General features: G+C 30.9%; 41 protein-coding genes, 1 tRNA gene, 16 pseudogenes and 2 riboswitches (2 of these 60 only partly in view). Of the genes and pseudogenes, 36 read left to right on the forward strand and 22 right to left on the reverse strand.

Annotated features, from left to right (window positions below; translation table 11 throughout):
- The 5 genes and pseudogenes from ACZ1HD_RS02615 to metK form a co-directional block, all read right to left on the reverse strand.
- Positions 1 to 505, reverse strand: partial view of a tRNA-dihydrouridine synthase family protein gene (locus tag ACZ1HD_RS02615; protein WP_472688577.1) — the 5' portion only. The gene continues 449 nt to the left of window position 1, outside the view; the window shows 505 of its 954 coding nt (coding positions 1-505); its start codon is at positions 503 to 505; the stop codon falls past the left edge of the window.
- A gap of 67 nt (positions 506 to 572) precedes the next feature.
- On the reverse strand, positions 573 to 857 hold the full coding sequence (locus ACZ1HD_RS02620) for a hypothetical protein (protein ID WP_472688578.1): 285 nt from the start codon (positions 855 to 857) through the stop codon (positions 573 to 575).
- A gap of 794 nt (positions 858 to 1,651) precedes the next feature.
- Positions 1,652 to 2,047, reverse strand: coding sequence for a carboxypeptidase-like regulatory domain-containing protein (locus ACZ1HD_RS02625; RefSeq protein WP_472689441.1), 396 nt, complete (start codon positions 2,045 to 2,047; stop codon positions 1,652 to 1,654).
- Between the two features lie 180 nt (positions 2,048 to 2,227).
- Positions 2,228 to 4,711 (reverse strand): annotated as a pseudogene (locus ACZ1HD_RS02630) (zinc-dependent metalloprotease).
- Positions 4,712 to 4,860: 149 nt separating this feature from the next.
- Positions 4,861 to 6,117: a methionine adenosyltransferase gene (metK, locus tag ACZ1HD_RS02635; RefSeq protein ID WP_079738107.1), complete on the reverse strand. Its 1,257-nt coding sequence runs from the start codon at positions 6,115 to 6,117 to the stop codon at positions 4,861 to 4,863.
- Positions 6,118 to 6,480: 363 nt separating this feature from the next.
- A riboswitch (SAM riboswitch) is annotated at positions 6,481 to 6,591 on the forward strand.
- A gap of 124 nt (positions 6,592 to 6,715) precedes the next feature.
- On the opposite strand from metK, the pseudogene ACZ1HD_RS02640 reads away from it, so the two are divergent.
- The 23 genes and pseudogenes from ACZ1HD_RS02640 (at position 6,716) to ACZ1HD_RS02750 (ending at position 31,330) form a co-directional block, all read left to right on the forward strand.
- Positions 6,716 to 7,987: pseudogene (locus tag ACZ1HD_RS02640) on the forward strand (O-acetylhomoserine aminocarboxypropyltransferase/cysteine synthase family protein).
- 11 nt (positions 7,988 to 7,998) lie between these two features.
- On the forward strand, positions 7,999 to 11,400 hold the full coding sequence (thrA, locus tag ACZ1HD_RS02645) for a bifunctional aspartate kinase/homoserine dehydrogenase I (RefSeq protein WP_472688579.1): 3,402 nt from the start codon (positions 7,999 to 8,001) through the stop codon (positions 11,398 to 11,400).
- Positions 11,401 to 11,446: 46 nt separating this feature from the next.
- On the forward strand, positions 11,447 to 12,616 hold the full coding sequence (locus tag ACZ1HD_RS02650; RefSeq protein ID WP_340935171.1) for an O-succinylhomoserine sulfhydrylase: 1,170 nt from the start codon (positions 11,447 to 11,449) through the stop codon (positions 12,614 to 12,616).
- 58 nt (positions 12,617 to 12,674) lie between these two features.
- Complete coding sequence (locus ACZ1HD_RS02655; protein WP_472688580.1) at positions 12,675 to 12,980, forward strand: BACON domain-containing protein; 306 nt, start codon at positions 12,675 to 12,677, stop codon at positions 12,978 to 12,980.
- Between the two features lie 95 nt (positions 12,981 to 13,075).
- Positions 13,076 to 13,861 (forward strand): polysaccharide lyase family 7 protein, encoded by a 786-nt coding sequence (locus ACZ1HD_RS02660; protein WP_472689253.1) that lies wholly within the window; start codon positions 13,076 to 13,078, stop codon positions 13,859 to 13,861.
- A gap of 29 nt (positions 13,862 to 13,890) precedes the next feature.
- Positions 13,891 to 14,305: pseudogene (locus ACZ1HD_RS02665) on the forward strand (RrF2 family transcriptional regulator).
- Between the two features lie 209 nt (positions 14,306 to 14,514).
- Positions 14,515 to 14,778: a DUF2061 domain-containing protein gene (locus tag ACZ1HD_RS02670; RefSeq protein WP_077811080.1), complete on the forward strand. Its 264-nt coding sequence runs from the start codon at positions 14,515 to 14,517 to the stop codon at positions 14,776 to 14,778.
- Positions 14,766 to 15,392, forward strand: coding sequence for a phosphoadenosine phosphosulfate reductase domain-containing protein (locus tag ACZ1HD_RS02675; RefSeq protein ID WP_472688581.1), 627 nt, complete (start codon positions 14,766 to 14,768; stop codon positions 15,390 to 15,392). The genes ACZ1HD_RS02670 and ACZ1HD_RS02675 overlap by 13 nt, the downstream gene beginning before the upstream one ends.
- An 11-nt stretch (positions 15,393 to 15,403) precedes the next feature.
- A pseudogene (gene cysD / locus ACZ1HD_RS02680) lies at positions 15,404 to 16,307 on the forward strand (sulfate adenylyltransferase subunit CysD).
- Between the two features lie 115 nt (positions 16,308 to 16,422).
- Positions 16,423 to 17,669, forward strand: a pseudogene (locus ACZ1HD_RS02685) (sulfate adenylyltransferase subunit 1).
- A gap of 145 nt (positions 17,670 to 17,814) precedes the next feature.
- Entirely contained in the window at positions 17,815 to 19,917 is a 2,103-nt protein-coding gene (locus ACZ1HD_RS02690; protein WP_472688582.1) for a HEPN domain-containing protein, read from the forward strand.
- A 4-nt stretch (positions 19,918 to 19,921) separates the two neighbouring features.
- Positions 19,922 to 20,692, forward strand: coding sequence for a uroporphyrinogen-III C-methyltransferase (gene cobA / locus ACZ1HD_RS02695; RefSeq protein WP_472689254.1), 771 nt, complete (start codon positions 19,922 to 19,924; stop codon positions 20,690 to 20,692).
- Between the two features lie 9 nt (positions 20,693 to 20,701).
- A pseudogene (locus tag ACZ1HD_RS02700) lies at positions 20,702 to 21,278 on the forward strand (precorrin-2 dehydrogenase/sirohydrochlorin ferrochelatase family protein).
- A 69-nt stretch (positions 21,279 to 21,347) separates the two neighbouring features.
- Positions 21,348 to 22,403, forward strand: a complete 1,056-nt coding sequence (locus ACZ1HD_RS02705; RefSeq protein WP_472688583.1) for an NAD(P)/FAD-dependent oxidoreductase — start codon at positions 21,348 to 21,350, stop codon at positions 22,401 to 22,403.
- Between the two features lie 57 nt (positions 22,404 to 22,460).
- Positions 22,461 to 22,802, forward strand: a complete 342-nt coding sequence (locus ACZ1HD_RS02710) for a 2Fe-2S iron-sulfur cluster-binding protein (RefSeq protein WP_472689255.1) — start codon at positions 22,461 to 22,463, stop codon at positions 22,800 to 22,802.
- Positions 22,799 to 23,554 carry a serine O-acetyltransferase EpsC gene (epsC, locus tag ACZ1HD_RS02715; protein WP_079738117.1) on the forward strand — a complete coding sequence of 252 codons (756 nt, stop codon included), beginning with the start codon at positions 22,799 to 22,801 and terminating at the stop codon, positions 23,552 to 23,554. The genes ACZ1HD_RS02710 and epsC overlap by 4 nt, the downstream gene beginning before the upstream one ends.
- A 4-nt stretch (positions 23,555 to 23,558) precedes the next feature.
- Positions 23,559 to 24,453, forward strand: a pseudogene (cysM, locus tag ACZ1HD_RS02720) (cysteine synthase CysM).
- 131 nt (positions 24,454 to 24,584) lie between these two features.
- Positions 24,585 to 24,696: riboswitch (SAM riboswitch) on the forward strand.
- A gap of 50 nt (positions 24,697 to 24,746) precedes the next feature.
- A pseudogene (locus ACZ1HD_RS02725) lies at positions 24,747 to 25,735 on the forward strand (homocysteine S-methyltransferase family protein).
- Positions 25,736 to 25,748: 13 nt separating this feature from the next.
- Positions 25,749 to 28,424: a methionine synthase gene (gene metH, locus ACZ1HD_RS02730; protein WP_472688584.1), complete on the forward strand. Its 2,676-nt coding sequence runs from the start codon at positions 25,749 to 25,751 to the stop codon at positions 28,422 to 28,424.
- A 283-nt stretch (positions 28,425 to 28,707) separates the two neighbouring features.
- The gene (metF, locus tag ACZ1HD_RS02735; protein WP_472688585.1) at positions 28,708 to 29,664 is read left to right on the forward strand and encodes a methylenetetrahydrofolate reductase [NAD(P)H]; all 957 of its coding nucleotides are present in this window, start codon (positions 28,708 to 28,710) and stop codon (positions 29,662 to 29,664) included.
- Between the two features lie 222 nt (positions 29,665 to 29,886).
- Positions 29,887 to 30,204 (forward strand): thioredoxin, encoded by a 318-nt coding sequence (trxA, locus tag ACZ1HD_RS02740; RefSeq protein WP_036783166.1) that lies wholly within the window; start codon positions 29,887 to 29,889, stop codon positions 30,202 to 30,204.
- A 66-nt stretch (positions 30,205 to 30,270) separates the two neighbouring features.
- Positions 30,271 to 31,266, forward strand: coding sequence for a DUF58 domain-containing protein (locus tag ACZ1HD_RS02745; protein WP_472688586.1), 996 nt, complete (start codon positions 30,271 to 30,273; stop codon positions 31,264 to 31,266).
- A tRNA-Asp gene (locus ACZ1HD_RS02750) sits at positions 31,257 to 31,330 on the forward strand. The genes ACZ1HD_RS02745 and ACZ1HD_RS02750 overlap by 10 nt, the downstream gene beginning before the upstream one ends.
- A 55-nt stretch (positions 31,331 to 31,385) precedes the next feature.
- Here ACZ1HD_RS02750 and ACZ1HD_RS02755 read toward each other — a convergent pair.
- The 10 genes and pseudogenes from ACZ1HD_RS02755 to lpdA form a co-directional block, all read right to left on the reverse strand.
- A pseudogene (locus ACZ1HD_RS02755) lies at positions 31,386 to 32,920 on the reverse strand (YifB family Mg chelatase-like AAA ATPase).
- Positions 32,921 to 32,967: 47 nt separating this feature from the next.
- The gene (locus tag ACZ1HD_RS02760) at positions 32,968 to 33,243 is read right to left on the reverse strand and encodes a phosphoenolpyruvate carboxylase (RefSeq protein ID WP_472689256.1); all 276 of its coding nucleotides are present in this window, start codon (positions 33,241 to 33,243) and stop codon (positions 32,968 to 32,970) included.
- Positions 33,240 to 35,545 (reverse strand): annotated as a pseudogene (locus ACZ1HD_RS02765) (phosphoenolpyruvate carboxylase). The gene ACZ1HD_RS02760 and the pseudogene ACZ1HD_RS02765 overlap by 4 nt, the downstream one beginning before the upstream one ends.
- Before the next feature lie 126 nt (positions 35,546 to 35,671).
- Positions 35,672 to 36,088, reverse strand: a complete 417-nt coding sequence (locus tag ACZ1HD_RS02770; protein WP_472688587.1) for a hypothetical protein — start codon at positions 36,086 to 36,088, stop codon at positions 35,672 to 35,674.
- A gap of 29 nt (positions 36,089 to 36,117) precedes the next feature.
- Positions 36,118 to 38,088, reverse strand: a pseudogene (locus ACZ1HD_RS02775) (protein-disulfide reductase DsbD family protein).
- 92 nt (positions 38,089 to 38,180) lie between these two features.
- The gene (tilS, locus tag ACZ1HD_RS02780) at positions 38,181 to 39,437 is read right to left on the reverse strand and encodes a tRNA lysidine(34) synthetase TilS (RefSeq protein ID WP_472689257.1); all 1,257 of its coding nucleotides are present in this window, start codon (positions 39,435 to 39,437) and stop codon (positions 38,181 to 38,183) included.
- A gap of 84 nt (positions 39,438 to 39,521) precedes the next feature.
- Positions 39,522 to 39,758, reverse strand: coding sequence for a hypothetical protein (locus tag ACZ1HD_RS02785; protein WP_079738128.1), 237 nt, complete (start codon positions 39,756 to 39,758; stop codon positions 39,522 to 39,524).
- Positions 39,759 to 39,777: 19 nt separating this feature from the next.
- Positions 39,778 to 41,081: pseudogene (locus tag ACZ1HD_RS02790) on the reverse strand (anthranilate synthase component I family protein).
- A 72-nt stretch (positions 41,082 to 41,153) separates the two neighbouring features.
- Positions 41,154 to 42,365 carry an acyloxyacyl hydrolase gene (locus tag ACZ1HD_RS02795; protein ID WP_472688588.1) on the reverse strand — a complete coding sequence of 404 codons (1,212 nt, stop codon included), beginning with the start codon at positions 42,363 to 42,365 and terminating at the stop codon, positions 41,154 to 41,156.
- Positions 42,366 to 42,454: 89 nt separating this feature from the next.
- Positions 42,455 to 43,854, reverse strand: a pseudogene (lpdA, locus tag ACZ1HD_RS02800) (dihydrolipoyl dehydrogenase).
- A gap of 221 nt (positions 43,855 to 44,075) precedes the next feature.
- Between lpdA and ACZ1HD_RS02805 the strand changes: the two are divergent.
- Positions 44,076 to 44,462: a heme-binding domain-containing protein gene (locus ACZ1HD_RS02805; RefSeq protein WP_472688589.1), complete on the forward strand. Its 387-nt coding sequence runs from the start codon at positions 44,076 to 44,078 to the stop codon at positions 44,460 to 44,462.
- A complete protein-coding gene (locus tag ACZ1HD_RS02810; protein ID WP_472688590.1) occupies positions 44,463 to 45,704 on the forward strand; it encodes a glycosyltransferase in 1,242 nt (413 codons plus the stop codon).
- A 3-nt stretch (positions 45,705 to 45,707) separates the two neighbouring features.
- Here ACZ1HD_RS02810 and ACZ1HD_RS02815 read toward each other — a convergent pair whose 3' ends face one another.
- From ACZ1HD_RS02815 to ACZ1HD_RS02825, 3 genes and pseudogenes are all read right to left on the reverse strand, one after another.
- Complete coding sequence (locus ACZ1HD_RS02815) at positions 45,708 to 46,139, reverse strand: hypothetical protein (protein WP_472688591.1); 432 nt, start codon at positions 46,137 to 46,139, stop codon at positions 45,708 to 45,710.
- Entirely contained in the window at positions 46,133 to 46,912 is a 780-nt protein-coding gene (locus ACZ1HD_RS02820) for a carboxypeptidase-like regulatory domain-containing protein (RefSeq protein WP_472688592.1), read from the reverse strand. Before ACZ1HD_RS02820 ends, ACZ1HD_RS02815 begins: the two co-directional genes overlap by 7 nt.
- A gap of 58 nt (positions 46,913 to 46,970) precedes the next feature.
- A pseudogene (locus ACZ1HD_RS02825) lies at positions 46,971 to 48,992 on the reverse strand (M3 family metallopeptidase).
- A gap of 168 nt (positions 48,993 to 49,160) precedes the next feature.
- Between ACZ1HD_RS02825 and ACZ1HD_RS02830 the strand changes: the two are divergent.
- The 9 genes from ACZ1HD_RS02830 to ACZ1HD_RS02870 all read left to right on the forward strand — a co-directional run bounded on the left by ACZ1HD_RS02830 (position 49,161) and on the right by ACZ1HD_RS02870 (position 54,176).
- Positions 49,161 to 50,144 (forward strand): LamG-like jellyroll fold domain-containing protein, encoded by a 984-nt coding sequence (locus tag ACZ1HD_RS02830; protein ID WP_472688593.1) that lies wholly within the window; start codon positions 49,161 to 49,163, stop codon positions 50,142 to 50,144.
- Positions 50,045 to 51,019, forward strand: a complete 975-nt coding sequence (locus tag ACZ1HD_RS02835) for a hypothetical protein (RefSeq protein ID WP_472688594.1) — start codon at positions 50,045 to 50,047, stop codon at positions 51,017 to 51,019. The genes ACZ1HD_RS02830 and ACZ1HD_RS02835 overlap by 100 nt, the downstream gene beginning before the upstream one ends.
- Complete coding sequence (locus ACZ1HD_RS02840) at positions 51,013 to 51,531, forward strand: hypothetical protein (protein WP_472688595.1); 519 nt, start codon at positions 51,013 to 51,015, stop codon at positions 51,529 to 51,531. Before ACZ1HD_RS02835 ends, ACZ1HD_RS02840 begins: the two co-directional genes overlap by 7 nt.
- On the forward strand, positions 51,528 to 51,647 hold the full coding sequence (locus ACZ1HD_RS02845) for a T9SS type A sorting domain-containing protein (RefSeq protein ID WP_472689258.1): 120 nt from the start codon (positions 51,528 to 51,530) through the stop codon (positions 51,645 to 51,647). The genes ACZ1HD_RS02840 and ACZ1HD_RS02845 overlap by 4 nt, the downstream gene beginning before the upstream one ends.
- Before the next feature lie 89 nt (positions 51,648 to 51,736).
- Positions 51,737 to 52,072, forward strand: coding sequence for a hypothetical protein (locus ACZ1HD_RS02850; RefSeq protein WP_472688596.1), 336 nt, complete (start codon positions 51,737 to 51,739; stop codon positions 52,070 to 52,072).
- A 41-nt stretch (positions 52,073 to 52,113) separates the two neighbouring features.
- A complete protein-coding gene (locus ACZ1HD_RS02855; protein ID WP_472689259.1) occupies positions 52,114 to 52,308 on the forward strand; it encodes an immunoglobulin domain-containing family protein in 195 nt (64 codons plus the stop codon).
- A 298-nt stretch (positions 52,309 to 52,606) separates the two neighbouring features.
- Positions 52,607 to 53,161, forward strand: a complete 555-nt coding sequence (locus ACZ1HD_RS02860) for a hypothetical protein (protein ID WP_472688597.1) — start codon at positions 52,607 to 52,609, stop codon at positions 53,159 to 53,161.
- Complete coding sequence (locus tag ACZ1HD_RS02865; RefSeq protein ID WP_472688598.1) at positions 53,137 to 53,394, forward strand: hypothetical protein; 258 nt, start codon at positions 53,137 to 53,139, stop codon at positions 53,392 to 53,394. Before ACZ1HD_RS02860 ends, ACZ1HD_RS02865 begins: the two co-directional genes overlap by 25 nt.
- Before the next feature lie 23 nt (positions 53,395 to 53,417).
- Positions 53,418 to 54,176 carry a T9SS type A sorting domain-containing protein gene (locus ACZ1HD_RS02870; protein WP_472688599.1) on the forward strand — a complete coding sequence of 253 codons (759 nt, stop codon included), beginning with the start codon at positions 53,418 to 53,420 and terminating at the stop codon, positions 54,174 to 54,176.
- Positions 54,177 to 54,191: 15 nt separating this feature from the next.
- On the opposite strand, the gene purE is transcribed toward ACZ1HD_RS02870, so the two are convergent.
- The 3 genes and pseudogenes from purE to ACZ1HD_RS02885 all read right to left on the reverse strand — a co-directional run bounded on the left by purE (position 54,192) and on the right by ACZ1HD_RS02885 (position 56,311).
- A complete protein-coding gene (gene purE / locus ACZ1HD_RS02875) occupies positions 54,192 to 54,671 on the reverse strand; it encodes a 5-(carboxyamino)imidazole ribonucleotide mutase (protein ID WP_472688600.1) in 480 nt (159 codons plus the stop codon).
- A 41-nt stretch (positions 54,672 to 54,712) separates the two neighbouring features.
- A pseudogene (locus tag ACZ1HD_RS02880) lies at positions 54,713 to 55,874 on the reverse strand (5-(carboxyamino)imidazole ribonucleotide synthase).
- A 50-nt stretch (positions 55,875 to 55,924) separates the two neighbouring features.
- Entirely contained in the window at positions 55,925 to 56,311 is a 387-nt protein-coding gene (locus ACZ1HD_RS02885) for a Rieske (2Fe-2S) protein (protein ID WP_472688601.1), read from the reverse strand.
- A 140-nt stretch (positions 56,312 to 56,451) separates the two neighbouring features.
- On the opposite strand from ACZ1HD_RS02885, the gene greA reads away from it, so the two are divergent.
- Together greA and ACZ1HD_RS02895 are read left to right on the forward strand one after the other, a co-directional pair.
- Positions 56,452 to 56,925, forward strand: a complete 474-nt coding sequence (greA, locus tag ACZ1HD_RS02890; RefSeq protein ID WP_154066957.1) for a transcription elongation factor GreA — start codon at positions 56,452 to 56,454, stop codon at positions 56,923 to 56,925.
- Positions 56,926 to 56,997: 72 nt separating this feature from the next.
- A complete protein-coding gene (locus ACZ1HD_RS02895; protein WP_079739004.1) occupies positions 56,998 to 57,384 on the forward strand; it encodes an HIT family protein in 387 nt (128 codons plus the stop codon).
- A gap of 207 nt (positions 57,385 to 57,591) precedes the next feature.
- Here the strand turns inward: ACZ1HD_RS02895 and ACZ1HD_RS02900 are convergent.
- Positions 57,592 to 57,671, reverse strand: a pseudogene (locus tag ACZ1HD_RS02900) (sensor histidine kinase) (it continues 1,070 nt past the right edge of the window).

The following is a 57,671-nucleotide window of genomic DNA, read 5'->3' on the forward strand; positions in this document are numbered from 1 at the left end:
TTCCAATTCTTGCATGAATTGCAATGTTTTTAAGAGGATACTTGTCTAAAACAGGTAAAGTTTTTAAAATTTCTTCAGGATTTTCATAACCCATTCTCATTTTCATCGAAACCAAAACATCAGATTCATTATGAACTTTATGAAGAATATTATTTATTTTTTCCGGATCTGCAATTAAACCTGAACCCATACCGCGTTTGGTAACCATTGGATAAGGGCAACCAAGATTCCAGTTTAATTCTTTGTAGCCTAATTCTCTTATATATTTTGCAACAAATAAAAACTCATCAACATCATTTGTAATAATTTGTGGAATAACTTCTAGCGTTGTATTATTTGCCAATTCAATATCTCGCTTGTAAGAATTTTTAATAACAAGTTTACCGTTTAATCGAATATAAGGAGCGTAGAACGTATCGATTCCGCCAAAAAAATGATTGAAAGCATTTCTAAATTTATAATCTGTAAAACCTTGTAAAGGAGAAGAAAGTAATGTTTGACTCATGACAAATATTGAGCTGCAAATATAGAATACTTTTTAAAGCAAATACTAAATATAAATATCGAATCTATTAATTTTTAGAAGATTTTAAAGGTGTATTAATCCAATAATCATTCTCTAATTTTAAATCTGTTATTTTAGATTTAGACAAAGGTAAACTCTTGTTTACAAACTCTTTTTGTACGGGTAAAAGTTTATGCTCGAAGACTTCTTGTACAAAAAATTCTCTATATTGGTTTAGCTTTAAACTTGCTCTTTCATTAATTTTAAAGCCTCCGATGTCTTTTATATTTGTAATATCAAAAACAAAATTGTTTGCATAGTTGCTATCAGTATCGCTATTATTTAAATCCATTTTTTCTATTGATTCTTTATCAATATGAATAGTTAGAGTTCTTGAATTTTCTATACTAGCTTGTACATCTTTAACTTTTAATTTTTCATTTTTATAATAAATTTTAAACCTAGACCTTATTGGTGTTATACTTCTTAAATTGATTGGTCTGTTAAAAGAAACCTTAAAAGTTTTATTTTTTTGTTAAATGTTGTTTTATCAATTTTAAAATAGTTACCATTTGTTGCTTCAAAAAAATTATTAAAAGTAATGTAGTTCAAATACATTTTGTCTTTAATAGGTTTGTATGCTATGGTAACAGAGTACTGCGGATTTTTTTGAATCTGTAATACAAATTGTAGTTTAATTTATGAATTGCAAAATCTTGTTTAGAAATATAAATGGTTCCGTAAGCAGCATATTCATAACTAGTTTTTCCCTTAATCGAGTTAAAAGTTACTTCGTACAAAGGTGATTTATCAGAATAAATAATTTTTTTGAGTTTAAATTTATGATTTCTAATAAAATGCTTGTTAAATGTATTGCTAAAAGAAAAAGACATTTTATTGTAATTTCTAATTGTGTTTGTTAAGGATAAAATATTTAATTCATTACCACCTAACGGACTAATATATACGCTTTCTGAAAATTTCTTATCAGCATTATCATAAGGTATTGTAAGTGTAGAATCTTTAATAAATTTATCGTTTTCAATGTAATTATATAATAAAGATTGATTTTTTTACTCTTTAATTTATCAGTTTTAAAACCATTGTCAAAAGTTTCAATTATTGCTTCGTTAACATTTATGTAATCTATTTTTTCTTTATAATTATTTTTTTCTGATAAGAATCTCCAACTGGTTGTTGGTAATCTCTGTAATAACCAATATAAGAATGTGGTTCTGTAGGGTAATTATTTAAGATGTTTTCTATTGCTTTTCTAACAATTTGTACACCTAAAAGTTTTTTCTTTCTTTTCTTTATTGATGTTGAAATTACTACCTCGTTAAGACTGTTATTATAAACAGTTAAATAGACAATATGTTCTTTTTTATTTTTTAATGCTGATAATTTAATTTCTTTGGTTTTATAACCGATAGAAGAAATTCTTATAATTCCGTTTGATTTATATTTTCTTGGAATTTGAAATTTACCATTTACATCTGCATGCGTGCCTCTTTTTATTTTTTTAACATAACCGTTGCATATACAACGGGTTTTTTAGTTTGTTTATCTAAAACTTTAAAAGATATTTTTTCTTGCGAAAAGTTTACAAACGAGATAAGAAAAAATAAAAAGGTAATTTTTTTCATGTTATTTTTTCGATTTAAAAAGCAAAAACCACGCCAAAATTGGGCGTGGTTTTTTAAATGAACATTAATTTTTTTCTTACTTTGGATCTAAAGCTACTTCAATTCTAGCTAAAACATCTTGTAAGTGGTAACGAGAAGTTGTGTTAGAAGCTCTTGAAGCTGCATTTCTAACATCTCTTTTTAATCTAGTTAATTCTCCTCTTGCAAAAGATTTAATATCAGACTGACCAACATTTACAGAAGGTGTTCCAAAACGTCCTCTTTGGTTTTTAGCATCGTTTAATAAAAAGTCTAAACGCTCTACATGTGCTTTTTGAAGATTTCTTCTATATGTATCTATAGTTCTACCGCTATATAATTCAGACCAAATACCTTTTCTTACATCAGAAAACATAGAAACTAAATTGTAAGCTTTAGCGCCATTTAAAGTTTCATTTTCTATCATACGTGCCATTCTATCTGCACTTAAAAGACTATTTAAAGTTCTTACTTGTAAAGATCTAACTCTTTCTAAAGCACCACTAGATTGTGTTTTAGAGAAAAGGTCTTTGTCTAACATCCAAGTAGGGGTTTTAAATAATTGATTGATTACAAATTTTAAAGCTGCTTTTTGATGTGCTTTGTCTACATGTGTGTAAACAGCACCTTCTTGATCTGCAGTTTTATAGTTTTCGTAAATACCACCAACATTAGAAGAAACATGTCCCATGTATCTACCAAACTGACCAATAACTTGACCATACATTGTAGCCATTTCATCATAAGTCTGTCCTTTTTCTGTAGTCCACTCTTCTAATCTAGGTAAAATTCTTTTAAATTTTTAATACCATAATCACTCGCCTTAATAGCGTCGTCTCCTAAATCTTCAGTTTGTGCACTTGGATCTACAACGCCAAATTGCTGACGACCAAAATGATACATTGGGTTGTCTGCTTTATCTAAAATCCACTTATCTAAAGTTTCTTTTTCTTCTTCGGCAGTCTTGTCTAAAATTGGTCTATAACCCCAATTGATAGAGTATTTATCATAAGGACCAATGTCCGGCATTAAAGCAACACCTTTATCTTCTGGTTGTGCAACATAGTTAAAACGAGCATAATCCATAATAGATGGGGCAGTACCATATTTTTTTGTAAAAGTTGCAGAACGTAAAGAGTCTACAGGATAAGCTACAGAACTTCCCATGTTATGAGGTAAACCTAAAGTATGACCTAATTCGTGAGAAGAAACAAAACGAATTAAACGTCCCATAGTTTCTGTCTTAAAGTTATTGCTTCTTGCGTCTTCGTTAATTGCAGCTGTTTGTACAAAAAACCAGTTGTGTAATAAAGTCATTACATTATGATACCAGTTAATATCAGATTCTAAAATCTCTCCAGATCTTGGGTCACTTACGTGAGGTCCGTTTGCATTAGGAATCGGAGATGCTAAATATCTAATTACAGAATAACGCACATCTTCCGGGCTATACTCTGGATCTTCTTCTTTAGTTGGTGCCATTTTACCAACAATAGCATTTTTAAAACCAGCTGCTTCAAAAGCTACTTGCCAGTCGTTAACACCTTGTATAATATATGGTACCCATTCTTTAGGAGTTGCTCTATCTACGTAATAAACAATTTGTTTTTTAGGCTCTACTAATTCTCCTCTTTTAAATTTCTCAATATCTTCATCTTTAACTTCTAAACGATATCTATCTAAATATCTAACCGTTTTACTTTTTTGATCTTTTAAACCATAATCTGTTTGACCTCTAGCAAACCAACCAACACGTTCGTCAAAATATCTACGTTTCATTGGTACTTTTGGTAATAAAACCATAGAATTACTCATTTCTAAAGTAATAGAACCAACCGCACTATTAGATGGTGCTTTGTTTGCAAAGTAAGTTTTTACATGTCTTACTTCTATGTTTCTTGGGTAACTACTTACTCTATCTATATAAGAACGAGTCTTGTCCATTCTAGTAGCTTGGTAAGCTCTTCTGTAAAAATTAGGGAAACCTAATGGTTTTACATCTGTAGAAAATAAAGAAGTTGCATCTATAACAGTTGCAGTAGAATCTTTACTAAATGCTTTGATAGGGAAGGAAAATAAAATTGGTTCTAAGTTAGAGTTTACTACCGCTTCGTGCACAGGTAACAAAGTATCTGCAACAACGCTATGCGAAACAACTCTTAATAAGATTTGTTTGTTTTTTTCTCCCAACGTAAAACTTGTGTGTTTGTTTTACCACCACCAAAACCAATACCGCTGGCAGTTTTAGCAATTCTTGTTACCATTAACATTTCTCTTCTTAAAAGAGAATCTGGTATTTCAAATAAATAAGAATTATCTTTTTGGTGCACTTTAAACAAACCTTCGTCTGTTTTGTGTTCTTTTGTTACTACCTTACTATAAGGCTGAATTCCACCTTTTTTAGGTTTAGGTTTCGGTTTTGCTACAGTTTTCGGTGCTTCTTTTTCTTTTTCTTCCAAAATTGAGCAGAAGATTCAGTAGAAAAACCAAATACGAAAGCTACTAAAAGCAGCCTAGTAAGTATTTTTTTGTCATGATATATTTGATTAATATTATAACTTTCGAAGTTACGTAAACAAAAAGTTAAGACTTCTTAAAAAATTGTTAAAGAGAAAACCTGCTTACTGTTAAATTTTGAGCATAAAAAAAGCCTTTAGATATATCTAAAGGCTTTTAAAAGTTTGTATAATTTTATAGATTAAATGCCGCTTTTACTTTGTCTACATAATCTAATTTTTCCCAAGTAAAAGTTTCTACTTCTTCAGAAACAGTTTCTCCCATTGGATTAGAAAAAGTTACTGTTTTAATTTCTGGAGTTCTACCCATGTGGCCATATGCAGCAGTTTCAGAGTAAATTGGCGTTCTTAATTTTAAACGTTGTTCTATAAAATAAGGACGCATGTCAAAAATTTCTTCTACTTTTTTACTGATTTCTCCGTCGGATAAACCAACAGTTGCTGTACCATAAGTTTCTACGTTAATACTTGTAGGTTTTGCAACACCAATTGCATAAGAAACTTGTACTAAAACTTCTTTACATAAACCGGCAGCAACTAAATTTTTTGCAATATGTCTAGTTGCATAAGCTCCAGATCTGTCTACTTTAGAAGGATCTTTTCCGGAGAAAGCACCACCACCGTGTGCACCTTTACCACCGTAAGTATCAACAATAATTTTTCTACCAGTTAAACCTGTATCTCCATGAGGTCCACCAATAACAAAAACGCCTGTTGGGTTGATGTGATACGTAATATTATCTGTAAATAATTTTTGAATATGAGCAGGTAATTTTGCTACAACTCTAGGAATTAAAATTTCAACGATATCTTTTTTAATTTTTGCTAACATAACATCATCAGACTTGTCAAAATCGTCATGTTGAGTAGAAATTACAATCGCATCAATTCTTTGCGGAACATTATCATCAGAATACTCTATAGTTACTTGAGATTTAGCATCCGGTCTTAAGTAAGTAATGTCTTTGTTTTCTCTTCTTAAAGCTGCTAATTCAATTAAAAGCCTGTGAGACAATTCTAAAGCCAAAGGCATGTAGTTTTCTGTCTCATCTGTAGCATAACCAAACATCATTCCTTGGTCTCCAGCACCTTGTTCTTCTGGTTTTGCTCTATCAACACCTTGGTTAATATCTGGCGATTGTTCGTGAATTGCAGATAAAACACCGCAAGAATTTCCGTCGAACATATATTCTCCTTTTGTATAACCAATTTTATTAATTACATCTCTTGCAATTTGCTGTACATCTAAATAAGTTTTAGATTTTACTTCTCCAGCCAATACAACTTGCCCAGTTGTAACTAATGTTTCGCAAGCTACTTTACTTGTTTTATCAAAGGCTAAAAAATTATCTATTAAAGCATCAGAAATTTGATCTGCTACTTTATCAGGATGTCCTTCAGAAACACTTTCTGAGGTAAATAAATATGACATAATATTCTTCTTTTAAATGTTGTAGGAAATTAAAATTGATTGCATAGTCGCTAAAAGAAGTAGATAATTACTGCTTTAGCATTTTTTTATTGAGGTTGCAATCAGTTCAAATTTTTCCTCTTAATTCGACTGCAAAAGTACACTATAAAATTAAAAGCCACACTTTTTTATCATAATTATTTATGATAGCATCATCAATAAATCAATTTTAAGAGTTTTAAAACGCTGTTTTTAAGGAATAATTAAAACTTAGTATAATAAAATGTGAAATTTGTAGCCGTAAAAAAATAGTTACGATTTTATTAGGATATTAAATTTTTCTGAACATATATTTGTACTCACAAAGTTCAATAACTTATTGAAATGTTATCAAGAAAGGTGAAGGGATTAGACCCGATGAAGCCTTAGCAACCCTTTAGAAATAAAGAAGGTGCTACATTCTACCTAAATATTTTGTATTTGGATAGATAACAAAAAAGAATTTTCCTGTTCGGAAACTTCTATTTTCTTAATAACATTTTTCTAGTAAGTACATCAATAATAAATTGATGCATTCAACTTTTGTTTTAATCATTTATTAACTCAAAAAAATAGAAAAATGAGTACTCAAAAATTAGCAACAAACGCATTACATGCAGGGCATGACGTAACACAAAACGGAGGAACAAGAGCAGTTCCTATTTATCAAACATCTTCGTATGTTTTTGACAATTCAGAACACGCAGCAAATTTATTTTCGCTTAAAGAATTAGGTTTTATTTATACGCGTTTAAATAACCCTACAAACCAAATTTTACAAGATCGATTAGCCGCAGTTGAAGGCGGTATTGGAGCTGTAGTTTTTGCTTCGGTACGGCAGCAATTTCTACAGGTTTGTTAACGCTTTTAAAAGCAGGAGATCATATTGTAGCTTCGAGCAGTTTATACGGCGGAACGTATAATCTACTAAACGTTACGTTACCAAGATTTGGTATTACTACAACTTTTGTAGATGCTTCTAATCCTGATAATTTTGCAGAAGCTGTACAAGAAAATACAAGAGCATTTTTTGTAGAATCTTTAGGAAATCCGAAGTTAGATGTTTTAGATTTAGAAGCAATTGCTGTACATTCTAAAGCTGCAGAAGTTCCTTTTATTGTAGATAATACGGTAGCAACACCTGCATTATTAAATCCGATTAAACATGGTGCAAATATTGTAATACATTCACTTACAAAATATATTGGCGGACAAGGAACTTCTTTAGGAGGCGCAATTGTAGATGCAGGAACTTTTAATTGGGCAAATGGTAAATTTCGAATTTACAGAACCTTCTGCTGGGTATCATGGTTTAAAATATCACGAGGCTTTAGGTGCTGCATCCTATACTTTTAAATTGATTTTAGAAGGACTGCGTGATTTTGGTGGCGCATTAAGTCCTACAAACGCATTTAATATTATTCAAGGTTTAGAGACGTTGCCGGTTAGAATTCAGCAACACTCTAAAAACGCTTTAGAATTAGCTAAGTGGTTAGAAGCACAAGAAGAGGTTGCTTGGGTAAATTATCCTGGTTTAGAAAGTAGTAAATACAAAGATTTAGCTGATAAATATTTGCCAAAGGGGCAAAGTGGTATTGTAACTTTTGGGCCAAAAGGCGGTTTTGAAGCGGCAAAAACAATTGCAGATAAAACAAAGGTTTTCTCTTTGTTGGCAAATATTGGTGATACAAAATCGTTGATTATTCATCCGTCTAGTACAACACATCAACAATTAGATGAAACGGCACAGGAAAGTGCAGGTGTATCGCAAGATTTAATTCGTTTGTCTGTTGGTATTGAAGATATAGAAGATTTAAAAGCAGATTTAAAGGCAGCTTTTTCAGAAATATAAACCGATTTTACTTGAAAGAATTACTAAAACATATCAAAATAAAAAATTTTACCACAGAAGCTGGTGTAAAAATTCCTGAATTAAACTTGAGTTATCAAGTTTTTGGTAAAGAATTAGGGTCGGCTCCTGTGGTTTTAATCAATCATGCATTAACAGGTAATTCTAATGTTGCCGGAAAAGACGGTTGGTGGCAAGATATTGTAGGTTTAGATAAAGCAATAAACACAGAGGTTTATACCATTTTGTCTTTTAATATACCAGGCAATGGTTTTGATAGTTTTTTAATTGAAAATTATAAAGATTTTATAGCAAGAGATGTTGCCAATATTTTTTTAGAAGGATTGAATCTATTAAAAATTGATAGAATATTTGCTTTGATAGGAGGTTCTTTAGGTGGCGGAATTGCTTGGGAAATGTTGGTCTTAAATACAAAATTAACAAAACATTTTTTACCAATAGCAACAGATTGGAAATCTACAGATTGGTTAATAGCCAATTGCCAAATTCAAGAACAATTTTTGGTAAATTCTAGCAATCCTGTGCATGATGCACGAATGCATGCAATGTTATGTTATAGAACGCCAGAAAGTTTTAAAGAGCGTTTTCATCGATCAAAAAAAGCGAATTCAGATATTTTTGATGTAGAAAGTTGGTTGTTACATCATGGCAAAAAGTTGCAAGAACGTTACCAATTATCGTCTTATAAATTAATGAATCAATTATTAAAAACGATTGATGTTACCAACGGAGGTTTAAAACCTGAAGAAATCTTAGATAAGATAGAAGCCAACATTCATATTATTGGGGTAGATTCTGATTTGTTTTTTACTGCGGAAGAAAACAGAGAAACACATAAAAAGTTAGCATTAACAAAAGACAATGTTACTTATAACGAAATAAATTCGGTGCATGGTCATGATGCTTTTTTAATAGAATATGATCAATTAGAAAAAATTATTGCACCTATTTTTAATAAAGATTACAGAGAAAAGAAGATGAAAGTTTTAAAGTTTGGAGGGAAATCTTTAGCCAACGGAAAAGGCTTAGAAAATGCGATACGTATTATTGCAAAAAAATATAAAGATAATAAAAAAATTACGGTTGTAGTTTCTGCAAGAGGCAATGCAACTAACAATTTAGAAGATATTTTAAATACTGCTGCAGCTAAACAAGAGTACAAATCTAAATTCGAAGAGTTTAAAAAATATCAGCAAACGCCAACAAATAAAGTTGATTTTACAACGGAATTTACAAAACTAGAAACCTTGTTTGAAGGGGTTTCTTTATTAGGCGATTACAGTAGTAAAATTAAAGATGAAGTTTTAGCGCAAGGAGAATTATTGTCTGTAAAATTAGTAGCAAGTTTACTAGAACAAATTAGTGTGCCGGCAAATGCAATAGACGCTAGATCTTTAATAATTACAGACGAAAATTTTGGAAACGCACAACCAATAACAGCAGTTTCAAAAGAGAATGTAACAGCATTTTTTAAGAAAAATAACAACGTAATAAATATTGTAAGTGGTTTTGTAGCTGCAAATAAAAAAGGAGAAACAACTACATTGGGTAGAAATGGTAGCAATTATACTGCAGCATTATTAGCCAATTATTTAGATGCAGAAGAGTTGCAGAATTACACGCACGTGAGCGGAATTTTTACGGCAAACCCAGATTTGGTTGCAGATGCTAAAAAGATAGAGCAGTTGTCTTTTTCTGAAGCAAATGAATTGGCAAACTTTGGGGCAACAATTTTGCACGCTAAAACGATTATACCACTTATAGAAAAAAACATCAATCTTAGAATTTTAAATACTTTTCAAGAAGAAGATAAAGGCACGCTTATCACTTCGGCATCTTCATCAAAAGGAATTAAATCGATTTCTACAATTAATGATGTTGCTTTGTTAAATTTTGAAGGTAGAGGTTTGCTAGGTAAAGTTGGTGTAGATGCAAGAATTTTTAAAGCTTTAAGCGATAGAAATATAAGTGTTAGTATTATTTCGCAAGGTTCATCAGAAAGAGGAATCGGATTAATTATAGCAGAAAATGAATCTGAAGAAGCAATAAATGCCCTTGAAAAAGAGTTCGAAAACGACTTTTATTCACAAGATGTAAATCAGATTTCTGTTGTTAAAGATGTTGCAGTAATTTCTATAATTGGTCAAGATTTAAGTGAGTTTCATCATCCTTATAATGCTTTAATTAAAAATCAAATTGTGCCTTTGTTGTTCAACAATACAGTTACAGGTAAAAATGTTAGTTTGGTTGTTAAGAAATCAGAATTACATAAGGCAGTTAATGTAATTCATGGGCAAGTTTTTGGTATTGTTAAGAAAATTAATATTGCTGTTTTTGGTAAAGGTTTAGTTGGTGGTACATTAATAGACCAAATTATAGAAAATACACAGTCTGTTTTAGAAAGAAGAAAATTACAATTGAATGTTTTTGCTGTAGCAAACTCTAAAAAAGTACTGTTAAAAAAAGATGGAGTTTCTAAAAATTGGAAAGAGAATCTTTTAGAAAGTGGTGAAGAAAATGTAAACGTTAATGATATTATTGCCTTTGCAAAAGCACATCATTTCGAAAATTTAATAGCCGTAGATAATACTGCTAGTGTAAATTTTGTAGCGAATTATTTACCTTTAATAGAAGCCGGTTTCGATTTAGTTTCTTGTAACAAAATTGCAAATACTTTATCTTTTGATTTTTACAAAGAAATAAGAGCTAAATTAAAAGAATATAAAAAACAATATTTATACGAAACCAATGTTGGTGCAGGTTTACCTTTGATAGATACAATTAGATTATTACATGAATCCGGAGAAAATATAACTAGAATTAGAGGTGTTTTTTACGGGAGTTTAAGCTATTTATTTAATAATTTTTCTGATAAAAATGTTTCTTTTTCTGAAGTTTTAAAAGAAGCAATTGATAAAGGATTTACAGAGCGAGATGCTAGAGAAGATTTAGGCGGTAATGATGTTGCTAGAAAATTATTGATACTTGCAAGAGAATTAGAATTAGAAAATGAATTTGATGAAGTTGTTATCAAAAATTTAATTCCAGAGAATTTAAGAGAAGGTTCAGCAGAAAGCTTTTTAGAAAATTTAGAATTATTAAATACCGAATATCAGACTTTAAAAGAAAATCAAAAACCAAATCATGTTTTAAGATATATTGGCGAATTAAGCGGAGATTTATCAAAATCAAAAGGTAATTTAGAAGTAAAGTTAGTTTCTACAGAAAAATCTACTCCCTTAGGATCTCTAAAAGGTTCTGATGCTATTTTTGAAATTTATACAGAATCATATGGCGAGCAACCAATTGTAATACAAGGTGCCGGAGCCGGAGCAAGCGTTACTGCAAGAGGCGTTTTTGGTGATATTTTAAGATTGGCAAAACATAATAATTGACACTAAGTGTCACTCTGAACTTGTTTCAGAATCATAAAAAATAAAAATGAGTAAAAACAAACATTTTGAAACATCAGCAATAAGAAATCAGACAGAAAGAAGTCAGTTTTCAGAACATTCTACACCTTTATATTTAACATCGAGTTTTGTTTTTGATGATGCAGAAGAAATGAGAGCTTCTTTTTCCGAAGAAAAACAACGCAATCTGTATAGTAGGTTTACAAACCCAAACACAACAGAATTTGTAGATAAAGTGGTTACTATGGAAGGCGCAGAATCAGGTTATGCATTTGCGACTGGTATGTCTGCAATATTTTCAAGTTTTGCGGCATTATTAAACGCAGGCGATCATATTGTGTCTTGTAGATCGGTTTTTGGGTCTACGCATAGCATGTTCACAAAATATTTGCCAAAATGGAATATCGAAACTTCTTACTTTAAGGTAGATGAAGTAGATTTAGTTGAAAGTTTAATTAAAGAAAACACTAAAATTCTTTATATAGAAACACCAACAAATCCGGCAGTAGATATTTTAGATTTAGCACTAATAGGTAAAATTGCAAAAAAGCATAATTTAATTTTTATTGTTGATAATTGTTTTGCAACGCCTTACGTGCAACAACCAATAAAATTTGGTGCAGATTTGGTTATTCATTCTGCTACAAAATTAATGGATGGGCAAGGTAGAGTTTTAGGAGGTGTAACTGTTGGTAGTAAAGATTTAATTAGAGAAATCTATTTATTTGCTAGAAATACAGGGCCAGCAATGTCGCCTTTTAACGCTTGGGTTTTGTCTAAAAGTTTAGAAACTTTAGCACTTAGAGTAGAAAAACATGCAGAAAATGCTTTAAAAGTTGCTCAGTTTTTAGAAGAAAATGAACAAGTAACTTTGGTGAAATATCCTTTTTTAAAATCGCATCCACAATACGAAATTGCAAAAAAGCAAATGAAATTAGGCGGTAATATTGTTGCTTTTGAAATTAAAGGCGGTATTGAAGCCGGAAGAAATTTTTTAAATAAAATTAAAATGTGTTCTTTATCTGCTAATTTGGGCGATACTAGAACCATTGTTACGCATCCTTCTTCTACGACACATGGTCGTTTGTCTGAACAAGATCGTTTAGAAGTTGGCATTACAGATGGTTTGGTTAGAGTTTCTGTAGGTTTAGAAAATGTTAAAGATATTATTGATGATTTAAAACAAGCATTGCAATAAAATTAATATTTAATTATTCTTTTTACTACCTTTAAGGTTTATTAAATCAAAAGATTTTATGCGATTATTACAAAATATTTTTTCTTTTATCTTTCTAACATTAATCTTAAGTTGTGGTTCTAGTGAAACCACAGAAGATATTTTTATAGAAAAATTAACTGTAAATTCTTTGTCAGAATTTTCGGCTCAAGAAGAAACAAAATCAGTTAATATTTCTTCTAATATTGATTGGAGTGTGACCGCAAACCAAAATTGGATTTCTGTTACGCCAACTTCTAGCTCTAACAATGGTAAAATTGATGTTACTGTTTCAGAAAATACAACATTAAATGCCCGAACAGGAACGATACAAGTTTCGGTTTAAGTTTATCAGAAACAATAGAGGTAAAGCAAGCGGCTAGAGAAAATGTTACGAAAGCACCATCAGAAAACTTTGATTTATCAACTTGGAATTTAAGTATCCGAGAAAATAACGGAAACGGTACAGCAACTACAATTACTGTAAGCGAATTAAATAATAAATATCAAAATAATAAATATTTTTATACTTCGGATGATGGTGGAATGGTTTTTAAATGTCCTGTAGATGGTTTTAAAACTTCTGCAAACACAAGTTACACCAGAGTTGAGTTAAGAGAAATGTTACGCGGTACAAATACAAGTATTAGTACTAAAGGTGTAAATAAAAATAATTGGGTTTTTGGTACTGCCCCTTCTGCGGATTTAAATGCAGCAGCTGGTTTCGACGGAGAAATGAATGCAACACTTGCTATTAATAATGTTACTACTACAGGTAATAGTAGTCATGTTGGTAGGTTAGTAATTGGTCAAATTCATGCAAATGATGATGAGCCTGTAAGAATTTACTATAGAAAATTAAAAGACAATGCTTTAGGTTCTATTTATTTTGCACACGAACCAACAGACGGTAATGGTAGCGAGCAATGGTACGAGTTAATTGGTTCAAGAAGCAGTAGTGCTTCCAATCCAACAGACGGAATTGCACTGAATGAAAAGTTTACTTATTCGATAAAAGTTGTTGGAGATAATTTAACAATAACTATTAGTAGAGACGGTAAAGATGATGTGTCTAAAACTGTAGATATGGTTAATAGCGGTTATAATGTTGGTGGGCAGTACATGTATTTTAAAGCAGGTGTTTACCATTTAAATAACTCTGGCGATGCTACAGATTTTGCACAAGCTACTTTCTATAATTTAGATAAAAGCCACACAACTAAATAGTACATATTTATTAAAAATCTAGTAAATTAATGCTTTCAAAAAAGACAAAATACGGAATAAAAGCGCTTACTTATTTAGCAAAACAAGAAAATAAAAATCCTGTTGCAATTGCTACAATTTCTAAGAGCGAAAATATTTCCCTAAAATTTTTAGAAACTATTTTGTTAACACTTCGTAAAAACGGAATTTTAGGTTCTAAAAAAGGAAAAGGCGGTGGTTATTATTTACTTAAAAGTCCTTCGGATATTCCAATGACAACTGTTATGCGTATTTTAGAAGGGCCAATATCTATGGTGCCTTGCGTAAGTTTAAACTTTTACGAAAAATGTGATGATTGCCCGAGATGAAAATGCATGTTCTGTGCATCGTTTAATGATTAAGGTGAGAGATAATACGCTAGATATTTTTAGAAATACTTCATTAGCAGATCTCTGTAAGTGCTAAAATAATATTTCAATTTTATTGGTAAATAATTGTTGGTCTTAAGTCGTTTTAGGTTTAAGATTCGCAAAATTTATTTATTATTTTTATTAATCTACTAAATCTATAGGGTTTAAATGAAAATTGACAAGAATCCTTGTTAAACTAATAAAAATTACCGTAGGTTTGCATTGTCCTACTAAACTAGTAGGTAATTGAATTAATTAATAACTATGATTTTAAATCAAATCATTTTTAGTAAAAAAACACAAAGTAGAGGTTTTACAGAAGATAAAACGTCTGAAAAACCTTTACGAAGTGTAATAAAAGCTTTAAGCTGGAGACTTATAGGTACTTTAGATACTTTGGTTGTGTCTTATTTTTTAACTGGTAAAATAGGTTTGGCAACTTCTATTGCATCTGTAGACTTTGTAACGAAGTTAATATTATACTTTTTTCACGAAAGAATTTGGAACAAAATAAAATGGGGAAAATAATGAACCTAGATTTAGATAAAATAAATACTGAATTAAAAAACAAAAGCCCAAAAGAAATAATTGCTTGGGCAATTTCAATCGCTAAAAATGCAGTAATTACTACAAATTTTAGGCCTTACGAAGTTGTTATTTTAAATGCGGTAACAGAAGTAAAAAAAGACATTAAAGTAATTTGGTGCGATACAGGTTATAACACAGTACAAACATACAGACACGCAGAAGAATTGATTGAAAAATTGAATTTAAACATTCAATTATACACACCTAAGCAAACAGTTGCTCATAGAAATGTTGTGTTAGGTGTTCCGTCAATCGAAGATCCAAAACATGCAGAGTTTACAAAGCAAGTTAAGTTAGAGCCTTTTACAAGAGCTATGCAAGAACATCAACCAGATGTTTGGTTTACAAATTTAAGAAAAGGACAAACTGCATTTAGAGATAGTATAGATGTTGTATCTGTAAGTAAAGATGGTATTTTAAAAGTCAGTCCGTTTTACAATAGCACAGACAAAGAATTAGATGCTTATTTAATCGAAAAAAACTTACCAAACGAGTTCACATATTTCGATCCAACAAAAGTAGAAAGTAATAGAGAATGTGGTTTGCATATCTAAAAGAGATGATTATGAATCAAAGAACAATACAAGTAGATGCTTTAGAAAGTGAAGCAATATATATATTTAGAGAAGTAGTTGCGCAGTTCGAAAAACCAGTGTTACTTTTTTCGGCGGAAAAGACAGTATAACTTTAGTGCGTTTAGCGCAAAAAGCATTTTATCCTGCAAAAATTCCTTTTCCTTTAATGCACATAGATACAGGGCACAATTTCCCCGAAACTATAGAGTTTAGAGATCGTTTAGCTAAAGAGTTGGGCGTAGAATTAATTGTTAGAAATGTACAAGATAACATAGATTCTGGTCGTGTTAAAGAAGAATCCGGTAGATACGCAAGTAGAAACATGTTACAAACAGAAACTTTGTTAGACGCTATCGAAGAGTTTGGTTTTGACGCATGTATTGGTGGTGCAAGAAGAGATGAAGAAAAAGCAAGAGCTAAAGAAAGAATCTTTTCTGTAAGAGATGATTTTGGGCAATGGGATGAGAAAAATCAACGTCCAGAAGTTTTCGATATGCTAAACGGACGTATTGATTTAGGGCAAAATGTACGTGTGTTTCCGATATCAAACTGGACAGAGCTTGACGTTTGGTCGTACATAAAAGAAGAAAAAATTGAAATTCCGTCTATATATTTCGCTCATAAAAGAAAAATTTTTGTGAGAGATGGCATGATTTGGTCTGCGGATGATGAGGTAGTTTACAGAGATGAAGAAGAGGAAGTTATAGAGAAAATGGTTCGTTTTAGAACCGTAGGCGATATGAGTTGTACCGCTGCTGTTTTATCTGATGCCGTAGATATAGAAAAGGTGGTAGAAGAAATTCGAGATTCCTCGATATCAGAAAGAGGAGCAAGAATTGATGATAAACGTTCTGAGGCGGCAATGGAAAAAGAAAACAACAAGGATATTTCTAAAATTTTCTTCAGAAAATTTAAGTCTTTAGCTTTTGGCTTTAGTCATTAGCACAAAAATAAAAAGAATACAAAATAAGCTAAAAGCCAAAAGCGAATAGCAAAGAGCTGATAAAAAATGAAAGTACTAAAAATAGCAACAGCAGGAAGTGTAGATGATGGTAAAAGTACCTTAATTGGTAGAATTTTATACGATACAAAATCATTAACAGATGATAAGTTAGAAGCTATAGAAGAAAAAAGTAGACAAAGAGGTTTTGATTATTTAGATTTTTCTTTAGCTACAGATGGTTTGGTTGCAGAACGCGAACAAGGTATTACAATAGATGTTGCACATATTTATTTTTCTACACCAAGTAAAAGTTTCATTATTGCAGATACGCCAGGTCATATAGAATACACAAGAAATATGGTTACTGGTGCTTCTACAGCACAAGCTTCTATCGTTTTAATTGATGCTAGAAACGGAGTTGTAGAACAAACATATAGACATTTTTTTATCAATAATTTATTAAGGATTAAAGATGTTGTAATTGCTGTTAATAAAATGGATTTAGTTGATTTTTCTGAAGAAAAATACAACATAATAAAAGGTGAAATTGAGTATTTAGCAAGTAAAAGCGAGTACAAAGGTCAGAATTTAACGTTCATTCCTTTATCAGCATTAAAAGGAGATAATGTTGTTGATAAATCTGATAATATGCCTTGGTATAAAGGAGAAACTTTAATGCATCATTTAGAAAATTTAGATGCTTCTGCTATTAATGATGATTCTCAAACTCGTTTTCCGGTTCAAACTGTCATCAGACCTAAAACCGAAGAGTACCACGATTTTAGAGGATATGCAGGTAAAATTTATGGTGGAGATTTAGAAGTTGGAGATGAAATTACTGTTTTACCTTCTCAAACAAAATCAAAAATTAAATCAATTAATTTTTTTGATACAGAATATCAATTAGCAAAAGAGGAAGTTCTGTAACACTAACTTTAGAAGACAATGTTAATGTAAGTAGAGGAGATATGTTGGTGAAATCGAAAGAAGAACCAAAAATTTCAAAACATTTAGAAGCTACTGTTTGTTGGATGGATAAAGAATCTTTACAACCATCACAAAAATATTATATTAAACATGGTGTAAATGATGCTCAGGCAAAAATAACTCAATTATCAAGTATCATTAAAACCGATTTTTCTGGTATAGAAGAAAATCCTTCAGAATTAGAACTAAATCAAATAGGAGATATTCACTTAAAATTAAGCAAACCATTAACATTCGATTCTTTTAAAGATAACAAATCAAATGGTTCATTTATTTTGATTAACCCTAAAACCAACAACACAGTTGGTGTCGGATTCATAAAATAAAAGTTTTTAATTTATTTAAAAAATAAAGTAGTATTCGTGAATTTATAAACCTACTAATCCTATAGGTAAAAAAGAAATTATAAATAAAATTCTTACACCCAAGTAAGAGTTCCTCTCTTAAATAAGAGGTTAGTTTGGGCATATTATGAGAAGTTTTGAAACAGAAATAGAAAATCCGATTGTAGAAAAAGATATTATAGAATTAGCAGATAAGATTGCTGCATTCAAAAATCTACAAATAGATGAAGAAAAATTTAGAAGTCTTCGATTAGCTAGAGGTGTTTATGGCCAAAGACAGCAAGGTGTTCAAATGATTCGTATTAAGGTGCCTTATGGTAAACTTAAAACAAATCAATTAAATAGAATTGCAGCTGTTTCTGATGAATATTCAAGAGGTAGATTACATATTACTACCCGTCAAGATATACAAATTCACTATGTAGATTTAGACAGAACACCAGAATTGTGGGCAGAATTAGAAAGAGATGATGTAACTTTAAGAGAGGCCTGTGGTAATGTTGTTAGAAATGTAACTGCATCAGAAACTGCAGGAATAGATGTAAACGAGCCTTTTGATGTATCGCCTTATGCAGACGCTCTTTATAAATTCTTTTTACGAAATCCAATTTGTCAAGAAATGGGACGTAAATTTAAGGTTTCTTTTTCTTCTACGGATGAAGATACTGGTTTGTCTTATATGCACGATTTAGGGTTTATTGCTAAGATTCAAAACGGTATTAGAGGTTTTAAAGTAATGGTTGCTGGTGGTTTAGGTTCGCAACCTAGACACGCAGATGTTTTATATGAGTTTTTACCATCAGATAAAATTATACCTGTAATGGAAGGTGTTTTAAGAGTTTTTGATCGTTATGGCGAACGTAAAAGTAGAGCCAAAGCAAGAATGAAATTTTTATTAAAAGATATTGGTTTGGAGGCTTTTAGGGAATTAATAGCCAAAGAACAAGAAGCAATAGAGTTTAAAACTGTTGCTGTAAATGCTGATGCTTATGTTGCTTCAACTCCTGTTTCTGTTGATGTTCCTCAGGTTAAAATTAAAAACGAAGAAGCATTTGAGTTATGGAAAACGACAAACTTAATTCCGCAAAAACAAAAAGGATTTGTAGCAATAGGAATTAAAGTTTTATTAGGTGACTTTTATACAGATAAAGCACGTTTATTAGCAGATTTAGTAGATAATTATGCCGCTAGCGAAGTCCGATTAACTTTACGTCAGAATATTGTAATTCCGTTTGTAAAAGAAGAATTAGTGCCTTTTTTCTATCAAGAATTAGAAAAATTAGGTTTTGCAGAAGCAGGTTATAACAAAGCAGTAGATATTACGGCTTGTCCTGGTACAGATACTTGTAATTTAGGGATTGCAAGTAGTACAGGGATTTCTAAAGAATTAGAAAGAGTAATTACTGCAGAATATCCTCAGTATTTAGAAAACCAAGATTTAGTAATTAAAATTAGTGGATGTATGAATGCTTGTGGGCAGCATAATATGGCAAACATTGGTTTTCAAGGAATGACTGTAAGAACAAAAGATAAATTAATAGCACCAGCGTTACAAGTTCTTCTAGGAGGAGGTAATTTAGGTGACGGAAATGCTCTTTTTGCCGACAAAGTTGTAAAAGTACCAAGTAGAAGAGGTCCGGAAGCGTTGCGCAGAATTTTAAATGATTTTGAAGCAAATGCCAACGGAAAACAATTTGTAGATTATTACAAAGAAAAAGGAGAAAAGTATTTTTATAATTTTTTACATGATTTACAAGATGTTACCAATTTAACCCAAGAAGATTTTATCGATTGGGGTGAAGAAGAAAAATATGTAAAAGCAATTGGTATAGGTGAGTGTGCTGGTGTTGTTATCGATTTAATAGCTACTTTATTTTTAGAAAGTGAAGAGAAAATTGAAAATGCTAAAGAATCTTATAAAAACGAGATTTATTACGGGGCCATATATTATGCATATCAATCTTTAGTAAATACTGCTAAAGCAATGTTATTGGCAGAAAGTAAAAAGACCAACACCCACGCAGGAATTATAAAGCAGTTTGATGAGTTGTTTGTGGGGTCCGGTAAAATTGAGTTAAACACATCTTTTAGTGAGTTAATTTATCAAATTAATAAAAATGCACCATCTAAAGAGTTTTGTTTGCAATATATCAATGATTCTGAAATTTTATTGAAAAAAGTTAAAGAATTTAGAGTTTTATCTAATAATTTAGCTGAAAGTGTAAGTTAAAATGATGAGTCAAAAAATTCCGAAATTAACAGTTGTAGGGGCAGGCCCCGGAGATGTAGATTTAATCACATTAAAAGCTATTAAGGTTCTAAAATCTGCAGACGTAGTATTGTATGACGCCTTGGTAAATGAAGAGTTGTTAGATTATATCAACCCAAATGCAGAACAAATTTTTGTAGGTAAAAGAAGAGGTTGTTATAGGTATCAACAAGAACAAATTAATGACTTAATTGTAGCGAGAGCAAAATCTCATGGGCACGTGGTTCGTTTAAAAGGTGGTGATCCTTTTATTTTTGGTCGTGGTGCAGAAGAAATGGAATATGTAGCAAATTATGGAATAGAAACTGCAATGGTGCCTGGTATTTCATCTTCATTAGCAGTGCCAGCATATCAAAATATTCCCTTAACAAAACGTGGTAGTTCAGAAAGTTTTTGGGTTATTACAGGTACTACAAAAGAGCATAAATTATCTAATGATGTTGCATTAGCAGCAAAATCGAATGCTACAGTAGTGGTTTTAATGGGAATGGGTAAATTATCAGAAATAATTAAATTGTTTCAACAAGAAAATAAAAATAATTTACCTGTAGCAATCATTCAAAACGGTACAAGAACTAACGAAAAAGTTGGTATTGGAACTGTGGATACAATTGTAGAGATTGTAGAGAAAAGGGAATTGAGTAATCCTGCAATTATTATTTTAGGTGAAGTTGTTAACCATAGAGCAATTTTATCAGAAGTTAAGCAAGATTACTCTAGAGTTTTAATGCAATAATATATGCTGATGGAAAGAAATAATTTATATCCGATTTTTTTAAAAACTAAAAATTTAGAGGTTTTAATTGTAGGTGGTGGTTTTGTGGCAGAAGAGAAGCTTACATTTTTGCTAAAATCTAGTCCAGATGCAAATGTTACCATGGTTTCGCCAATGTTTAGATCAGGTACAATTTCTTTAGCAAAAACCGGAAATGTAAAGTTAATTAAGAAAAAATATAGCAGGCGGTATTTAAAAAAGAAACATATAGTTGTTGCAACTACAGATATTCCTGCAATAAATGAAACCGTTTACAAACATTGTAGAAAACGAAGTATTTTGGTTAATGTAGCAGATAATCCGCCTTTTTGCGATTTTTATATGGGAGGAATTGTAACTAAAGGAAACGTAAAAGTTGCAATTTCTACAAACGGAAAATCACCAACAACAGCTAAGAGGTTACGTCAGTTTTTTGAAGAAGTTATTCCGAGAAAACATAGATGATTTAGTAAAGAATTTAAACGAGTACAGAAAAACTATCAAAGGAGACTTTGAGGAAAAAGTAGAAAAGCTAAACGAATTCACAAAAAGTTTAGTAGAAAAATAAAATAGCTATTAACCTTTAGCTTTTGTAATAAGCAAAAGGCCAAAAGCGAAAAGTCAAAAGCAAACAATTATGATTACAACAGATATATTAATTATTGGTGCAGGACCAACAGGTTTATTTACAGTTTTTGAAGCAGGTTTATTAAAATTAAAATGCCATTTAATTGATGCTTTGCCACAACCAGGAGGTCAGTGTTCAGAAATTTATCCTAAGAAACCTATTTATGATATTCCTGCTTATCCAGAAATTTTAGCAGGAGATTTAACAACTAAATTATTAGAACAAACCAAACAGTTTGAACCAGGCTTTACCTTAGGAGAAAGAGCAGAAACAATAGACAAACAAGACGATGGTACTTTTATTGTAACAACCAATAAAGGAACAAAACATCATGCTAAAATAGTTGCAATTGCAGGTGGTTTAGGATCTTTTGAGCCTAGAAAACCAAAAATTGATAATTTAGAAAGTTTTGAAGATAAAGGTGTTGAGTATATTATAAAAGAACCAGAATTATACAGAGATAAAAAAGTTGTAATTTACGGTGGAGGAGATTCTGCTTTAGATTGGGCAATTTTCTTGTCTGATGTAGCATCAGAAGTAACTTTAATTCATAGAAGAAATGAGTTTAGAGGTGCTTTAGATTCTGTAGAAAAAGCACAAGAATTAAAAAACTTAGGCAAAATTAATATTATTACACCTGCGGAAGTTAAAGGCATTATTGGTAAAGATAAAGTAACAGGTGTTGCTGTAGAAAAGAAAGGCGAAGATGCTTTTATTATTGATACAGATCATTTTATACCGCTATTTGGGTTGTCACCAAAATTAGGGCCAATTGGTAATTGGGGATTAGAAATTGAGAAAAATGCTATAAAGGTTAACAATGCGTTAGATTATCAAACCAATATTCCGGGTATTTATGCAATCGGAGACGTAAATACATATCCGGGTAAATTAAAATTAATTTTATGTGGCTTTCATGAAGCAACTTTAATGTGTCAAAGTGCCTACAAAAGAATTTTTCCGGATAAAAAATATGTAATGAAATATACTACTGTTGGTGGTGTAGATGGTTTTGACGGAACAAGAAAAGAGGCACCAAAAGCTGTTGTAAAAGCAATAGAGTAGTCGGTTATCTGTTAGGTTTCCGTAACTTTGCAGACAATATTATTAAAAGTGAAGCAGATGCAAGACATCAACATAAAAATTACAGATAGAAATGGAGTAACACATGATGTAGTTGCACCAACAGATATGGCAATGAACTTAATGGAAGTTGTTCGTTCCTACGAGTTAGCAGAAGAAGGTACAATTGGTATTTGTGGTGGCATGGCAATGTGTGCATCTTGTCAATGTTACGTGAATTCTGAACATGATTTGCCAGAAATGACAGATGATGAAGATGCAATGTTGGCAGAAGCTTTTAATGTAGAAGACAATAGTAGATTAGGTTGTCAAATACAAATTACGCCGGAAATAGACGGTTTAGAAGTAGAATTGGCTCCGAATCTTAATTTATATATATGAATGAGGTTTCTGCAAATATAAAAGAACAAAACTATAGCATGTGTTTAAGAGATGCTGTAGAGGTTTTTACAAAAGAATTAATTAATTGCTTATTTGATACTAATTATAATAGTATTAATGGTGAAGCTACTAAAAATAAATTTTTAAAAATCTTAGAGAGATTATCTATTGAAAATGAGGCATGCTTTTGGCTAGATTTCGAAAAATCTTTTAAAGAAATTAGAAGAAAATTAGATTTAGATGCATTGGCGGCTTTAAATAGTGATCCTGCTGCAAAGAGTTTAAGAGAAATATATTTAGCTTATCCTGGTTTTTATGCAATTGCAGTGTATAGATTAAGTAATCAATTATTAAAACAAAAAATACCTGTTTTACCAAGAATGATGAGTGAATTTGCTCATAGCACAACAGGTACAGATATTCATCCAGGAGCACAAATTGGCGATTCTTTTTTTATTGATCATGCAACAGGTATAGTTATCGGAGAAACAACGGTTATAAAAAACAATGTTAAAATATTTCAAGGTGTAACTTTAGGAGGAATTCAAGTTAAAAAAAGCATGGCTTCTACCAAAAGACATCCAACAATAGAAAATAACGTAGTTATTTATGCAAATGCTACAATTTTAGGCGGAGATGTTGTTATAGGAGAAAATTCTGTTATTGGTGCAAATGTTTGTGTAACAGAAACTATTTTAGAAAATTCTGTTGTAACTGTGCAATCAGAAAATAAAATTTTTCAAAGAAATTAATTAAATGAAAACAAAAAGTATCATAGATTTTGTAGGTAATACACCATTAGTAGAAGCGCAAAATATCTTTAAAAAAGACGGTGTAAAGCTACTTTTAAAATTAGAAGGTAACAACCCGGGTGGAAGTGTAAAAGATAGAGCAGCTTATAATATGATTTCTGAAGCTTTAAGAAGAAAAAATATTAAGAAAGGAGACACTTTAGTAGAGGCAACAAGTGGTAATACCGGAATAGCATTGGCTCTTATGGCTAAAGTTTTAGGTGTAAATATGGTATTAGTTTTACCCGAAAACTCAACAGTAGAAAGAGTAAAAACGATGCGTGCATATGGCGCTAAAGTTATTTTAACTCCTGCGGATTTAGGTATTGAAGGATCTAGAGATTATGCTTTAAAATTAAAATATAAAAAAGGATATTTTAGATTGAATCAGTTTGATAATACAGATAATTCTAAAGCGCATTATAAAACAACGGGTCCGAGAGATTTGGAGAGATACAGAAGGAGAGGTAACACATTTTGTTGCTGCTATGGGAACTACAGGAACTATAATGGGAGTTTCTGATTATTTAAAAGAGCAAAATAAAGAAATTCAAATAGTTGGTGCTCAACCTGTAGATGGTGCAAAAATACCAGGAATTAGAAAATGGCCACAAGAATATTTACCTGCAATTTTTACAAGATCTAAAGTAGATCAGGTAATAGAAGTAAGTGAAGAAGAAGCAAAGGCGATGACACAAAGATTAGCATCCGAAGAAGGAATTTTTGCAGGTATGAGTAGTGGAGGATCTATAGCAACTGCTATAAAAGTTGCAGAAAAATTAGAAAAAGGAGTAGTAGTTGCAATTGTTTGTGATAGAGGTGATCGATATTTATCTTCAACCTTATTCGAAAAAGACTAACAAATATTTAAGTAACTTTTGTTATTTATAAGAATTATAAAAGCAAAAGTTATTTAAATTTTTAATATAATAATTCTACAAATAAATAAATAATGCGTTTATTTGTAGTTCAGTTCATAAACTTATTAATTACGTTATCACGAAAGGTAGAGGGATTAGACCCGATGAAGCCTTGGCAACCTCTCATTTTTATGAGAAAGGTGCTACATTCTACAAGTTTTTTCTAAACTTGACAGATAACAGCAAAGAATTTTACCTTTCCTGATGACATATATTGATAAAAATATCAAAAAATGTCAGAGATATACAAAGCTTTACAAGAACGAATTTTAGTTTTAGATGGTGCAATGGGCACAATGCTACAAGCTTATAAATTTACAGAAGAAGATTTTAGAGGAGAACGTTTTAAAGACTATCCTAGTCCGCTTCAGGGTAATAACGATCTATTGTCTATTACACAGCCAGAAGCTATAAAAACTATTCACGCAAAATATTTTGAAGCTGGTGCAGATATTATAGAAACCAATACTTTTTCTGGTACTACAATTGCAATGGCAGATTATCAAATGGAAGATTTAGTGTACGAGCTAAATTATCAATCTGCAAAAATTGCGAAAGAAGTTGCAAATCAATATACAGCAAAAGAACCACATAAACCTCGTTTTGTTGCAGGTTCTATAGGGCCAACCAATAGAACTGCAAGTATGTCTCCAGATGTTAACGACCCTGGTTTTAGAGCAGTAACTTTCGATCAATTAAGAATTGCTTACAAACAACAAGTAGAAGCCTTATTAGATGGTGGCGCAGATATTTTATTAGTAGAAACCGTTTTTGATACATTAAATGCAAAAGCAGCCTTATTCGCTATAGAAGAAGTAAAAACTGCTCGAAATATAGAAATTCCAACCATGTTAAGTGGTACAATAACAGATGCATCAGGTAGAACTTTATCCGGGCAAACTGCAGAAGCTTTTTTAATTTCTGTGTCTCACATTCCGTTGTTATCTGTAGGATTTAATTGTGCCTTAGGTGCCAATTTATTGCAGCCGCATTTAGAGGCAATAGCAAATAAAACAGACTTTGCAATATCTGCACATCCAAATGCAGGTTTACCAAATGCTTTTGGAGAGTATGATGAAACTCCTGAAGAAATGGGAGAACAAATAGAAGAGTATTTAAAAAAAGATTTGATAAATATTATTGGTGGCTGTTGTGGTACATCGCCGAACACATAAAAGTAATATCAAATTTAGCTTCAAAATATAAGCCACGTGAACTTTAATAAAGGTAGCCTAATGAAGATAAAACAAACAAAATATATGAAATTGTCCGGTTTAGAACCTTTAATTCTAAATGAAAACAGCAATTTTATAAATGTAGGAGAACGAACCAACGTAGCAGGATCACGCAAGTTTTTAAGACTTATTAAAGAAGAGAAATTTGATGAAGCTTTAGATATTGCAAGACATCAAGTAGACGGTGGTGCGCAGATTGTAGATATTAATATGGATGATGGTTTGATAGATGGAAAAGAAGCCATGGTTCGTTTTTTGAATTTAATAGCTGCAGAACCAGATATTTGTAGAGTTCCTATGATGATTGATAGTTCTAAATGGGAAATTATTGAAGCCGGTTTACAAGTTGTACAAGGAAAATGCGTTGTAAATTCTATTTCTTTAAAAGAAGGAGAAGAAAAATTTATTTGGGAAGCAACTCAAATAAAAAGGTACGGAGCCGCAGTAATTGTTATGGCTTTTGATGAAGTTGGACAAGCAGACAATTACGAAAGACGTATAGAAATAGCCAAACGCTCTTATGATATTTTAGTAAACAAAGTTGGTTTTGCATCCGAAGATATAATTTTCGATTTAAATATTTTTCCTGTGGCAACAGGTATGGATGAACATCGAAAAAATGCTATTGATTTTATAGAAGCAACGCGTTGGGTGCGTCAGAATTTAGAAAACGTTTCTGTAAGTGGAGGAGTAAGTAATGTGTCGTTTTCTTTTAGAGGAAATAATACTGTTAGAGAAGCAATGCACTCTGTTTTCTTGTATTATGCGATACAAGCAGGTATGAATATGGGAATTGTTAACCCAGCAATGTTAGAAGTGTATGATGATATTCCGAAAGATTTATTAGAACATATAGAAGACGTAATTTTAGATAGAAGAGAAGATGCTACCGAACGTTTATTAGATTTTGCAGAAACTGTAAAAGGAACCAAAAAAGAAAAAACTGTCGATTTATCTTGGAGAGAAAACCCTTTACAAGATAGAATTACGCACGCTTTAGTTAAAGGAATTGACGCATTTATTATTGAAGATGTAGAAGAAGCAAGACAACAAGCAGAAAAACCAATAGAGGTTATCGAAGGAAATTTGATGATTGGTATGAATGTAGTTGGAGATTTATTTGGTGCAGGAAAAATGTTTTTACCACAAGTTGTAAAATCTGCTCGAGTTATGAAAAAAGCGGTTGGTTATCTAAATCCTTTTATAGAAGCAGAAAAAGGCGAAGAACAAAAAGCATTAGGTAAAATATTAATGGCAACAGTAAAAGGAGATGTTCATGATATTGGTAAAAATATTGTTTCTGTTGTTTTAGGCTGTAACAATTACGAGATTGTAGATTTAGGAGTTATGGTTCCGCCAGAAAAAATTATTGAAGCTGCAAAAAGAGAAAATGTAGATGCAATTGGTCTAAGCGGATTAATCACTCCGTCGTTAGACGAAATGGTGTATTTAGCCAAAGAAATGGAACGTCAAAACTTTAAATTACCGTTATTGATTGGAGGTGCAACAACTTCTAAAGCGCATACAGCAGTTAAGATAGATACACAATATAAGAACGCTGTGGTTTATGTAAATGATGCTTCTAGAGCAGTAACTGTTGTTGGAGATTTGCTGAATAAAAAAACCAATAACGATTATGTAGCAAAATTAAAGAAAGATTATGATGAGTTTAGAACCAAGTTTTTAAAACGAGGTAAAGAGAAATCATACATTTCTATAAAAGAAGCTCGTACACGTAAATACAAAATTGATTGGCAAACTACTGAAATTGTAAAGCCAAAAGAATTAGGAATTCAGACTTTAGAACAGCTAAGTTTAAAAGAATTAGTGCCTTTTATAGATTGGAGTCCGTTTTTTAGAAGTTGGGATTTACATGGGAAATTTCCGGATATATTAACGGACGAGGTTGTAGGCGAGCAAGCAACAATAATGTACAAAGAGGCAAATGTTATGATTAATGAAATTATAGCAAATCAATCTTTAAAACCAAAAGCAATCTTTGGTTTGTTCGAAGCAAATACTATTAACGAAGATGATATTTCTGTACATAAAAAAGGAGGAGAAGAATTTGTTTTTAGAACTTTAAGACAGCAGTTAAATAAAAGAGAAGGTATACCAAACCATGCTTTAGCAGATTTTATTGCACCTAAAGGATCTGGTAAAAAAGATTTTATGGGTGCTTTTTGTGTCGGAATTTTCGGGGCACAAGAATTGGCAGAAAGTTATAAAGCTAAAGAAGATGATTATAATGCAATTATGGCGCAAGCAATTGCAGATCGTTTTGCCGAGGCTTTTGCAGAATATTTGCACAAACAAATTAGAACAAAACATTGGGGGTATGCTCTTGATGAAAAATTGTCTAATGATGATTTAATTAAAGAAAATTACAAAGGTATTCGTCCGGCGCCAGGTTACCCTGCTTGTCCAGATCATTTAGAAAAAGAAACAATATGGAACTTACTTAATGTAGAAGAACAAATAGGTGTTAAACTTACAGAAAGTTTGGCAATGTGGCCTGCAGCTGCTGTTTCTGGTTATTATTTTGCAAATAAAGAAGCTAAATATTTTGGTTTGGGTAAAATAACAGACGATCAAGTTACAGATTATGCACAACGTAAAGGAATTTCGAAACAAAAAGCTAGAAAATGGTTGCATCCAAATTTAGCAGAAGAGTAAGCCTGCGTTAGCGATTGTAGTGACATCCTTTTTTAAGGAACGAGAAAAAGATATAACGAAAAGCGCGACCTGAAAGGGAACGCCCAAAAGAAATAATTAATTAACAATTAATTTTATTTAAACTAACAACTAATAAAAGAAGAAATAAGAGTTTTGCAGTAAATATTAAAAAAATGAAAAAACATAGAATTGAAATAGTTTTCTTTCTAAGGCTTTTAACATTAACTGTAACTGCATTAACAATAGCTTATTTCATCTAGAATACTGAATAAATTCAGGAACGATGAAGATTACAGATCATATTAAAGAAGCCAACGGAAAAACATTATTTTCATTTGAAATTATTCCGCCAAAAAAAGGAAATAATATTCAAGAATTATACAACAACATAGATCCTTTAATGGAGTTTAAACCTCCGTTTATAGACGTAACAACTTCAAGAGAAGAATACGTTTATATAGATAAAGGTAACGGTTTGTTAGATAGAAAAATTACTAGAATGCGACCAGGTACAGTTGGTATTTGTGCTGCAATTAAACATAAATATGATGTAGATACTGTGCCACATGTACTTTGTGGTGGCTTTAGTAAAGAGGAAACTGAGTATGTTTTGGTAGATTGCCATTATCTTGGTATTGATAATGTTATGGCGTTAAGAGGAGACGCGATGAGCCATCAAAAGTATTTTGAACCAAATAAAGACGGAAATCATTATGCAAAAGATTTGGTTTCTCAAATTCAGGATTTAAACTGCGGAAAATATTTACACGAGGTTGTAGAGGCGTCTAATAAATCTGACTTTTGTATTGGTGTTGCAGGATATCCAGAGAAACATTTAGAATCACCATCTTTACAAACCGATTTAAAACGATTAAAAGAAAAGGTTGATGCTGGGGCAGATTATGTTGTAACTCAAATGTTTTTTGATAATCAGAAATATTTTGAATTTGTTGCAGCAGCCAAAAATGCAGGTATAAATGTGCCTATTATACCAGGAATTAAACCCATTGCAGTTAAACGTCACTTACAGTTATTGCCACAAGTTTTTAAAATTGATTTACCGGAGCCTTTAATTACTGCTATAGAAGATTGTAGTAATAACAAAGCTGTTAGACAAGTTGGTATTGAGTGGGCAATACAACAATCTAAAGAATTGTTAGCTGCAGGTGTGCCTGTTTTACATTATTATTCTATGGGAAAAAGTGATAATGTACAAGCTATTGCTACTGAACTTTTTTAAAGTTTTAAAATTTTTATATCTTTAAAAGGTGCTAGTTTTAGATGAAGAATTATTAATTTTTGATTTGAAATGGCTTGATTTATAACATAATCTATATTTGTAAGCATAAAGACTATTGATAGACTAATAGTAAAAAGTAATTTTTTTGAAATATAGAAAGTAAAATTTTTGTTTACTTTTGCAGTACAAAATTAGAAATAAGAACTTTTAAAATATAAAAAAATGGCATTAGAAATAACAGACGCAAATTTTGAAGAGGTAGTATTAAAATCTGATAAACCAGTATTAGTAGATTTTTGGGCTGCTTGGTGTGGACCTTGTAGAATGGTTGGGCCAATTGTAGATGAAATTCATACTGAATATGACGGTAAAGCTGTTGTAGGTAAAGTAGATGTAGATGCAAACCAAGAATTTGCAGCTAAATATGGTGTTAGAAATATACCAACTGTTTTAATATTTAAAAACGGAGAAGTTGTAGATAAGCAAGTAGGTGTTGCACCTAAAAACGTTTACACAGGTAAAATTGATGCTGCTATATAAGTAGTATTAACATATTAAATAAGATAAAGGTTTGGCTAACGTCAAACCTTTTTTTATTTTGGTAGTATGGTAAATTCATCCGAAGTTAAATCATCAGAAATAAAAAACTTAGACATTCTTGCAAGACAAGTTGTAGAAGGTTTTATAACAGGTATTCATAAAAGTCCTTTTCATGGGTTTTCTGTAGAATTCTCTGAACATAAGCTATACAATAAAGGCGAAAGTACAAGACATATAGATTGGAAGTTATTTGCTAAAACCGAAAAATTATACACCAAAAAATACGAAGAAGAAACAAATTTAAGATGTCATATTATTATTGATAATTCTGCTTCTATGCATTATCCTGTCGTAAAAAAACAGACTATAAATAGTTTAAACAAAGTTGGCTTTTCTGCAATTGCCGCTGCTGCTTTAATGGAGATTCTTAAGAGGCAAAGAGATGCAGTTGGTTTAAGTATTTATTCTGATGTTTATGAATATTACGCGCCAGAGAAAGGAAGTGATCGACATCGAAAAATGCTTTTACATCAATTAGAGCAATTATTAACAACTACTTCTAAAAATACTACAGAAACGTATAAATTTCTTCATGAAATTGCAGAAAAGATTCATAGAAGATCTTTAATTTTTGTTTTTACAGATATGTTTCAGCCAAATAAACAGAATGATTCTTTATTTGAAGCACTAAAACATCTAAAATATAATAAACATGAGGTTGTTTTGTTTCATACTTATGATCAAAAAACTGAATTTGATTTTAATTTCGATAATTCTCCAAAAAAATTTATTGATATAGAAACTGGTCAAGAAATTAATGTTTTTGCAGAAAATGTTCAGGAAAAATACCAGGAATTAGTAAATGAGTATTTTAAAAATCTAAAAAACAAATGTTTACAGTATAAGATAGATTATGTTCCGGTAGATATTAATAAAGGTTTTAATGATGTTTTAACTGCTTATTTAATCAGTAGAAAAAAAATATTTAATTTTTTTAAAAAATGCTTGCAGATATTAAAAACTGTGTTATATTTGCAACCGCTAAGAGCAACGGTCTGGTAGTTCAGCTGGTTAGAATACCTGCCTGTCACGCAGGGGGTCGCGGGTTCGAGTCCCGTCCGGACCGCAAAAAGCATCTCAATTTTGAGATGCTTTTTTCATTTTAGAATATTTTGTGAATTCTACCCCAACCAACCTTCTCTGTCTAAACTTCGATATTGTATTGCTTCTGCAATATGATCTGGTGCTATTTCTTCAGTATTGGCTAAATCTGCAATTGTTCTCGAAACTTTTAAGATTCTATCGTAAGCTCCGGCAGACAGATTTAATTTTTCCATAGCAGTTTTTAAAAGGGTTTTGCTTTCTTGAGAAAGTTTACAAAATTGTCTTATTTGTTTCACGTTCATTTGAGCGTTATAATGAATGTTCTCAAAATCTTTAAATCTTTTAGATTGTAACTCTCTAGATGCAGTTACTCGCTTTCTAATCTCTACAGAAGATTCACCTTTTCTTTCTTCTGATAATTTATCAAAAGGAACCGGTGTAACTTCTATATGAATGTCTATTCTATCTAATAATGGACCGGAAATTTTACTTAAATATCGTTGCATTTCTTGCGGAGTAGAAGTCATGGGTGAGTTAGGGTCATTAAAAAAACCACTCGGACTAGGATTCATGCTAGCTACCAACATAAAACTACAAGGATAAGTTACTGTAAATTTAGCTCTAGAAATGGTAACGTCTCTATCTTCTAGTGGTTGACGCATAACTTCTAAAACATCTCTTTTAAATTCTGGTAATTCATCTAAAAAAAGAACACCATTATGAGAAAGAGAAATTTCTCCTGGTCTTGGATATTGTCCGCCACCTACTAATGCAACATTTGAAATTGTATGATGTGGGCTTCTAAATGGTCTTTGGTATAAAAGACCTTCATTTTTAGTTTTACCCACTACAGAATGTATTTTTGTGGTTTCTAATGCTTCATGCAATGTCATTGGTGGTAAGATAGAAGGCAATCGTTTTGCAAGCATTGTTTTTCCGGATCCTGGTGGTCCAATTAGAATAATGTTGTGGCCACCAGCGGCTGCAATTTCCATGCAACGTTTTATGGATTCTTGTCCTTTTACATCCGAAAAATCAAATTCAGGAAATCGATATTTTTGTAAAACTCTGCGCGCGTATCTACAATTGTAGGTTCAATTTTTTCATCATCATTAAAATGATTGATAACTTCAAGAATGTTCTCTACACCTAAAACTTCTAAATTATCTACTATTGCTGCTTCTTTTGCGTTTTCTTTCGGAAGAATTAAGTACTTATAACCTTCTTCTCTCGCTTTTATTGCAATAGGTAATGCTCCTCTTATGGGTTGTAAACTTCCGTCTAGAGAAAGTTCTCCCATAATTATGTATTCGTTTATGTTTGGTGATTTAATTTGATTAGAAGCGGCAAGAATACCTACAGCCAATGTTAAATCATAAGCAGCTCCTTCTTTACGAATATCTGCAAGAGCCATGTTTATAATGATTTTTTTACCAGGAAGTTTATAGTTATTGTTATTTAATGCTGCTGAAATTCGGTAAGAACTTTCTCTAACAGCGTTGTCCGGCAAACCCACTAAATGGTAGCCAATACCTTTGTCTATATTTACTTCTACGGTAATTGTAGTTGCCTCAATACCAAAAACGGCTGAGCCATAAACTTTTACAAGCATACTTTTTTCTTTAAATATAAAGAAAAAAGTATGCTTTAGTTTTTTATTTATGCAGAGTTTCTACTTGCGTTAATATTTCCAAATAAAGAACGCATCACCATTTTCTCATATACTTCTAATTTTTCTGAGTTTTCATCAGAATTTTGAAGTTCTTGAATTTGTTTTAAAGCAAATTGCTGAATTGTAAGAAGTGGTAAAACAATCTGTTCTCTAATTTCTATAGAAGCTTTTCCAACTGGAAAGTTTTCCATTAAATCTTTGTGACCAGTAAGTTTTAAAAGTAGCCTTTTGGTTGTCTTGTATTCTTCGTAAATTAGTTTCAGAAATCACCAAATTCTTTATCGTTAGCCATGTATGCTGTCAATTCGAAAAATGATTTTGTTAAACTCATCATACTGTTTTCTAGCAAGGTTTTAAAGAAGTCAGATTCATTGTAGAATGCAATTACTTCATCAAATCTATCTGCATCTTCATATTTCTTTAAAGCAGTTCCTACTCCAAAAAATCCTGGTACGTTTTGTTTTAACTGGCTCCAGCTTCCAACAAAAGGAATTGCTCTAAGAGCAGAGAAGTCTAATTTATCAGAACCACCACGTTTACTTGGTCTACTACCAATGTTGGTTTTAGCATAGTATTTTAACGTACTCATTTTTTCTAAGTACGGTAAAAACTGCGGATGATTTTTAAAGTCGACATAAGTTTGGTAGCTGGTAGCTGCCATGTCTTCTATTAATTCTCTATTTTTTTCGTTTAATTGATCTTTTGTAAAAATATCATTTTTAATACCGAACTTAATAATTGCTCTAAGTTGTATTGTGCAGAATTTTCTGTACCAAAATTTGAACTAATCGTTTGGCCTTGTATTGTTAGTTGAATTTCTTTGTCTTCTATTGTTGGTCCTAAAGATGCGTAAAATTGGTGTGTTTTTCCACCACCACGTGCAGGAGGTCCTCCACGTCCGTCAAAGAATATTACTTCAATATCAAATTCTCTAGAAACTTTTGTTAATGCTTCTTTTGCTTTAAAAATTCCCCAATTTGCCATTAAATATCCACCATCTTTTGTTCCATCAGAAAAACCTAACATTATAGTTTGTTTGTTTTTTCTCTTTTCTAAATGATATCTATACGTTCTATTACTATACAATTTACGCATTACTTCTTCTGCGTTTTGTAAATCTTCTACTGTTTCAAAAAGCGGAATAACATCTACTGGTAATTCATTTTCAAAGCCACAAAGGTTAAGCATTGCAAATGTTTCCATAACATTTAATGCGGTTTGATTGTTACTTATAATGTAACGGTTTGCACCTCTTTCTCCGTTTCTTTTTTGAATTTCTTTTAAAGCATAAATAGATTCTATTGTACTTACAGAAGTTTCATCGCTTAAAGATTTTGGATCGATGCTTCCTTTAACAACAGATAAAATTTCTATTTGTTCATCTTCTGGTAAATGTTCGTAGTTTTTAGGAAAAGTAGTATCGCCAGTTTCTTGTAAATCTTTAACAATTTGAGTAAAAGCTTTATGATGCACTCTACTGTCTTGTCTAATATCTAGAGTTGCAAAATGGAAACCAAAAATTCTAACTTTGTTAATAAAATCATCTAATTCTTCTATAAATAAAGATTGATGTTTTGTTTCTACAATTTTTCTTGCCTCTGCAAGTTCTTGTAGTAATATGCCTTGAGAAAAGTTTACTTTGCTATAACTTCTTACAACGTGTTTGTAAAGTCGCTTTTCAATCTTAGTTAAAATCTCTTGAACGCCATCAAAAGTAAAACGTCTTTTAAGTTTTCTAACATCTCTATAATAACTTCTTAAAACAGATTGTCTTAACCTTTCTGCAACGTCTAAAGTTATTTGAGTTGTTACAAATGGGTTACCATCTCTATCACCACCAGGCCAAAAACCAAGATCTATAATTTCGTTATCCATCGGATTTCCGTCATAGATATTGTTTTGAATGTAGTTGTATATTTTACTTACAGAATGGTAAAAGACATTTTCTAAATACCAAATTAAACTTACAGCTTCATCAAAAGGTGTTGGTTTCGATTTTTTATAAAAAGGCGTTTTACCTAATTGTGCTAAAAGTTTTTTAATTAAAAGCAAGTCGTCATTTTGAATTGCTTTGTCTAAATCTGTAATAATACCTAAAACAGAACCTGGGTAAAATTGTGTTGGATGCGCAGTTAAAACAACTCGAACTTTAAATTCTTCTAAATAAGCTTTTAATGCTTCTTTCTTTTCACCTAAAATGGCAGTTTCTTTAGAGTTTCTTAGTGTACCAACTCCATCCATATTATTAACAACAGGAAAAGCGGCGTCTTCTATAGCGTCAAACAATACAACTTGTCTTTCTATATATTGTATAAAACGAAATAATAAATCTGTTTTTTCTTTTTCTGAAGGATTTTCTTGGTATTTGCTAAAAAAAGCATCTACAATTTCTGTAGGATTTTTACCCTCTTGAAAACCTTTTTTACATAACTCATTAAACAATGGCAATAAAACACCGGTATTATTTATGGTGTCGAATGGCAAAGTCATAAAAATACTGTTGTAAATTTGATATTTAGACAATACGTTTTCGTTAAAACGAGCTAGCTTAGGTAATCCTGACATATTCTATTATTTTTATAGAGTAAATCTACAAAAAAGCAAGGTTTCAGAACTTAGGTTTTTACTAATAATTAACAAAAAAATTACGAAAACGATATAAATTTTATGTTTTTTTGATGAATATAGAATTTATTGTTTATTCAAGAAATATGGCTGAATTCTATTTTCTATACATTGAAGATTCCATCTTGTTGGGTCGTTCTTGTATCTAAAACCCTTTAAATAGTAGTTGTTTTGATAATTGTTGTAATCATCATAAATAAATTCTGATGGCTTTTTATCAATATTTAGAAAATTGATAGCCATTATTTTGTTTTCGATATCTTCTACATTAAGTGTTACAAAATCAAAAGAATTTAAGTTTAATTTAGAATTCAGTTTATAAAAACTATTTGGGTTGTTGCTAAAACTATTAATTGTATAAATACTTGTTGGTGCTTTTGTTACTTTGATATCTTTATCTTGAGAAAAGATAAGGTTGCTGATTAGCATAAATATTGTTAAAAAGAAAAGTTTTGCTTTCATGATTAAAATGTTAGTTTTCAAAATAATAGCATCAATTTGTATACCGAATTCTAATTTTTGAAATTATAAATTCCTTTTTCTAACCAATTTTTATACGTTTCTATGTCTGTATATTGCTGTGGTGAGTTTAAAATTTCTAAATTGGCATTCATCAAAATATAATAAGGTTGCGATGCGTTTTTAAAATTTACAACCTGAAATGTAGACCATTTATCACCGTAAGTTTTAATCTTTTTTATTTTACCGTTTGCTTTTTTAAAACTGAATTGATCTGCTTCTGGCAACTTCTTTTCATTGTCATCTACATACAACGAAATTAGAATATAATCTTCTTTTAAAATATTATAAATTGATGGATCGCTCCATACGTTTTCTTCCATTTTACGGCAATTTACACATGCCCAACCTGTAAAATCTAATAAAATAGGTTTGTTAGTTTCTTGTGCAGCCTTTAAACCTTCGTCAAAATCTTTATAACAATCTAAACCTAAAGGACAATCTGATTCTTGCTGATAAATACTGTAAAATTGAGGTGGAGGAAAACCACTTAAAGCGCTTAAATTCCAAGTAGGATTTTTAAATGTTCCCGGAATTAAATAGATCACAAAAGCAAAAACTAAGACTCCAAAAGAAATTCTAAAAAAAGACAATTTCTTAAGAGGAGAATCGTGTGGGAATTTAATTTTACCGAATAAATAAAGTGCTAAACCAATAAAAATAGCAATCCAAATTCCTATAAAAATTTCACGTTTTAAAATTTCCCAATGACCAACTAAATCAGAATTTGATAAAAATTTAAAAGCAAAAGCCAATTCTAAAAAACCAAGAATAACTTTGGTTGTATTTAACCAACCGCCGATTTAGGCAAGGCGTTTAACAAGTTAGGAAACAATGCAAATAAAGCAAAAGGTAAAGCCAAGGCGAGTCCGAAACCAGTCATACCAGCAGAAAGCTGAAAAGCAGGATTGCCAACTGTACCTAAAGAACCTGCTAACAAAGAACCTAAAATTGGACCAGTACAAGAAAATGAAACAATAGCTAAAGTTAATGCCATAAAGAAAATGCCAATAAAACCACCAATGTTGGATGCATCATCCATTTTATTTCCCCAAGAGCTTGGTAACGTTATTTCATAAAAACCAAAAAAAGATAAAGAGAAAAATACCAAAATGATAAAAAAGAAGATGTTTAACCAAATATTGGTTGAAATTGTATTTAAAATACTTGGGTCTAAGCCATCAATTAAGTGAAAAGGCACACTTAAAAGCATGTAAATTATCACGATAAACAATCCGTATAAAATTGCGTTAAAAATACCTTTACTTTTACTTTGAGATTGTTTTGTAAAAAATGATACTGTTAAAGGTATCATAGGGAAAACACAAGGTGTTAAAAGTGCTAATAAACCACCAATAAAACCTAAAAGAAATATATTCATTAAAGAGCTACCATCGTTATTATCTAATGTAGTATCTGTTTTAAGTAGTTCTGTGTTTTTTAAATTTAATTTTAACTTTTCGGTTAATTTTCTGCTTTTTTCATCTAAAATAATTTCCTCTTTTTCTAGAGTTTTACCATTTAAAGAAAATGAGAAAGAATCTTCTATTTGAATACATGCTTGTTTACAAACTTGCCCGTAAATTTCTAAAGTTATATTATCAATATTTGTATCTTCTACTAAAATACGTTGTGTAATGGTAGCTTTATTCTTAAAGAAAATTTCTTCTTTTTCCCAAACTTCAGAATATTCTTTAGCCGTTTCACTTTCTTTCGCTTTGCCAACTAATTTATATCCTTTTTTACCTTCAGGAATTACAATTTCTAAAGCTTGTGATGCATCTTCTCGGATTGTATTGCGAATATAAATGCCAATCTTTTAAGATTTTTGCAGTAAAAACAGCATCGTATTCTGTATCAGAAATTTTCTGTATTGATGTTTGCCAAACTAAAGGATTGTCTTCTGTTTGTGAATTTGCAAAAACAGTAAAACATAATGTAAGCAGTAAAAATAGTTTTTTCATTTTTCGGTAAATCTCCTATTTTAGAGATGATTAAATGGGTTTGTATCAATAATAGATATTGATATTTAATTTTTTAAAAATACGTAAACCTTTTATAAAAGGCTAATTTTTATAAGAGAAGCATCGTTAGAAAATGTTAAAAATCTGTTGTCTTGCCTTTTTCCAATTATCCAAATAATTTCATCGGAACCATTACACAAAAGCCAAGTGTTGTTTTTTTCTAATAAAGACATTTTTTCGTCTTTAAAATACTTACTCAGTTTCTTTTTTCCTTGCATTCCTGCCGGATAAAAATAGTCGCCATTTTGCCATTTTCTTACAACTAAAGGAAATTGTAAATGCTTTTTAGAAACGTAAATTGTATTTTTATTTTTTGTTGATTTTTCTACCAAATGCTCTAAAGTTAAATGAATAGGTTCTAAAATTTCAGCATCCTTTTCATTAATCTTAAAAGTCTTTTGTTCTGAGGTCGAAAAATCTCTTTCAGACAAAATTAAAAATTCTCTATCTTTTAATAAAACATGTGTTTTAGAAAAAACTTGTTTACCAGATTGCGCTTTTAGCAAGTTGTAAACATCGTTAAATTCAGTAAAATTATAATTTTCTAAAAGTTGATATAAATAAGCTTTTGGGTTTTTTAATTGCTGAATTTTACCAATATTAATTTTAAATGACTTCTTATCATCTAAATATTTGATAACATCTTTAGAAACAATTTCAATTCTATCTTTAATAATTTCTTTACTCTCTTGTAAATTTGCTACAGTTTTAGAAAATGTTGCTAATATATTCGGATTTATTTCCTTTAAAACCGGTAAAACTTGATGCCTTATTTTATTACGAACATATTTTGTAGAAGCGTTGCTTTTATCTTCTCGCCAAGAAATATTATTAGAGGTAGCAAAGTTTAGAATTTCATCTCTAGAAAACTGTAAAAAAGGACGAACGATAGAATTATTTATTTCTCGAATTCCTGTAAACCCATCTAAACCGGAGCCTCGCGTTAAATTAATTAGAAAAGTTTCTAAATTATCATCTGCATGATGGGCAGTTAACACATAATCGAAATTGTGTTTTTTACTTAATTCTTTAAACCAATTATATCTAAGATTTCTCGCGGCAATTTGTGTAGATTCTTTATTTTGTTGTGCTATTTTTTCAGTTTCAAAAGAAATGCTGTGGCAATCAATTTGTAATTTTTCGGCTAGGTTTTTTACAAATTCTTCATCTAAATCACTTTCTAAATTTCTTAATTTAAAATTGCAATGCGCTAAAGAAATATTAAAATTTAATGTTGCTAATAAATGGGTTAATACAACAGAATCTATGCCTCGAAAATGGCAATCAATAGCTTTTTATCCTTTAAAAAAGGAAGTTTACTATTTATATGATTAGATAATTTTTGACGCATAACAATTTTAAAAATACGTAATTTATTGCTGTTTTCTTAACCAAACTCTAATGTCTTTTCTTAAAGAAACCTCTGGTTTTGGTAACGGAATTGTTTTACCAAACTGTTTACTTCTGTTAAATTTAGAAAACGTAACTTTTAGTTGTTTCCATTCTGCAGGATACAGTTCTAAAAACTTATTAAACATATTTTGTTCTGTTGGTGTTTCTGATAAACTCTCTAAAGTTTTCTGAAAAAGTTCTTCTTTGTTAAATATCATAATAAGTATATTTTTGGTATTACTGGGCGTTTAGTAAAACGTATTTCATTGCTTTTGCTTTAAGCAAGCATTCTTCATATTCGTTTTCTACAATAGATTTTGCAGTAATTGCACCACCAACAGAATATGAAACGTATTTTTTCTTCGTTGTATAGAATACTTCTAATAACAACATTAAAATCGAAATCGTTTTCTCGGCGTAAAATAACCAATTGCGCCCGAATATAAACCTCTTTTGGTTTCTTCTAAGTCTTCTATAATTTGCATTGCAGAAACTTTTGGTGCGCCTGTCATGCTTCCCATAGGAAAAGTGCTTCGTAAAACTTCTACCGGATGCATTAAATCTGTATCTATATTAGAGACTACCGTAGATATCATTTGATGCACTTGTTTAAAAGAATACACTTTACATAATTCTTCAACCTTTACAGAGCCTTTAGTTGCAGTTTTAGAAAGATCGTTTCTAACCAAATCTACAATCATTACATTTTCTGCACGTTCTTTTTCATCTCTCATTAAATTTCGTGCAATTTTCTCATCATCAATTTGGCTAATTAATCGTTTTGCGGTTCCTTTTATAGGTTGCGAAATTATTTTACTGCCTTCCTTTTTAATATATCTTTCCGGTGATGAACACAAAGCATATTGATTTTCTACCTTTAAATAAGCAGCAAATGGTGGCTCAGAAATATCGTTTAAATGCTTGTAAACTTGCAACGGATTTATAGTAGCGTTTTCAGCATAAAATTCCTGACAAAAATTAGCTTCATAAATATCACCTCTTTTAATATGTTCTAAAACTTTTGATACTTTTTGATGATACTCATCTTTATGAATTCGTAATTTTATTTTGATGTCGTTTTTAGAATTTTCAAAAACTGAAGGATTAATATCTTTAATCGTTTTAAAGTCGTCTTCAATTTCATCATCAACCATTTTTAAATAATGAAATTCAACGGAATTTTCTTTTATAAAAACTAATTTTTGAGGTTGAAAAAAATACAAATCGGCAAAACCTAAATTGTCTAAATTTTCAGACTTTAAATGCTCAACATCATTTTTTACATCATAAGAAATATACCCAAAAATATAATCTTTTGTTGTAGTATGATATTCTTTTAATTTATCAAATGCGTTGGTGTAATCTGTTTTTATAGATGTAAACTCTTCAACAGCCAAAGCGCTATTAAAACTAGTATATGTTTGGTTATAGTTATTAGAATCTAACCAAAGTGCTGTTTCAAATTGTTGAGACCAACACAGTAAATTTTGTTTAAAAGTAGCGATGTTTTCAATAGAAAAAGTACGAACAGTTCTTTGCATAATTAATGCAAAAATACAATTCTTATTGTTTAGAAATAGAAATTTTTATGCAGATTTATTGGCTAAAAAGTTTTACCAAATGTAAGCTGAATTGGCACTGCAACACCAGGAGTTATTTGTAAAAATGTTTCCGTTAGAGTAGTGCATAATTCTAAATTCTGCATTGTATTGTCGTTTTTTTCCGAAGAAAAAACCAAGTCCCATTGTGTCTTGATATGTAATTTTTGGGCCGGTATTAAGGTTGTCTAAATTTCCTTTTGTTAAAAATGTTGGTCCGATAAGCGAGTAATTTGCATACATATCAAACTTATTTCTTCTTAAAAGATAAAAACGCATCGACGGAAAAATTGAAAAAGCAAGCACTTTCTCGTTGGTGGCTTCTGTATTAAACGCAGTTATACTTGCGCCCCAATCTAAAGAGAATATTTTTTCTGTTCTAAAAAGTAATTGTTGGTAGGTAATTGAAAAAGAATTGGCTGCCTTAACTTCGCCAACCCAAAATACTGGTATGCCGAAACTTTCGAAGTTACCAACCTTTAAACTCATACCAAAAAACCGATTGACACCAAAGCCAATTTTACTTGTTCCGTAACTAACTTGTAGCATGTTTTTAGGAAAAAAATGACCATTTTTGCGAAATTTATCAGCTTTTTCTTCGGATAATTTGTTGATATGGTATTCGAAACCTAAAGTTACTTGAGATATAGAAGGTTGATTTTCTTTTGTTGATTTTGGTAAGAATGTTCCGTTTAAATTCAACTTCCATTTTTTGTTCAATTTATAGTTAAATCCAAAGCCATAAAGAAAGCTTGCATAATGCGCATCAGAGTATACAACTTCATCATTTATAGAAAATCCTACTCTGGTTACGTTGGCAATTCCGCTCTCAGCAAAAAAAGATAATTTATCATTTAAGTTTATATTTTTCTTTAAAGACAAAGACCAAGCATTTATCCAAACGCTGTTATGATAGCCAACATTGTTTACGTTTGTGTATTGAAACCAAGAAGCAGGTCTTAATGTACCAAATTGAACCGCTAAATCGGGTAAGATTTTATAACCTAGTAGCAATCGTCCGAAAAAAATGTTTTTAGCAAACGTGTCTGTTTGGTAACCCTCTTTTAAATTATTATTAGAAAAAGGATAAAAAATTCCGCCAAAATTAATACTATAATATGCTTTTGATAAAAAGGAGTTTGGTTGTGTTTTGAAATCTGTATTTTCTTGAGCGTTAATGGATAAACTTGCTAAGAAAAATAATAGCATAAAAAGTTTCTTTTTCATTTTATAAAAATAGGAAACTTTTAAACATAAAAAAAGCACCTAAATATTAGGTGCTTTTTTTATGAATGTCTGTAATTAAAAATACAGTTTTATGCATTTAACGGTTTACCGTCCCAAGCAGCTTTTGCAGCTTCTTTAACAGCTTCAGAATATGTTGGATGACCATGACAAATTCTAGCTAAATCTTCTGCAGATGCTCTATATTCCATAGCTACTGCAGCTTCCATAATTAAATCTGCAACACGTGCACCAACCATGTGTACACCCAAAATTTCGTCTGTATTTTTATCTGCTAAAACTTTAACAAAACCATCAATATCACCACTAGCTCTAGATCTACCCAAAGCTCTCATAGAAAATTTACCGGACTTGTAATCTACTTTAGCATCTTTTAATTCTTGTTCTGTTTTACCAACAGCAGCAACTTCGGCCAAGTATAAACAATACCCGGAATTAAATTATAATCGATATGTGGTTTTTCACCAGCTAAAAATTCTGCAACAACTACACCTTCTTCTTCTGCTTTATGTGCTAACATTGCACCTTTAACTACATCTCCAATTGCGTAAATATTAGGTACATTTGTTTGTAAATGATCATTTACAGCAACTTGTCCGCGTTCGTTAACTTCTACACCAACTTTTTCTAAACCTAAACCTTCTGTGTATGCTTTTCTACCAACAGCAACTAAACAATAATCTCCGGTAAAAGTAACTTCTTCTCCTTTTTTGTTGTTTGCCTTAACAGTAACTTCTTCTCCGTTTCTTTCTACAGAAGTTACACCATGACTTACAGCAAATTTAATACCCTGTTTTTTAAGAACTTTTTGTAATTCTTTAGAAACATCAGCATCCATAGTTGGTGTGATTTTTGGAGCATATTCTATAACCGTTACATCTGCGCCTAAACGCTTGTAAACAGAACCTAACTCTAAACCAATAACACCACCACCAATTACTAATAAATGTTTAGGTACTTCGTTTAATTTTAAAGCTTCTGTAGATGTAATTACACGTTCTTTATCTAACGTAATAAATGGTAACGTAGAAGGTTTAGAACCTGTAGCAATAATAATATCGGTACCTTCTATCACTTCTGATGTACCGTCGTTTTTAGCAATGTTAACATGAGTTTTGTCTACAAAAGAACCCAATCCTTCAAAAACATCGATGTCATTTTTATCCATAAGGTATTTGATTCCGCCTGTAGTTGTTTCTACAACTTTAGCTTTTCTATCTACCATTTTACCAAAATCGAAAGATGGTTTTTCAACAGAAATACCGTGTTCTTCAAAATGATGAACTGCATCGTAATAATGATGAGAAGAATCTAATAAAGCTTTAGAAGGTATACAACCAACATTTAAACAGGTACCACCCAAAGTTGAATATTTTTCTATAATTGCTACTTTTTTGCCTAATTGAGAAGCTCTAACTGCAGCTATATATCCTCCAGGACCAGAACCAATTACAATAATATCATATTTCATAAGTAAGTTTATTTTGTGTTTTTTGCAACCTAATGCTTTGTTTTTTAATAATAATTGACAAAAATACGGATATTTTCATAAAATAAAGTAATAATTTAGTAGTTTTACAGTATAAAATATTCTTAAAATTTACAGATGAAAACCCTAAAAAAAATATTAGTTTTTCTATTAGTTGTGCTTGTAATTGCTCAGTTTTTTGGTCCAGAAAAAACGATGGTGAAATGACTTCTGTAGCTGCTTTTGTGTCAGAAACAAATCCGCCAGAAGATGTTAAAAAATTATTAGAAACAACTTGTTATGATTGCCATTCAGATAAAACAGTTTATCCTTGGTACAGTAACATTACACCTGTAAATTATTGGTTAGACGATCATATTAAAGACGGTAAAAAGCATTTAAACTTTTCTAAATGGAGTTCTTATTCTTTAAAAAAGAAAGAACATAAAATGGACGAACTTTACGAAGAAGTAGAAAAAGGAGAAATGCCATTAGATTCTTATACTTGGACGCATGCCGATGCAAATCTTACGCAAGAGCAAATTAATGCTGTTGTTACTTGGGGTAAAAAGGTACAAGCCGATTATAAACTTCAAATGAATTCTAAATAATTGCAAAATAACACTGTTTTAATTATTGGTGCTGTTTGGGTAGAACCTAATTCTTCTGCTGCAGGCAAAAGAATGTTGCAGTTAATTGACCAGTTTTTAGAAAAAGAATATCACATAACTTTTGCATGTGCGGCACAAAAAAGTGAAAAAGCATTAGATTTAAAATCTTTAGGTGTAGAAGAAGTTTTTATCGAGCTTAACAATATTTCTTTTGATGCTTTTGTAAAGAAACTTAAACCCAATATAGTTTTATTTGATCGATTTATGATCGAAGAACAATTTGGTTGGCGTGTTGCAGAACATTGTCCGAATGCAATTACAATTTTAGATACAGAAGACTTGCATTGTTTGCGTAAAACCGGAGAGTTTTGTGTTAAAAAGGAGCTTCCTTTTTCAGTTTCAGAACTTTTAAAACAAGACATTACAAAGAGAGAAATTGCATCTATTTTAAGATGCGATTTGTCTTTAATTATTTCTACTTATGAAATGGAATTGCTAAAAGATGTCTTTAAAATACCTTCTAATGTGATTCTGTATTTACCTTTTATGTTTGAAGAAATAGATGCCTTACAAACAGAAAAGTGGCAGCATTTTACAGAAAGAGAACATTTTATATTTATCGGAAATTTTTTTCATAAACCAAATGTTGATGCAGTTTTAACTTTAAAAAAAGAAATTTGGGCAAAAGTTAGAAAACAACTTCCTAAGGCAGAGTTACATATTTATGGTGCCTATGTTACCCAACAAATACAAGAATTAAATAATAAAGAAGAAGGTTTTTTAATTAAAGGATTTGCAAAGGATGCAAATAATGTAGTTAAAAATGCCAAAGTAGTTTTGGCTCCTTTAAATTTTGGTGCAGGTATAAAAGGCAAATTAACAGAAGCGATGCTTTGCGGTACGCCAAGTGTAACAACAAGTATTGGTGCAGAAGGAATGGCAAATAATTTTGAGTGGAATGGTTTTATAGAAGACGATTATACTGATTTTGCAAACAAAGCTGTTCTACTTTATAATGATGAGTCAACTTGGAAGAATTCTCAGCAAAAAGGAATTGATATTATTAACTCTATTTACAGTAAAAAGAAAAATGGAGTAGTTTTGTCAAGTAAAATTCAAGAAATTCAACAAAATTTAGAGAAACATAGGGCTTCTAATTTCTTTGGAAGCTTGTTGCAACATCAAACTTTACAGTCAACAAAATATATGAGTAAATGGATTGAAGCTAAGAATAGTAACTAGCAATTATATTTTAGGGTCATAATCTAAAGGAAGTGAATTTGCAAACTTTTCGTAAGACCAATATCCTTCATAAAAAACATTTAACGGATTGATTAATGTTCCGTTTTTATCTATAATAGTAGGCAGTTTTAAAGGAATTATAGAAGAGGTTTGCGGTAATGCTTTTCTTGGTTTGCTAAATGCAGCTCTTAAAATATAACCTTCTTCTTCTAATTCTTTTGTGTAAACAATGCTTAAATTGTTCCTAAAATTAAGGTAAGAAACACCGTTTTTAAATTTTAAGATGTCTTTAATTGGCACTTTAGATTTGTATAAATAATCTTTAAATTTGGGTAATCTAGCTTTCTTTAAAGTAACCAAAGCCGAATCTAAAGGTGTTTTTGGTATTTCAATCTTTTTTAAAAAGTTGATTTTATTTCTGTGCAATTTCACCATTTCCCTAGCTTTTTTATAACACTTTCACTTGGTCTATCTGGGTTTAAAACCCTTTCAAATTGATGTATTAAAAATCCATCTAAATAAGTTGTACCTTTTAATAAAGATTGATAAAAATGAGTAAATGAACCGTTGTAAGTTTCTAAACGTTTTTGCTGCCATTTACGCTTCTTTCTATTGCTTCCTTTTAAATTTTGATATCTAGAATAGCCTAAATACGTAACAGTTTTGTTATTTATTACAAATTTTTCAAGTTCGAAAATTATTTTATACCCCAAGCTTTTATGCTTTATTTCTAGAGGTTTTTTTGCAACTGCGGTAAGAATATTTTTTTTAGAGTTATAGGTAAAATGTAAAACTTTTGGGTTTAAAATTTCGCAATCTTTCGCAATTTCTGTTCTACCAATAAATTCTTTTTTAAAGGTAGAAAGATTGTATTTCCACTCATCATTATAAACTGTTTTTCGTATAATTATTTCGTCTAAAGTATTGTTTTCTTGTTTTAAATTGAAAACTAAAGGTTTGGTATAATTTGATGTGTTTAAAGTATAGTTTATTTTTTTATAACCTAAATAAGAAACAATTAAATCATACTGTCCTTCTTTCATTTTAATAGAAAATTCCCCATGAGAATTGGTAGTTGTACCAATCATTGTATTGTTTAAATAAACTGTAGCACCTTCTAATGACCCATTTTCTTCATGTACAGATCCTTTAATAATTATCTGTGATGAAACGTGAACCGAAAAAATAGCACAATAATGCAAAGACAACTTCTCATACTTAAATAACGTATAAAAAATCTTTTTATAACAAAACATTTAATTAATATTAAGACTTAAGCAAACCAGCTCTTTTTAAAAGTGCATCTGGTTTTGGTTCTTTTCCTCTAAAACGTTTGTATAGCTTCATTGGTTTTTCTGTACCACCTTTAGAAAGAACATTGTCTTTAAACTTTGTGGCAACTTTTTTATTGAAAATTCCTTGTTCTAAAAAATATTCAAATGCATCTGCATCTAAAACTTCTGCCCATTTATAAGAGTAGTATCCGGAAGAATATCCACCCTGAAAAATATGTGAAAAAGCAGTACTCATTGCGTTTTCTTTTACATCCGGATATAATTTTGTGTTAGAAAAAGCGTCGTTTTCAAACTCTTTTACAGAATTTATTTCTGATGGATTTTCTGAGTGCCATTTCATGTCTAAAAGCCCGAAACTTAATTGACGTAAGGTTTGCATACCTTCATGAAAACTTGCAGATTCTTTAATTTTCTCTACATATTTCATAGGTATAACTTCATCAGTCTCGTAGTGTCTTGCAAACAATTCTAAAGCTTCTTTTTCGTAACACCAGTTTTCTAAAACCTGACTTGGTAATTCTACAAAATCCCAAGAAACAGAAGTTCCAGCACAGACTATTGTAGGTTGTGTTTGCTAACATACCATGTAAAGCGTGCCCAAACTCATGAAACAATGTTGTAACCTCATTAAAAGTAAGTAAAGAAGGTTTGGTTTCTGTGGGCTTTGTAAAGTTACACACTATAGAAACATGTGGTCTGTCGTTAATTCCGTTTTTTATTTGTTGTGACTTGTAAGAAGTCATCCACGCCCCATTTCTTTTACCTTTTCTAGGATGAAAATCAGCATAAAAAACAGCAATAAAATTATCTTCGTTATCTGTTACATTATAAGTTTTAACATCTTCATGATATTTATCGATAGAGTTTATTTCTTCGAAATTTAAATCAAATAATCTATTTGCAATTTCGAAAACACCATTAATAACGTTTTCTAATTTAAAGTATGGTTTTAATAATTCTTGATCTAAATCGAATAATTCTTTCTTAAGTTTTTCAGAATAATAAGCACCATCCCATTTTTGTAATTTATCTATTCTGTCAAGTTTTTTTGCGTATTTTTCTAAGTTTTCAAATTCCTTAAGCGCAGCAGGTTTTGCTTTTTCTAATAAATTATTAGAAAATTCGATTACTTTTTCAGGCGTTTCTGCCATTCTTTCTTCTAAAACAAAATGAGCATGCGTTTTGTAACCTAGTAAATTTGCTCTTTTATGACGAAGATTAACAATTTCTAAAACAATTTTTTCGTTATTGAATTCGTTTTCTTGAAAACCTTTTTTACCCGCTGCAATTGCCATTTTTTTCTTAAATCTCTATTATCAGCATAAGTTAAAAACGGAATGTAACTTGGGTAATCTAGTGTAAAAATGTAACCATCTTTGTTTTTAGATTTGGCAACTTCTTTAGCCGCTTCTTTAACACTTTCTGGTAAGCCAGCTACATCTTCTGGTTTGGTTAAATGCATTTCAAAAGCATTGGTTTCTGCAAGTACATTTTCGCCAAATTTTAACGAAAGCTTAGATAGTTTAGCGTCTATATCTCTAAGTTCTTTCTTGTTTTCTTCATTTAGATTAGCACCATTTCTTGCAAAACTTTTATATTGTTTTTCTAACAACATTTCTTGCTCTGGCGATAATTTTAAATTTTCTCTATTATTAAAAACAGCTTTTACACGATTAAAAAGTTCTTCGTTTAGTGTGATGTCATTTCTAAACTCGCTTAACCAAGGAGAGATTTCTTGTGCAATTTTCTGAATTTCATCATTAGTTTCTGCAGAATTTAAGTTGAAAAATATACTTGTAATTCTATTTAATTTTTCACCAGAGAAATCTAATGCAACAGTTGTGTTTTCGAAACTCGGTGTTTCTGAGTTATTTACAATTTCATTTATTTCTTGCTTTGCAATTTCTATTGCTTTTAGAATTGCAGGTTTGTAATCTTTAGTTGAAATTTTTGAAAAAGGAGCTGTATTAAAGTCTTGTAAAAGTGGATTCATAAATGTGTGTATATCAGTTTTCAAAGATAAAAAAAACTTATTTTTTATTCTGTAATCTAAAACAAACATCTGTTAAACTTATTTTAACAACCGTTTATCGAAGTTTTATTGGTTTTATTATAAAATGTATTTATTTTTGATTAGGTTCTAAAATCCCCCAAAACTACTATGAAAAATTTTTTATTAAATATAATCTTCTTAACCCTAACGATTTGCAGTTTTTCTCAAACAGATAATGATGGTTTTTATTTTGATGGTGTAAATGATTTTATAAATGTAGGTGGTGCTTCAAATACAAATATTTCAAATATTAATAGTACAACTACAAACAATAGAACTTACGAGACTTGGTTTAAAGCAGCAGAAGTTACTACCGGACAATTTATTATGAAAGAGGGTGCTGGTACTAGAGCTGTTATTATTTATATAGAAGGTGGGTATTTGGTTGTAGGAGGATATAATAGAGCAGACTACACACCAAGATGGGAAGGAACCTATTTTAGAAAGGCAATTACTGCCGATACATGGTATCATGTGGCACTTGTTTTAGATGATGCTCAGGCGGCAAATAATACCACAAATCCTATGGGTGCTAATCAAAATACCGCGCTAAAATTTTATTTAGACGGTGCCTTAATTGGTGAAAATTCAGGTTATCAGTTTGGACCACACAATACCGTAAGATTAGGATATAAAGATGCTAGTGTAAGATTTCCAAGTATAACAGCGCCAGGGTGGACAAATCAATTAGATTCTGATTATTTCTATAGTTCATCAACTGTAACTAGTAATTCAGGGACTAATTATTTTGAAGGATATTTATGGGGATTTAGACTTTGGAATCGAGTGAGAACTCCACAAGAAATAGACGATTACAAATCAGATATAATTACTACAGTTGGTACAGATGATTTAGTGGCAATTTTAGATGGAGATACATTTACATATTTAGCAAATGATAATGTAAGTACTAATGAAGCAACAGTTTCTCCTGTAGCAACAATTATTTGGAGTGCAACTGCTGCATCTACAGATTGGAATGCGGGTTCTAATTGGGTAGGTGGTGCTGTGCCGGACATATTAACAAAAGAGGCTGTAGAAATTCAAGCTTCAACAAATTATCCAATAATAACTTCGGAACTCATATTGTAGCCGGAGACCTGCAAGTTAATGCAAGTGCAAGTATTACTGTTCTAAGTGGTGGTACTTTAGAGGTTAGTTATGATATTGTTAACAATGGTACTATTGATGTTAAAGAAAGTGGCAGTTTAGTGTTAAGAGAAAAGAAAGTTTTAGGCGGTACAGGAGATTATATTGTTGAAAGAAATACACCTACATATAATGGTAACGATTTCTATTCTTATTGGAGTTCGCCAGTTGTTAGTGCAGATTCAAATATTGCAACAGTTTTTCCTGATGCAGAACTTATATATGCATTCGAAGCTAGTTCATCAAATTCAGATTGGGTATTTCATGGTACTTCAAATTTCGAGAAAGGAATGGGGTATGCTGTTCAAAATGAAGGTATAGGTGGTCAGTTAAGAACTTTTACAGGTGTTGTTAATTCAGGAGATATTTCGGTAAATGTTTACAATACATCAAATTTATCAGGTTCTGATAATGATGGCGATACTTGGTCTGCAAATGGAGATAATTTAGTTGGTAATCCGTACCCAGCAGCAATAGATTGGGATTTAGTAATTACAGATCCAGATAATACAGAAATTCTAGGAACCATATATTTATGGAACCAAGCAACTGCAGAAGTAGGTGAAAACAATGTTTCAGATTATCTGCAATATAATTTAACAGGTGGTGTTACAAATACTGCTACAGGAAATATTGGTACTGGCCAAGGTTTTTTTGTAAGAGCTATATCAAATAGTTCGATAAAATTTAAAACAACACATCAAATTGCGTCTAGCAATACACAATTTTATAAGTCTAATCAGAAAAAAACTCTCGAAGAGAAAAAGATAGATCTTGGATTAAATTTACAAGAGGAAATGAAACCAATACTTTGTTAATAGGTTTCTTAGAAGGAGCAACAGAAGGTGTAGACAGAATTTACGACGCTGGTTTTGATACAAATCAAAAATCTTTAGGTTTCTATTCGTTGATAAATAATTCTATAAAAGCATCTATACAAGGTTTGCCTGTTTTACAGAACGATGAAGAAATTGTACCCTTAGGTTTTATTGTAGATAAAGTAGGTGAGTATTCAATCGGAATTCAAGAAGAAACTATAAACGATGATTACACTGTTTATTTATTTGATAAAGAACTAGATTTATTATTCAATCTAGAAGAAGGTGATTATAATTTCTCTATAGAAACCTTAGGAGAAAATAATGAGAGATTCGAGATAAAGTATTCGAAAGCTAGTAAAGAAGAAACAACTTTAAGTACAGAGGTAGTAGAAAATATTGATGATACTTTAAATCTATATGTCAACTCAAATAGAGAGTTGATTATCAAAAAAATACGCAAGAAGAAATCAAAAATATTCAAGTTTATAACTTACAAGGTAGACTTATAAGTGTTTTTAAAAGTGAAGATTTAAAAAGCGTTTCTAACTACAGTTCAGGCGTATATTTTGTTAAAGTAACTTTTAGCGATAAGCAAGAGTTTAGAAAGAAAATTCTTATTTATTAAGATATTAATTTCTTAGTCGTTTTTGTAAGCTTTTACAAGTCTAAACGACATAACAATAGTGTTATAACACATTTTTTAAAAAAAGAATTATGAAGAAAATTACAATTTATATTTTATATGTTTTTATAATTGCTTACAGTTCTTTACAAGCTCAAATTCCATGTTCAGCTGGTTTTGAAGCTAACGGAACCAATGATTATATTACAATACCAAATACAGATGCCATAAATTTACAGAATACCAAAAACAGAACTGTAGAGTTTTGGTTTAAACCTTCGGATATTACTACAAGGCAGGTTTTGTATGAAGAAGGAGCACAGGTAAACGTTATTTTATTTTATATAGAAGCAGGAAGAATTTATTTAGGTGGATATAGAAATAATGCAGATACAGCAGCCGAAGAAGATTTTTTAGATCTGAATTAGGTGAAATTTCTGTTGATAAATGGACGCACGTAGCGCTAACAATAGAAGATACAGCTTCACCAGATGTAACTTTTAGATGGTATTTAGATGGTGTAGAAAAAGATCAACAAGATGGTTTGCAGGTAAGTACACACTCAGGTAATATTTCTATAGGTAGAAACGGAGGTTCAGTTAGGTATCCAACAAGTTTTTCAAGCGGTTCTACTTATAACGGAGCTTTCTCTCGGTCAAAATAATGTTGACAATAACTTTGATGGAAATATATCTTTATTAAGAATCTGGAACGTTGCAAGAACAGAAACAGAAATAGATACTAATAAATCTACATATCTAACAGCCGGTACAAGTTTAGTTGCTTACCAAGATGGCGATCAAGTTAATTACGAGGCAAATGGTGCTTCTTCTATTGCAGCAACAACAACTGCAAACGGAAGCAATACAAGTTATACATGGAATGGTGGTACTTCTTCAGATTTTTCTAACGATACAAATTGGGCTGCAACATCACCAGAGGTTTCTAAGACGCAAACGGTGGTGATTCAAAATGGTTCAAATAATCCAGAAATAACATCAGAAGTTAAAATTGGAAGATTAACAATAGAAGCAGGAGCAGAGGTTGTTGTAAAAAGTGGCGGAACTTTAAATATCTTTTATGGTTTAACTAATAATGGTACAATTACAGTCGAAGACGGCGGCGCTTTAATTTTTAACTCTTGTAATGCAACAATTGCAGGTTCTGGAGATTTTAATATTAAAAGAGCAACACCAAATTATTCAGGAAACGATTTTTATTCTTATTGGAGTTCTCCTGTAATTGCTGCAGACTCTAACATTGCCACTGTATTTCCTGATGCAGAGTTAATTTACAGGTTTGATGCAAGTAGTACAAATTCAGATTGGGCTTTTCATGATACTGCAGATTTTAATCCAGGTGTTGGTTATGCAATTCAGAACGAAGGTGTAGGCGGTCAATTAAGAACTTTTACAGGAAAGTTAAATGAGGGTGATGTAGTTGTAAATGTTTTTAACTCTAGCAATTTAGCAAGTACAGATCCAGATAATGTTTGGTCTACTTCGGAGATAATCTAGTTGGTAATCCTTATTTTTCTGCAATAGATTGGGATTTGGTAAGCGCAGATACAGACAATGCAGATATTGATGGAACCATTTATTTATGGAATCAAAATACTGCAGAAGTTGGCGATAATAATGTTTCTGATTACCTGCAGTATAATGCAACTGGTGGTTTAAGTAATACTACGACAGGTAAGATTGGTTCGGGCAAGGTTTCTTTGTTAGAACTTCAACTAATAGTACGTTAACTTTTAAAACTACGCATCAAATTGTGGCAAATAATACACAGTTTTATAAGTCTGATAAAGCTAAGGTCACAGAAAAGAGAGAAGGAAGATCTTGGTTTACTTTTAACAAAGGCAATAAAACAAATACTTTATTAGTTGGTTTTCTTAAAGGAGCAACCAATAGATATGATAGGCTTTATGACGCACCTTTTGATATTAGTCAAAAATCTATGGGTTTTTATTCTCATGTTAGAGGAGGTGCAAAAGCATCTATACAAGGTTTGCCAATTTTAAAAAGAGATAAAAAAGTGGTGAAGTTAGGTTTTGTTGTTGATGAATTAGGTGAATATTCTATCGGAATTCAAGATGAGAAAATAGATGAAGATTACTACATTTATTTAAGAGATACAGAAGCTAAGAAAACTGTAGATCTAAGACAAAGAGATTACACCTTTACAATTGATACTGTTGGTGAAAATAACACAAGATTTAAAATTATCTATACCAAAGATAAAAGAAGAGCTACAAAGAAAACTGGTAAAGAAGCTATTTTAGTGGAAGAAGTAGACTCAGAAGATTTTGCAGTTTATGTAGACGGAGCAAAAGAGTTAATTGTAGAATATGATTTTGATGTTGACAATATTAAAGATGTAACCTTATACACTATTCAAGGTAGAAAAGTAAAAACGTTTTTAGGTACAGATGCTAAAAATATTTCTAACTTAAAGACAGGTACTTATATTGTAAATACAACATTAATTGATAATAGAAATTTCACAAAAAAAATACTGATTGCAAACTAGCAATCAGTATTTTTTTTATTTTCTAACATTTTCAGAAGCCTTTTCTACTTTTAGTTTTAAACCTTCTTTATAAGCAATAATTTTATCTAAAACAAAAGTATCTGAAGCACCAATAATTTGAGCTGCCAAAATACCAGCATTTTTTGCGCCATCTAAAGCAACTGTTGCTACAGGCACGCCACCTGGCATTTGTAAAATAGACAAAACAGAATCCCAACCATCTATAGAGTTTCTGCTTTTTACAGGTACGCCAATAATTGGTAACGGACTCATAGAAGCTACCATTCCTGGTAAATGTGCAGCACCACCAGCACCTGCAATAATTACTTTTAGGCCTCTTTTGTGTGCATTTTTAGAATAATCTACTAATTTTTCTCGAGTTCTATGTGCAGACACAATATCAACTTCTATTTGAATATCAAAACTCTCTAAAATGTCTATTGCTTCTTGCATTATTGGAAGATCAGAATCACTTCCCATTATTATTCCTACCATATTTTTATATGTTTTCAGTTATCAGAAATAACTTTAAATTGTTAATTATTCTTACTAATTACTCTTATTTTTTCTTTTACTTCTTGGGCAACTTTTCTTGCAGTATCTATATCAGCATTTACAATTGTAACATGCCCCATTTTTCTAAACGGACGCGTTTCTTTTTTTCCATAAAGGTGTGGCGTTACTCCGTCTATTTTTAAAATTTCTTCAATATTTTCATAAATTACGTCTCCAGCAAAACCTTCTTCACCAACTAAATTTACCATAATACCGGCAACTTTACTTTCTGTATTGCCTAAAGGAAGATTTAAAATAGAGCGTAGATGTTGCTCAAATTGATTGGTATAACTAGCTTCTATAGAATAATGTCCGAATTATGAGGTCTTGGTGCAACTTCATTTACCAATATTTTATCGTCTACCGTTTGAAACATTTCTACTGCTAATAAACCAACAAAATCTAAATCGCTAACAACTTTTAAAGCAATTTCTCTTGCTTTTTCTGCTACTTTACTCTCTATTCTTGCAGGACAAATTACATATTCTACTTGGTTTGCTTCCGGATGAAATTCCATTTCAACAACAGGATAGGTAGTTACTTTACCATCTTTATTTCTAGCAACAATTACAGCCAATTCGTTTTTAAACGGAATTAATTTTTCTGTAATACATTCTACATTAGGTAAGCTTTCTAGATCGTTAATGTTTCGAACAATTTTTACACCATTTCCATCGTACCCAAATCTTGCGGCTTTCCAAACAAAAGGAAAATCTATAATATTATTTTCGAAAGAATGCTTTAATTCTTCTAGATAAGCATAATGAGAAAATTCTGCAGTAGGTATTTGATGATCTAAGTAAAAGTTTTTTTGTCTTGCTTTGCTCGGATAATTCTTAAATCTTTCGGTTTTGGGTAAATTTCTAGACCTTCACTTTCTAATTTGTCTAAAGCATCTAAGTTTACATTTTCTATTTCTATAGTAAGTAAATCTACGGTTTTACCAAAATTATAAACGGCATCAAAATCTAACAAATCTCCAATAACAAAATTGTTGCAAATTTGTGCACAAGGTGCATTTGTATTACTATCTAAAATAGAAGTGTAAATATCTAATTTTTGGGTTTCTGCTAAAAGCATTCGTCCTAATTGGCCACCACCAAGAACGCCCAATTTAAAATCTGAAGAATAATAATTTTTCACTGTTGAAGTTGTTGTGTTTCAGCAAAAATACACAACTCAAATCATTTTCACTAAAAATTACTGATTCTAATTGAAGAACCGGATTTTGTAACTTTATATTGTCTTGCCGGACACTCAAAATCATCTGTTTGTGGTGCACCACCAAAGTGAACACTGTATTCACTTTCATCACAAGAGCATTTTAAAACAGTTCCTTTTTCGAACGTCATAGGAGAGTTGCAATCGTTTTGAGGGCATAGTTTATCAAAAGCAACAAATTCTGAGCCATTTATATTAAAAAGAAAGATACCTTTAGCGCCACCTGTAAGATTTGCAAAACCACCTGGTGTTTGTACATTTATTAGTTGCGGATTGTTTAAATCTGTGCTTAAACTAACAGGAAATTGTCTTAAACAGTTAGCTGGTAAATTGTTTTCTGCACAGGCAAAAAACAACACTAAACTTATAAAAAAAGCACTTTTTTAAACATAAAATTATCTTTGTTTTCTTAATAACGAATGCAAGTTACAAATATTTTGTACATTTGTAATACAATCTCATTCCTGTAAAGGCAATGAGATTTTTAAATTATAACAACATGAGTGAAATTTCATATTATTCTGAAGAAGGATTAAAAAAACTAAAAGAAGAACTAGTTCATTTAGAACAAGTAGAGCGACCAAGAGTAACGCAAGAAATTGCAGATGCAAGGGATAAAGGAGATTTAAGTGAAAATGCAGAGTATCATGCTGCAAAAGAAGAACAATCTCATTTAGAATTTAAAATTGCGAAATTAAAAAACGTAATTTCTGGTGCACGTATTTTAGATGAAAGTCAATTAGATACCTCTAAAGTTTTAATACATTCTAACGTTGTAATTAAAAACACAGCTAACGGAATGGAGTTTAAATACAGATTGGTTGCAGACTCAGAAACAGATGTTAGAAACGGAAAACTTTCTGTAAACTCGCCAATAGGTAAAGGTTTATTAGGTAAAAAAGTTGGAGAAATTGCAGAGATTAAGGTGCCAAATGGTATGATGAAATTCGAAATTGTAGAAATTTCGAGATAATTTATATAAAATGTTATTTAAAACGCTTTTCATTGAAAAGCGTTTTTTATTTTTACTAAAAATCGATTTATTATGAGCGTTTTTACAAAGATAATTACAGGAGAAATACCAAGTTATAAGGTTGCAGAAAATGATGATTTTATAGCCTTTTTAGATATAAACCCAAATGCGAAAGGTCATACGTTGGTTGTGCCAAAAAAAGAAGTTGATAAGGTTTTTGATTTATCTAAAGAAGAGTACAATGCACTAATGAGTTTTTCGTACGAAGTGGCTAAAGCAATAGAAAAAGCAGTGCCTTGTTTAAGAGTTGGTATGAGTGTAATTGGTTTAGAAGTACCACATGTACATGTTCATTTAATTCCTTTAAATGAAATGGCAGATATTCAGTTTTCTAAAAAAGTAAAATTGTCTAACGAAGAGTTTAATTCTTTGGCAGCAAGTATTGCTAAGAACTTTTAGATATGAAACAATGGCAGAAAATCGGTTTAGGCTGGGGAGTTTGGATGTTCTTGTGTATGGCTTTTATTTGGCCTTTAATTGATGGTGAAAAGATTACTTTAAATAGAATATTTGTAAAATTTATTTTTTTGATGTTATCTCGGGTTTATTTTTGGTTATGTATCATCAAAATATAAGAAATATAAGGGGAATTAGTTCTTTGAATTCTTAAGCTTTATTTAATAAAATCTCGAAGGTTGTTCCTTTATCTATTTCAGATTTTTGAACATAAATTTTACCTTTGTGAT

Source organism: Polaribacter sp. HA6-7, assembly GCF_055693625.1.

Bases quoted from the DNA above. Each gene is read 5' to 3' on its own strand.
- ACZ1HD_RS02850 (WP_472688596.1), top strand. From the start codon at position 51,737: ATGAAGAAAATTACAATTTATATTTTATATGTTTTTATAATTGCTTAC.
- ACZ1HD_RS02620 (WP_472688578.1), bottom strand. From the start codon at position 857: ATGGATTTAAATAATAGCGATACTGATAGCAACTATGCAAACAATTTT.
- ACZ1HD_RS02895 (WP_079739004.1), top strand. From the start codon at position 56,998: ATGAGCGTTTTTACAAAGATAATTACAGGAGAAATACCAAGTTATAAG.
- metH (WP_472688584.1), top strand. From the start codon at position 25,749: ATGAAGATAAAACAAACAAAATATATGAAATTGTCCGGTTTAGAACCT.
- ACZ1HD_RS02675 (WP_472688581.1), top strand. From the start codon at position 14,766: ATGGGGAAAATAATGAACCTAGATTTAGATAAAATAAATACTGAATTA.
- metK (WP_079738107.1), bottom strand. From the start codon at position 6,117: ATGTCATATTTATTTACCTCAGAAAGTGTTTCTGAAGGACATCCTGAT.
- ACZ1HD_RS02795 (WP_472688588.1), bottom strand. From the start codon at position 42,365: ATGAAAAAGAAACTTTTTATGCTATTATTTTTCTTAGCAAGTTTATCC.
- trxA (WP_036783166.1), top strand. From the start codon at position 29,887: ATGGCATTAGAAATAACAGACGCAAATTTTGAAGAGGTAGTATTAAAA.
- ACZ1HD_RS02655 (WP_472688580.1), top strand. From the start codon at position 12,675: ATGCGATTATTACAAAATATTTTTTCTTTTATCTTTCTAACATTAATC.
- greA (WP_154066957.1), top strand. From the start codon at position 56,452: ATGAGTGAAATTTCATATTATTCTGAAGAAGGATTAAAAAAACTAAAA.
- ACZ1HD_RS02710 (WP_472689255.1), top strand. From the start codon at position 22,461: ATGCAAGACATCAACATAAAAATTACAGATAGAAATGGAGTAACACAT.
- metF (WP_472688585.1), top strand. From the start codon at position 28,708: ATGAAGATTACAGATCATATTAAAGAAGCCAACGGAAAAACATTATTT.
- cobA (WP_472689254.1), top strand. From the start codon at position 19,922: ATGAGTCAAAAAATTCCGAAATTAACAGTTGTAGGGGCAGGCCCCGGA.
- purE (WP_472688600.1), bottom strand. From the start codon at position 54,671: ATGGTAGGAATAATAATGGGAAGTGATTCTGATCTTCCAATAATGCAA.
- ACZ1HD_RS02830 (WP_472688593.1), top strand. From the start codon at position 49,161: ATGAAAAATTTTTTATTAAATATAATCTTCTTAACCCTAACGATTTGC.
- ACZ1HD_RS02670 (WP_077811080.1), top strand. From the start codon at position 14,515: ATGATTTTAAATCAAATCATTTTTAGTAAAAAAACACAAAGTAGAGGT.
- ACZ1HD_RS02805 (WP_472688589.1), top strand. From the start codon at position 44,076: ATGACTTCTGTAGCTGCTTTTGTGTCAGAAACAAATCCGCCAGAAGAT.
- ACZ1HD_RS02690 (WP_472688582.1), top strand. From the start codon at position 17,815: ATGAGAAGTTTTGAAACAGAAATAGAAAATCCGATTGTAGAAAAAGAT.
- epsC (WP_079738117.1), top strand. From the start codon at position 22,799: ATGAATGAGGTTTCTGCAAATATAAAAGAACAAAACTATAGCATGTGT.
- ACZ1HD_RS02650 (WP_340935171.1), top strand. From the start codon at position 11,447: ATGAGTAAAAACAAACATTTTGAAACATCAGCAATAAGAAATCAGACA.
- ACZ1HD_RS02815 (WP_472688591.1), bottom strand. From the start codon at position 46,139: ATGGTGAAATTGCACAGAAATAAAATCAACTTTTTAAAAAAGATTGAA.
- ACZ1HD_RS02745 (WP_472688586.1), top strand. From the start codon at position 30,271: ATGGTAAATTCATCCGAAGTTAAATCATCAGAAATAAAAAACTTAGAC.
- ACZ1HD_RS02785 (WP_079738128.1), bottom strand. From the start codon at position 39,758: ATGATATTTAACAAAGAAGAACTTTTTCAGAAAACTTTAGAGAGTTTA.
- ACZ1HD_RS02705 (WP_472688583.1), top strand. From the start codon at position 21,348: ATGATTACAACAGATATATTAATTATTGGTGCAGGACCAACAGGTTTA.